The organism is Pantoea sp. EA-12 (assembly GCF_030053355.1).
GTDB classification, from domain to species: domain Bacteria; phylum Pseudomonadota; class Gammaproteobacteria; order Enterobacterales; family Enterobacteriaceae; genus Pantoea; species Pantoea vagans_C.
In genome coordinates, this window is the sequence record NZ_JASGBY010000007.1 from 114,063 (window position 1) to 171,733 (window position 57,671).

The 57,671-nt window shown below is 52.7% G+C and carries 53 protein-coding genes (1 of these 53 only partly in view); 35 read left to right on the forward strand and 18 right to left on the reverse strand.

Annotated elements, in window-relative coordinates; all coding sequences use genetic code 11:
- Positions 1–239 precede the first annotated feature (239 nt).
- The 4 genes from QMZ30_RS12675 to QMZ30_RS12690 all read right to left on the reverse strand — a co-directional run bounded on the left by QMZ30_RS12675 (position 240) and on the right by QMZ30_RS12690 (position 3,968).
- Complete coding sequence (locus QMZ30_RS12675; RefSeq protein ID WP_283227650.1) at positions 240–638, reverse strand: cupin domain-containing protein; 399 nt, start codon at positions 636–638, stop codon at positions 240–242.
- Positions 639–959: 321 nt separating this feature from the next.
- The gene (locus tag QMZ30_RS12680) at positions 960–1,721 is read right to left on the reverse strand and encodes a 2-phosphosulfolactate phosphatase (protein WP_283227651.1); all 762 of its coding nucleotides are present in this window, start codon (positions 1,719–1,721) and stop codon (positions 960–962) included.
- A gap of 45 nt (positions 1,722–1,766) precedes the next feature.
- Positions 1,767–2,867: a mechanosensitive ion channel family protein gene (locus QMZ30_RS12685; RefSeq protein ID WP_283227652.1), complete on the reverse strand. Its 1,101-nt coding sequence runs from the start codon at positions 2,865–2,867 to the stop codon at positions 1,767–1,769.
- A 300-nt stretch (positions 2,868–3,167) separates the two neighbouring features.
- Positions 3,168–3,968, reverse strand: a complete 801-nt coding sequence (locus QMZ30_RS12690; RefSeq protein ID WP_283227653.1) for an alpha/beta fold hydrolase — start codon at positions 3,966–3,968, stop codon at positions 3,168–3,170.
- 111 nt (positions 3,969–4,079) lie between these two features.
- Here QMZ30_RS12690 and QMZ30_RS12695 point away from each other — a divergent pair, with 111 nt between their 5' ends.
- From QMZ30_RS12695 to QMZ30_RS12720, 6 genes are all read left to right on the forward strand, one after another.
- Positions 4,080–4,976, forward strand: coding sequence for a LysR family transcriptional regulator (locus QMZ30_RS12695; RefSeq protein ID WP_283227654.1), 897 nt, complete (start codon positions 4,080–4,082; stop codon positions 4,974–4,976).
- A gap of 588 nt (positions 4,977–5,564) precedes the next feature.
- On the forward strand, positions 5,565–7,658 hold the full coding sequence (locus QMZ30_RS12700; RefSeq protein ID WP_502921481.1) for a TonB-dependent siderophore receptor: 2,094 nt from the start codon (positions 5,565–5,567) through the stop codon (positions 7,656–7,658).
- A gap of 204 nt (positions 7,659–7,862) precedes the next feature.
- A complete protein-coding gene (umuD, locus tag QMZ30_RS12705) occupies positions 7,863–8,285 on the forward strand; it encodes a translesion error-prone DNA polymerase V autoproteolytic subunit (protein WP_283227656.1) in 423 nt (140 codons plus the stop codon).
- On the forward strand, positions 8,285–9,547 hold the full coding sequence (gene umuC / locus QMZ30_RS12710) for a translesion error-prone DNA polymerase V subunit UmuC (RefSeq protein WP_283227657.1): 1,263 nt from the start codon (positions 8,285–8,287) through the stop codon (positions 9,545–9,547). Before umuD ends, umuC begins: the two co-directional genes overlap by 1 nt.
- 136 nt (positions 9,548–9,683) lie before the next feature.
- Entirely contained in the window at positions 9,684–9,944 is a 261-nt protein-coding gene (locus QMZ30_RS12715; RefSeq protein WP_283227658.1) for a hypothetical protein, read from the forward strand.
- 300 nt (positions 9,945–10,244) lie between these two features.
- Entirely contained in the window at positions 10,245–10,556 is a 312-nt protein-coding gene (locus QMZ30_RS12720; RefSeq protein ID WP_039333421.1) for a hypothetical protein, read from the forward strand.
- A gap of 138 nt (positions 10,557–10,694) precedes the next feature.
- Here QMZ30_RS12720 and QMZ30_RS12725 read toward each other — a convergent pair whose 3' ends face one another.
- From QMZ30_RS12725 to QMZ30_RS12735, 3 genes are all read right to left on the reverse strand, one after another.
- Positions 10,695–11,753, reverse strand: a complete 1,059-nt coding sequence (locus QMZ30_RS12725; RefSeq protein ID WP_283227659.1) for a YeiH family putative sulfate export transporter — start codon at positions 11,751–11,753, stop codon at positions 10,695–10,697.
- Between the two features lie 137 nt (positions 11,754–11,890).
- Entirely contained in the window at positions 11,891–12,403 is a 513-nt protein-coding gene (locus QMZ30_RS12730) for a GNAT family N-acetyltransferase (protein WP_283227660.1), read from the reverse strand.
- A 153-nt stretch (positions 12,404–12,556) separates the two neighbouring features.
- Positions 12,557–12,850: a hypothetical protein gene (locus QMZ30_RS12735; protein ID WP_502921478.1), complete on the reverse strand. Its 294-nt coding sequence runs from the start codon at positions 12,848–12,850 to the stop codon at positions 12,557–12,559.
- A 517-nt stretch (positions 12,851–13,367) separates the two neighbouring features.
- Here QMZ30_RS12735 and otsB point away from each other — a divergent pair.
- The 15 genes from otsB (at position 13,368) to cheZ (ending at position 30,737) form a co-directional block, all read left to right on the forward strand.
- Complete coding sequence (otsB, locus tag QMZ30_RS12740; protein ID WP_283227661.1) at positions 13,368–14,156, forward strand: trehalose-phosphatase; 789 nt, start codon at positions 13,368–13,370, stop codon at positions 14,154–14,156.
- On the forward strand, positions 14,153–15,589 hold the full coding sequence (otsA, locus tag QMZ30_RS12745; protein ID WP_283227662.1) for an alpha,alpha-trehalose-phosphate synthase: 1,437 nt from the start codon (positions 14,153–14,155) through the stop codon (positions 15,587–15,589). Before otsB ends, otsA begins: the two co-directional genes overlap by 4 nt.
- 954 nt (positions 15,590–16,543) lie before the next feature.
- On the forward strand, positions 16,544–16,894 hold the full coding sequence (gene flhD, locus QMZ30_RS12750) for a flagellar transcriptional regulator FlhD (RefSeq protein WP_039333407.1): 351 nt from the start codon (positions 16,544–16,546) through the stop codon (positions 16,892–16,894).
- Entirely contained in the window at positions 16,894–17,472 is a 579-nt protein-coding gene (flhC, locus tag QMZ30_RS12755) for a flagellar transcriptional regulator FlhC (RefSeq protein ID WP_039333405.1), read from the forward strand. The genes flhD and flhC overlap by 1 nt, the downstream gene beginning before the upstream one ends.
- A 132-nt stretch (positions 17,473–17,604) precedes the next feature.
- The gene (gene motA / locus QMZ30_RS12760) at positions 17,605–18,492 is read left to right on the forward strand and encodes a flagellar motor stator protein MotA (protein WP_283227663.1); all 888 of its coding nucleotides are present in this window, start codon (positions 17,605–17,607) and stop codon (positions 18,490–18,492) included.
- The gene (gene motB / locus QMZ30_RS12765; protein ID WP_283227664.1) at positions 18,489–19,520 is read left to right on the forward strand and encodes a flagellar motor protein MotB; all 1,032 of its coding nucleotides are present in this window, start codon (positions 18,489–18,491) and stop codon (positions 19,518–19,520) included. The genes motA and motB overlap by 4 nt, the downstream gene beginning before the upstream one ends.
- Positions 19,521–19,530: 10 nt before the next feature.
- Positions 19,531–21,498, forward strand: a complete 1,968-nt coding sequence (gene cheA, locus QMZ30_RS12770; protein ID WP_283227781.1) for a chemotaxis protein CheA — start codon at positions 19,531–19,533, stop codon at positions 21,496–21,498.
- Positions 21,499–21,520: 22 nt separating this feature from the next.
- Entirely contained in the window at positions 21,521–22,018 is a 498-nt protein-coding gene (gene cheW, locus QMZ30_RS12775) for a chemotaxis protein CheW (protein ID WP_039337364.1), read from the forward strand.
- A 166-nt stretch (positions 22,019–22,184) separates the two neighbouring features.
- Positions 22,185–23,861 carry a methyl-accepting chemotaxis protein gene (locus QMZ30_RS12780; protein WP_283227665.1) on the forward strand — a complete coding sequence of 559 codons (1,677 nt, stop codon included), beginning with the start codon at positions 22,185–22,187 and terminating at the stop codon, positions 23,859–23,861.
- Between the two features lie 268 nt (positions 23,862–24,129).
- On the forward strand, positions 24,130–25,800 hold the full coding sequence (locus QMZ30_RS12785; protein ID WP_283227666.1) for a methyl-accepting chemotaxis protein: 1,671 nt from the start codon (positions 24,130–24,132) through the stop codon (positions 25,798–25,800).
- 165 nt (positions 25,801–25,965) lie between these two features.
- Positions 25,966–27,645, forward strand: coding sequence for a methyl-accepting chemotaxis protein (locus QMZ30_RS12790; RefSeq protein ID WP_283227667.1), 1,680 nt, complete (start codon positions 25,966–25,968; stop codon positions 27,643–27,645).
- Positions 27,646–27,735: 90 nt separating this feature from the next.
- Positions 27,736–28,611, forward strand: a complete 876-nt coding sequence (cheR, locus tag QMZ30_RS12795) for a protein-glutamate O-methyltransferase CheR (protein ID WP_039337373.1) — start codon at positions 27,736–27,738, stop codon at positions 28,609–28,611.
- Positions 28,608–29,657 (forward strand): protein-glutamate methylesterase/protein-glutamine glutaminase, encoded by a 1,050-nt coding sequence (locus tag QMZ30_RS12800; protein ID WP_058972361.1) that lies wholly within the window; start codon positions 28,608–28,610, stop codon positions 29,655–29,657. Before cheR ends, QMZ30_RS12800 begins: the two co-directional genes overlap by 4 nt.
- A gap of 39 nt (positions 29,658–29,696) precedes the next feature.
- The gene (cheY, locus tag QMZ30_RS12805) at positions 29,697–30,086 is read left to right on the forward strand and encodes a chemotaxis response regulator CheY (RefSeq protein ID WP_007892562.1); all 390 of its coding nucleotides are present in this window, start codon (positions 29,697–29,699) and stop codon (positions 30,084–30,086) included.
- A 9-nt stretch (positions 30,087–30,095) separates the two neighbouring features.
- On the forward strand, positions 30,096–30,737 hold the full coding sequence (cheZ, locus tag QMZ30_RS12810; RefSeq protein WP_283227668.1) for a protein phosphatase CheZ: 642 nt from the start codon (positions 30,096–30,098) through the stop codon (positions 30,735–30,737).
- A 64-nt stretch (positions 30,738–30,801) separates the two neighbouring features.
- Here cheZ and QMZ30_RS12815 read toward each other — a convergent pair whose 3' ends face one another.
- Positions 30,802–31,623: a DeoR/GlpR family DNA-binding transcription regulator gene (locus QMZ30_RS12815; protein ID WP_283227669.1), complete on the reverse strand. Its 822-nt coding sequence runs from the start codon at positions 31,621–31,623 to the stop codon at positions 30,802–30,804.
- Positions 31,624–31,997: 374 nt separating this feature from the next.
- On the opposite strand from QMZ30_RS12815, the gene QMZ30_RS12820 reads away from it, so the two are divergent.
- The 7 genes from QMZ30_RS12820 (at position 31,998) to QMZ30_RS12850 (ending at position 39,762) form a co-directional block, all read left to right on the forward strand.
- Positions 31,998–32,795 (forward strand): GolD/DthD family dehydrogenase, encoded by a 798-nt coding sequence (locus tag QMZ30_RS12820; RefSeq protein ID WP_059109797.1) that lies wholly within the window; start codon positions 31,998–32,000, stop codon positions 32,793–32,795.
- 65 nt (positions 32,796–32,860) lie between these two features.
- Positions 32,861–33,796 carry a D-ribose ABC transporter substrate-binding protein gene (locus QMZ30_RS12825; RefSeq protein WP_283227670.1) on the forward strand — a complete coding sequence of 312 codons (936 nt, stop codon included), beginning with the start codon at positions 32,861–32,863 and terminating at the stop codon, positions 33,794–33,796.
- A gap of 44 nt (positions 33,797–33,840) precedes the next feature.
- Positions 33,841–34,452: a DUF2291 family protein gene (locus QMZ30_RS12830; protein WP_058972357.1), complete on the forward strand. Its 612-nt coding sequence runs from the start codon at positions 33,841–33,843 to the stop codon at positions 34,450–34,452.
- A gap of 9 nt (positions 34,453–34,461) precedes the next feature.
- A complete protein-coding gene (locus QMZ30_RS12835) occupies positions 34,462–35,982 on the forward strand; it encodes a sugar ABC transporter ATP-binding protein (protein WP_283227671.1) in 1,521 nt (506 codons plus the stop codon).
- Between the two features lie 18 nt (positions 35,983–36,000).
- Positions 36,001–37,068, forward strand: a complete 1,068-nt coding sequence (locus QMZ30_RS12840) for an ABC transporter permease (protein WP_039328841.1) — start codon at positions 36,001–36,003, stop codon at positions 37,066–37,068.
- An 11-nt stretch (positions 37,069–37,079) separates the two neighbouring features.
- A complete protein-coding gene (locus QMZ30_RS12845) occupies positions 37,080–37,877 on the forward strand; it encodes an SDR family oxidoreductase (RefSeq protein WP_283227672.1) in 798 nt (265 codons plus the stop codon).
- A gap of 448 nt (positions 37,878–38,325) precedes the next feature.
- The gene (locus QMZ30_RS12850) at positions 38,326–39,762 is read left to right on the forward strand and encodes a YchO/YchP family invasin (protein ID WP_283227673.1); all 1,437 of its coding nucleotides are present in this window, start codon (positions 38,326–38,328) and stop codon (positions 39,760–39,762) included.
- A gap of 77 nt (positions 39,763–39,839) precedes the next feature.
- Here QMZ30_RS12850 and QMZ30_RS12855 read toward each other — a convergent pair whose 3' ends face one another.
- Complete coding sequence (locus QMZ30_RS12855; RefSeq protein WP_283227674.1) at positions 39,840–40,913, reverse strand: porin; 1,074 nt, start codon at positions 40,911–40,913, stop codon at positions 39,840–39,842.
- 888 nt (positions 40,914–41,801) lie between these two features.
- On the opposite strand from QMZ30_RS12855, the gene QMZ30_RS12860 reads away from it, so the two are divergent.
- The 6 genes from QMZ30_RS12860 (at position 41,802) to spy (ending at position 48,944) form a co-directional block, all read left to right on the forward strand.
- A complete protein-coding gene (locus QMZ30_RS12860; protein ID WP_283227675.1) occupies positions 41,802–43,022 on the forward strand; it encodes an aspartate aminotransferase family protein in 1,221 nt (406 codons plus the stop codon).
- A complete protein-coding gene (astA, locus tag QMZ30_RS12865) occupies positions 43,019–44,050 on the forward strand; it encodes an arginine N-succinyltransferase (RefSeq protein WP_283227676.1) in 1,032 nt (343 codons plus the stop codon). The genes QMZ30_RS12860 and astA overlap by 4 nt, the downstream gene beginning before the upstream one ends.
- Positions 44,047–45,516 (forward strand): succinylglutamate-semialdehyde dehydrogenase, encoded by a 1,470-nt coding sequence (gene astD, locus QMZ30_RS12870; RefSeq protein WP_283227677.1) that lies wholly within the window; start codon positions 44,047–44,049, stop codon positions 45,514–45,516. The genes astA and astD overlap by 4 nt, the downstream gene beginning before the upstream one ends.
- Positions 45,513–46,841 carry an N-succinylarginine dihydrolase gene (astB, locus tag QMZ30_RS12875; RefSeq protein ID WP_283227678.1) on the forward strand — a complete coding sequence of 443 codons (1,329 nt, stop codon included), beginning with the start codon at positions 45,513–45,515 and terminating at the stop codon, positions 46,839–46,841. Before astD ends, astB begins: the two co-directional genes overlap by 4 nt.
- A 48-nt stretch (positions 46,842–46,889) precedes the next feature.
- Positions 46,890–47,879 carry a succinylglutamate desuccinylase gene (gene astE, locus QMZ30_RS12880; RefSeq protein WP_283227679.1) on the forward strand — a complete coding sequence of 330 codons (990 nt, stop codon included), beginning with the start codon at positions 46,890–46,892 and terminating at the stop codon, positions 47,877–47,879.
- 567 nt (positions 47,880–48,446) lie between these two features.
- Positions 48,447–48,944 (forward strand): ATP-independent periplasmic protein-refolding chaperone Spy, encoded by a 498-nt coding sequence (gene spy / locus QMZ30_RS12885; RefSeq protein ID WP_039335930.1) that lies wholly within the window; start codon positions 48,447–48,449, stop codon positions 48,942–48,944.
- A 79-nt stretch (positions 48,945–49,023) separates the two neighbouring features.
- On the opposite strand, the gene cho is transcribed toward spy, so the two are convergent.
- The 3 genes from cho to QMZ30_RS12900 all read right to left on the reverse strand — a co-directional run bounded on the left by cho (position 49,024) and on the right by QMZ30_RS12900 (position 52,131).
- Complete coding sequence (gene cho / locus QMZ30_RS12890; protein WP_283227680.1) at positions 49,024–49,884, reverse strand: excinuclease Cho; 861 nt, start codon at positions 49,882–49,884, stop codon at positions 49,024–49,026.
- A gap of 111 nt (positions 49,885–49,995) precedes the next feature.
- Complete coding sequence (nadE, locus tag QMZ30_RS12895) at positions 49,996–50,823, reverse strand: NAD(+) synthase (protein WP_283227681.1); 828 nt, start codon at positions 50,821–50,823, stop codon at positions 49,996–49,998.
- Between the two features lie 117 nt (positions 50,824–50,940).
- Positions 50,941–52,131 (reverse strand): multidrug effflux MFS transporter, encoded by a 1,191-nt coding sequence (locus QMZ30_RS12900; protein ID WP_283227682.1) that lies wholly within the window; start codon positions 52,129–52,131, stop codon positions 50,941–50,943.
- 190 nt (positions 52,132–52,321) lie between these two features.
- Here QMZ30_RS12900 and osmE point away from each other — a divergent pair, with 190 nt between their 5' ends.
- Entirely contained in the window at positions 52,322–52,657 is a 336-nt protein-coding gene (osmE, locus tag QMZ30_RS12905) for an osmotically-inducible lipoprotein OsmE (RefSeq protein ID WP_039335923.1), read from the forward strand.
- A gap of 53 nt (positions 52,658–52,710) precedes the next feature.
- Here osmE and QMZ30_RS12910 read toward each other — a convergent pair whose 3' ends face one another.
- The 6 genes from QMZ30_RS12910 to hxpB all read right to left on the reverse strand — a co-directional run.
- Positions 52,711–53,094, reverse strand: a complete 384-nt coding sequence (locus tag QMZ30_RS12910; protein WP_283227683.1) for a DUF6515 family protein — start codon at positions 53,092–53,094, stop codon at positions 52,711–52,713.
- 196 nt (positions 53,095–53,290) lie between these two features.
- Positions 53,291–54,682, reverse strand: coding sequence for an L-cystine transporter (locus QMZ30_RS12915; protein WP_283227684.1), 1,392 nt, complete (start codon positions 54,680–54,682; stop codon positions 53,291–53,293).
- A gap of 153 nt (positions 54,683–54,835) precedes the next feature.
- Positions 54,836–55,426 (reverse strand): metal-dependent hydrolase, encoded by a 591-nt coding sequence (locus tag QMZ30_RS12920; RefSeq protein WP_283227685.1) that lies wholly within the window; start codon positions 55,424–55,426, stop codon positions 54,836–54,838.
- 139 nt (positions 55,427–55,565) lie between these two features.
- Positions 55,566–56,327 carry a 2-dehydro-3-deoxy-D-gluconate 5-dehydrogenase KduD gene (kduD, locus tag QMZ30_RS12925; protein WP_283227686.1) on the reverse strand — a complete coding sequence of 254 codons (762 nt, stop codon included), beginning with the start codon at positions 56,325–56,327 and terminating at the stop codon, positions 55,566–55,568.
- Positions 56,328–56,338: 11 nt separating this feature from the next.
- Positions 56,339–57,175, reverse strand: a complete 837-nt coding sequence (kduI, locus tag QMZ30_RS12930; protein WP_283227687.1) for a 5-dehydro-4-deoxy-D-glucuronate isomerase — start codon at positions 57,173–57,175, stop codon at positions 56,339–56,341.
- A 300-nt stretch (positions 57,176–57,475) separates the two neighbouring features.
- Positions 57,476–57,671 carry the end of a hexitol phosphatase HxpB gene (gene hxpB, locus QMZ30_RS12935; protein ID WP_283227688.1) on the reverse strand. Its footprint extends 473 nt past the window's final position, so only the last 196 of its 669 coding nucleotides appear in the window; the start codon falls outside the window, past its right edge; the stop codon is at positions 57,476–57,478.

The following is a 57,671-nucleotide window of genomic DNA, read 5'->3' on the forward strand; positions in this document are numbered from 1 at the left end:
TCGACTGATTATCTGAGCAAATTTTACCTAGAAGCGCTGTTTTCAGCCTTCTTTTTGGCAATTTAAGCGACCAAAACAGTTTTCACACAGCCTGGGCACACAGCAGACATTGCCACGATAATCCGCGGGCATTCCTGACATTGCCCTTTCATGACACAGGCCTCCAGAATTACTCATGACACAGCAAGGCAGCTTTACCACCCCCTTAAGCCCAATCCTCAAGCAATCCACAAACCCACTCAGCTACTCTGCCACTTCTGCATAAGTGCACCATTCTTGCCCTGCACCGGATCGCTCTCAGGAAAGGGAAGGTGGCGCATCCGCTGTATCATCGATGCCGTTGGCGCTTCCCGGCAGATGTCCCATTGCTGGCCGGGCGGGTAAGCGCCGACCACCTGGAAATCATCGCTGCTTCCTTGGTTGCAGTGACCTGTGCCGGTGGGCAGCAGTGCCACATCTCCTGCATTTAAGGTCACGATTTCTCCCCCAGGCCCACCCAACATCACTTTCGCGGTTCCGCTGACACACCCGAGCACCTCATGTGCAGTACTGTGGTAGTGGTGGTAGTTGAAGATGCTCGCCACCCACTGTGGCGGCCAATTGTTCTTCTCAAACTGCGTTTCGGTGGAATCAGTCATATCAGAGCTGGGCATTAACGCGTGATGGTAAAGAATAACGGGAAGCTTGGTGTTATTAGGCACCCAACCATTAGGCTCCAGATGAAGTAGCTGGATATTCGATGTGGTCGCTGCCGTTGCCGAGAAGTGCTCAAAGATAGCGGGCGCAGCGATTGAACAGGCTGAGACCCAACGCAAGAAGTGCCTACGTGACAGATTTGCCATCAGTAATCCCTCATGAATAATGAGATGTATATCACATTATAGCCGCCACACAGATTGTGGCGGCGGGGAGTTCAATAAGACGTGACGCTAAGGGATTCACTTCAGAATGAATTCCGATTATCCCAGATGAGGTGTGAGGTGAGCCTGTGCCAAATCTGCTGCATAAAAATCACCATGCAGTCGGTTTGCCAGCTTAGCGGTATCCACGTCAAGACAGAGGGCCACATCCTCTGCAAACCCGCGCTCACGAAGTTCCAGCGCAGATGAACAATCGAAAAGATGTCGCAGACTTTGCTGCTGGTGAAATTGCCATGCGGCAACCGCTGCCCGTGCTTCGGGTGAACAATTATCGCGGCCCATCGCGGCAATAATGCCTCCGGCGGCTGCATAATCTTCTATTGATGGGCGTAGCGTGCCATCAGGCCATCGCTCGCCGCAGGGAATGACAAGAACACGCTCAAAGCCGCGACAAGCTTCAGCGGTTGCATAGAGATTTCTGAAGCAACCGCTGAAAACCGCAATGCCCATATCTCTGGCTTTGAATGACACCGCCGATCCGTTAGGGGAGGGAAGTACCAGACATTCGCCTTCGCTGATATGCCGGATCGAAGTGGGCGACAGGCTATAGCCTTTACCGCTGAATCGCCGATCTGCACTGGCGGTTATGGCACCGATTTTATCTCCATATTCAATGGCAGAGGCGTCCTTCCACGGATAAGGATAGATGCGGGCGCCATTATCAACCGCCAGGCTAACGCAGGTAGAAAAAGACATCACGTCGACGATCACCGCACAGTCTACTTCCTCCGCTAAGTAATTGACCGCCGATAACCCCCATTCAAGACGTACCTCAAATTGACTCTGACTGAACCATGCCATGACGTGTTATCCGTTTCAGATTTTGCGGAATCAAATCTAACATATTTATGATGCCTCTTTACGCGACTGCTCCACCGAACGCTCCATCCCCGGTTCCGTCAATGTCGCTCTCAGACGCGGCAGGCTCTGCGGATAATTTTGCTGCACAAACTCAATCATCTTCTCCCGCACGTAACAGCGTAAATCCCAGGCGGTGGGGGAGTTTTGTGCGGTCATCAATAAACGGATGGTCATGGTTTTATCCGTCGTATCGGTTACCTGCAGCACTTGGGTCTGTTGATCCCAGAGCTTGGTTTCACTGAGCACTTTTTCAAAATGCTTTCGCAGTGGCTCCAGTGGCATGGAGTAATCCAGGTAAAGAAACACCGAGCCTAATATCTGTGCGTTATTACGCGTCCAGTTTTGGAAGGCGTTCTCGGTAAAGTAGGTAATGGGCAGCACCAGGCGTCGCAGATCCCAAATGCGCACCACCACATAAGTCAGGTTTATCTCCTCAATCCATCCCCACTCATTTTCCACCACCACCGCATCATCAATTTTAATCGGCTGCGTAAAGGCAATTTGTATTCCTGCAAACAGATTGACCAGCGACTTCTGCAAGGCAAAGCCGATGATGATGCCCGCCACGCCCGCACCAGCAAGGATGGTGGTACCGAATTTTCGGACGCCAGGGAAGCTGAGTAGGATCAGAGAGAGACAGAATGAGACGAGTATGACAATCGCGACCTTTTTGACATAAATGATTTGCGTACGAATTTTACGGGCGCGAAGGTTATTCGACAGATTGATATCATAGCGGATAAACAACATATCCTGTACGACGTTGGTCAGGCGAACTAAAATCGAACACAATGACAATATAATAAAGACATTCAGCGTGGTGGTAATAAAGGAGAGCGAATCCGGGCTGACATTAACGTAATTCACCCCAACGTTGATCAACAGTAAAGGGATGAACAAAAACAGAGAGCCACGAAGGTGATTTTCAAGCGATTTGAAGAGCTTTCGATCACGACTCTGCCAGTAGCGGATGAATCGAAGGAGTAAGAATCGGGCCAGGAAACCCACTGCTAATGAGAGGGTGACAAGCAATACAGCAGGCACCCACGATGGCGCGCCAGATAACTCATCAAATATCAATGGCATTATTTCCCCTTATATTAAGCTCACAATCTAAAGTTGTCAGATTAGTCCCAAAAAATCAGTCATCGATGTTTTCTCTTTTATCTGTGAATGACGGGATTCACATCTATTAGTTTATGAAAGATTGGGCTTATTGGTTTGGTTAGTGCATAAATCATTCCTTCTATTAGTGGAATTTACATTTAACCATTTGATATATATGATTAGTTTTTCATTTGCATGTCTGTTCATACTGAATTCATTTTTTCCATCCCTCCCTCTACTCCTAACGGGCCTGTCGGGCATGACAGGCCTACGGATACCTCAGCGATAGACTGCTGTCCCAGCCTCAATAGCGGCAATAAAGTCTAACAACTGACTCGCCACCTTTTCTGGGGCCTCCAAAGGCAGGAGATGTCCAACACCGGGGATGATGTGCATAGCGGCATGTGGAATGTGAGGCAGTAAATCGCTTTGCAAGGTCGAAGGAGGATCGACGCGGTCCTGTTCCCCAGCAATGACCTTCACCGGAACCGTTATCGCAGAGACTTCCTGGCGAATGTCCTCGCTGATCGCCACGTTTGGCCAACCCTCTTTGGCCTCGGGGGAAGCGCTCAGGCTATCTTCAATAACCTGCTCATGCAGTGCAGGACTTAATGCACCTGCAGTCAAAACATTATCGATCACATAGCTGATCGATTCGCGGCTGCAATAGGCGCTGGCTAACGTCTCACGCTGTTCGGTGGTCAGGCGCATTGGCGCAGGTGGGGAAGGCGCGACCAGCATCAGGCCCTCAAGACCCGCAGGGCGACGCGACGCCATCAGTTGGGCCACTTTTCCTCCCATCGAATGACCGACCAATATGTATCGTTTTAGCTCAAGTGCTGAAATAACCCCTTCGGCATCCTGGGCAAGATCAGCAATCCGATATCCGGAGGACGGTGCGTCAGACTCTCCCCAGCCGCGGTGGTCGATAGCCACGGTGCGGTAACGATCAGGTAACTGATGTATCACTTTCTTCCAGGTACGTGACGACCCTCCATAATAATGGAGAAACACCAGCGCCACTTCACCGCTGCCCTGCTGCTGCACGTTAATCCCAATCCCATTCACTACAATTTTCATCGTTCATACCTCTCCAGGAAATTGAGATCATGGTAATTACAAGGCGGGTGGATGATAATTGGCGAAAATGTATCGACAGACGATACCCAGAGTATCGAATGGTTGAGGTCAATGGACAGATTTACCAGCATGCAGATCTTTATCGCGGCAGTGGAGGAAGGCAGCTTTGCCGCTGCCGCCAGACGTTTTCAGCTTTCGCCTGCCATGGCAGGAAAGCATGTCAGCGCGATAGAGTCCGAATTAAATGTCCGCTTGCTGCAGCGTTCGACCCGGCGTCTCAGCATGACCGATGCCGGTCAGCGCTATTACGTTCGTTGCAAAGCGATTCTTGAGGCGATGGAAGAAGCGAACCGGGAAGCCAGCGATATCCAAACCACTCCGCGAGGCTTGCTTCGCATCGCCGCGCCGGTCGCCTTCGGTGCCATGCATTTAGGCCAGATCGTCTCACGCTATCTTGGGCAATTTCCGCAGGTCACTCTGGATGTGGTGCTGGATGACAAATACGCAGACCTGCTGGAAAACCGCATTGATGTGGCTATCCGGGTTGGGCGTCTTGATGATCCGTTGCTCGTTACGCGGCGGCTGGCACCTTGCAGGATGATGTTGTGTGCCTCACCCGCGTACTTGCAACGTCAGGGTACACCAGAGACGCCAGAGGATCTTTCCCGTGCGCCTCGTCTGGCGTTTAGCCAGGCGGTATCAACAGGCGACTGGACGGTCTATGACATTCAAGGCCGGCCACACACTATTGAAGGCGCATGCCGCATGACGGCCAATAACATCCAGCTGCTGCTTGAAGCCGCGTTGGCTGGAACAGGCATTGCGTACGGCCCAAGCTTTGTGTTTGGCGAACATATAAAGCAGGGCAGGCTGATAACGCTGCTGCCTGCATACCGGACCACTGAACTCACTCTGCAAGCGGTTTATCCCAGCGCGATTCGTATTCCATCTAAAGTGCGCAGCTTTGTGGATTTTATTGCTGAAGCTTTAGGTGATGCCCCGTTGTAACGTCATGGGTTTTAACGGCAGCCGCTATTTTCAGGCAATGAATATCATGCCGTGCCGTTTGCCCCTCAGAACCTGTCGTAATGTTTACACAACAGTACAGCATTCGGCGTTCTGTCTATATTCAGTCAATCACTGTCAAAAAGACAATGAGAATCATTAACTTCCATGTTTTTTCGTGAACGAAATGTAGTGGCTTCGCTGGAATAAACAGGATGGAATCATGTTGCTACTTTCAACTTTGTAGAGGCGAAATGTCAAAAAATCATGCATTAATAACTGAAATTTAATGATTTTATTTTTATGAATGACGCCGGTTTTTCCTGAAAATGGATGACGTAGTTCTGTAGTGTTAAGGCTGATATTTCATATTTACTACTACATTAAACCGTGATGAAATGATTATCACTTGCATTTAGATGTGCATTTTTTCGAAAAAAATACCGGACCTGCCGATCACGCAACCCCGCTCAATCACAGACGGAAGCATGACAGGATGGGGTCAAACCATAAAAAACAGTTTGTGTTAATTTCAGGGGATAAGAGTCAAGAATGAGCCAATATAAATCCGCTCAGCGCCGCAAGCATTCCATGGGGAAAATATGGCTTGCGGTTTACAGTGGTGCATTATTATCTTCAGCCAGCAGTTTTGCCGCTGATGATAATAATACCCTTACTGTTACCGCTGCTGAACCAACGGTACAAGCTGATAATGGATACTCCAGCCCGACCACCTCCGTCGCCAGTAAAACACCGACGTCGAAACTGAATGAAGCGCAGTCAGTCAGTGTCGTGACACAAAAACAGCTGCAAGATTATCAGTCTACTACGGTGTCCGACGCCATGCGTTTTGTCAGTGGTGCGTCGCAAGCGAATACATTGGGCCAGACAGAAGACGGCATTGTACGTCGCGGCTTTGGTTCAAACTCTGATGGATCTGTTTTCCGTGACGGTATTCGTAGCAGCCAGGGGCTTAATCTTGATGCGACTACGGATCATGTCGAGGTATTAAAAGGTTCCTCCTCGCTGTTATACGGTATTCTCAATCCCGGCGGGATGATTAATGTCGTCAGCAAAAAACCACAATATGACTGGCACACCATTGTCGGTGGGCATTACAACAGCACCGGCGGCGGGGCTGGAAATATTGATATTACGGGACCACTGGGCAATGGTTTTGCTTTTCGTCTGATTGCTGAGAAGCAAGCACAGAACTATTGGCGTGGATACGGTAATGAAAAACACAATTTACTGGCGCCTTCATTACAGTGGTATGGTGATAAAGCCAGTTTTTATATCAGCTATGAAAGCTATCAATACGATATTCCGTACGACCGTGGTACGGCATTTATTGATGGAAAACCGATTGATATCGGCTACAAAACTCGTCTGGATGATTATTCGAACCGAGCGTGGGGGCGTAATCAGACATTCAATACCCATTGGGATTATCAGTTTAATGATACCTGGTCGACTCGCGTAACCCTGGGTATGAACCAACGTAAGTACAGCAGCAACACCATGACCACCACCGCCATTAATACTACTACCGGTGTTGTCACACGGCGTCCGGATGCGTTCCGTGGCTTTAACCATAAAACAAAATATGTTTCCTGGGACGCCATTGGTACGCCAGAAATATTTGGTATGGTGCATAATCTGGTGGTCGGCACTGATTATGAAATGAACCAAACCTATCGAGCTCACGCTTATAACGGTAAAAAGAATAATGATTTTACCCTGAGCAACCCGGTCTATGGCCTGGATACCATCACTGACAGCAGCACGGAGAAAACCGCTGACAGTAATCTGCTCAACCGCATTCACAATCGTTCCATCTATTTTAAAGACAGTATTGACCTGACTTCGCAGTGGACTGCTGTCGCCGGTGCCCGTTATCAGCATTATGAGCAACGTGAATCAAGAGGCAGTAATTCCACACTGACTTACAGCGACGAAGGTAATAAGTTCCTGCCGCAAACCGGGTTGATTTATAAGCTGACACCGACCGTCTCTTTCTATGGCAGCTTAAGTAAATCGTTTACACCTTCTACTAACCCGGATGACAGCGGTGACGTCGAAGCACCGGAGCAGGGCACGACCTATGAAGTGGGCAGTAAATGGCAGATGACGCCAGCCCTGTTGGCCACGGTTGCACTTTACCGCATCGATGAGCGCAATGTTGCCTTAGCATTAAACGAGGGAACCTATGCCGTGGATAAAGCCCGCTCCAGCGGCGTTGAGCTAGAGCTGAACGGCGAGATTTTGCCGGACTGGGATATCAGCGCCAATTACAGCTACAACCAGGCGAAAATTGTTAACGATAAAACCGATCCGACGAATAATGGCAACCGTCTGCAAAACGCACCACGAAATTCCGGGGCGGTATATTTAAGCCATAATCTGCACTTAAATCTGTTGCCGGGCAGTTTCCGTCTCGGCGGAGGGGTGCGTTATATGGGCACGCGTACGGGCGATCCAAGCAACAGCTTTACTCTGCCTGCATATACCGTTGCCGACAGTTTTATTGGCTGGGATAACCAACTGCTGGGTAAAAAAACGCATCTGCAGTTGAATCTCAACAATATCTTTAACAAGCATTATTACACCTCGAGCGGCGGTAATCTGCGCGTAGCGGAAGGTGAAACACGTAATCTGGTGCTCAGCGCCAGTGTGGAGTTCTAACACCGTTATCCCTGACGTCAGGCGGTGCCCGATAAGGCACCGCCTGTTCGGTGGGGGATGGTGATTAATCCACTGTCAAAGGCCGATCAAACTAAATCTTCTTTCCTGCCAATCGGTTTGCACAACCCCTCAAGATCTGAGTTGATCAAACCGGGGGGATTGGTAATACTGTTTTTATATACAGTATTATTGAAGGCCATCATCATGGTGTTTTATCAACCCGCGGAAATCCGCGCCATCCTCAGCTTGCCCCTGTTTATCAGCCGTGTGCCCTGTGGTTTTCCCTCGCCAGCGCAGGACTACGTTGAGCAGCGTATTGACCTCAACGATCTCTGCGTCCCACATCCCAGCGCAACCTATTTCATTAAAGTCAGCGGTGACTCGATGATTGAAGGTGGGATCAGTGACGGCGATATGCTGATTGTGGATAGCTCGCTAAGAGCAGAGCAAGGCGATGTGGTGGTGGCCGCCATAGACGGTGAGTTTACGGTGAAGCAGTTGATGCTTAAGCCTTACCTGCATCTCAAACCGATGAATGCCGCACACGCCATCATTCCCGTCTCTGACCCGGACCAGTTTGAGATCTTTGGTGTTGTGCAACATGTCATCAAGACGTTGAAAAAATAATGTTCGCGCTGGTGGATGTGAACTCATTCTATGCTTCATGTGAGACGGTGTTTAGACCCGATCTCAAAGGCAAGCCGGTGATCGTGTTAAGCAACAACGACGGCTGTGTTATCGCGCGTTCTGCGGAGGCCAAAAAGTTAAAGATTGGTATGGGCGGCCCCTATTTCAAAATCAAAGATGAGCTACGTCGCCATAACGTGCATGTGTTCAGTTCTAACTATGCGCTCTACGCGGACATGAGCCTGCGCGTGATGACGATACTGGAAGAGATGGCGCCTGCTGTTGAGATCTACTCGATAGATGAGGCGTTTATGAACCTCACGGGGGTGCGTAATTGCTGTGTGCTGGAAGAGTTTGGCCGGGAAGTCCGTGAACGGATCCAACGCGAGACGCATTTGACGGTTGGGGTAGGCATTGCGCCCACCAAAACCCTGGCCAAACTGGCCAACCATGCGGCCAAAAAATGGACGAAAACCGGTGGTGTGTTGGATCTCTCCAACCCTGAACGACAAAAGAAACTGTTGGCACTGGTGCCGGTGGAAGAGGTATGGGGTGTCGGGCGTCGTATCAGTAAAAAACTGAACGATATGGGCATCATCACTGCCAAAGATTTGTCCGAGCAGAGTACCTGGGTTATCCGCAAGCATTTCAATGTGGTGCTGGAGCGCACCGTGCGGGAACTACGTGGCGAACCCTGTCTGGAGTTGGAAGAGGCGGTGCCAACCAAACAGCAGATCATCAGCTCACGCTCTTTTGCCGGGCGCATCACAGACTATGCCGATATGCGAGAGGCCGTATGCAACTATGCCGTGCGTGCCGCTGAAAAACTGCGTGGAGAGCGGCAGTATTGTCGACAGATTGGCGTGTTTATTCGCACCAGTCCCCATGCTGAAGGTGAAGTATTTTACGGTAATCAGGCAATTGGCTCATTGCTGACGCCGACTAACGACACGCGCGACATTATTCGTGTTGCTCTGGAAGCATTAGATCGTATCTGGCGGGAAGGATGTCGCTATATGAAAGCAGGCGTCATGCTGGGTGACTTTTACAGTCAGGGCATCGCGCAACTGGACCTGTTTGATCGCATCCAACCGCAGGCCAACAGTGAAGCACTGATGCATGTGATAGATGACATCAATAAAAAAGGAAAAGGGCATCTTTGGTTTGCTGGGCAAGGAATACAGAAAGCCTGGTCGATGAAACGCGAGATGTTATCTCCGGCTTACACGACCCGATATGTTGACTTGCCTGTTGCAAAGTAGAGTTTGCTAAACCAGAAGAAGATGAGTAGAAAATAATGTAGAGGTAATCCAGGAATTACCCGTAATTTTAGTCAGGGCTGTAAAAAAAGTGGCATTTTTGCTTTAATTATCAGAGGTAGAATGATGAGAGGACAGTATGACAAAAGCCTATATAACAAAATATGCATTAACCCGGGGCATCTACATCGCGGAAGGTGAGCTTAAAAATGACGGTGACGTATTTGTACAACAGCGCGACCGTGAGTATAACTTTGAGCAGTTTTTTAAGAAGAAAGAGTTTCAGTTGACCGAGGAAGAGGCGTTGGCACGAGCAGATAAGATGCGTACAACGCAACTCAAAAAACTGGCGAAGGAATATCAAAAGCTCAGTGAATTAGCATTCACCATTAAAGCGTAAGTCAGAACTGCCGCAAGGCACGCCAGTCTAGGCTTGGCGCTCAGACAGCGTGAGTTTCAGTATTGCGTAAGGAATTCGAAAAAATAATGAAACCCAGTTTCAAGGTTTTCCGAAAATGCACTTAAGCCGCCATTGATGGGCGGCATTTTTATTTCATCGTGACCTCAGCATTGCGCTGTGCCGCAGAATAAAACAACGAATGTGTGATAATAGCGAAGCGGCGAAAGGTTCTGCCGATTATGTTAACCCGAGTAGTTGAGTTATTGTAATAAAATGGACCAATAATAAGCAGAGGTTCGCGTGCGCGAGAACGAAATCGATATCAATTATTACGCCACCGAGATCCGGAAATTAGCGGCAGCCCATCAAGCTGGAGAAACATTGAACGAAGTGAAAACCAGAGTGGATCACCTTATTCAACAAATGAAAGAGACGCTCGGTAGTGATAAAGTCTGGCAGGCTAAACAATGGGAAGCGTTGTTGAGCGAGTTAAATATCTATCTGACCAATAAGGTCGATCCGAAGTGGATGACGGTGATTTCGCATGCCAAATTCCGCATTAAAAGCCGCAGGCAAACCGCCATCTACTCGCGCAAACATTTTCGCCAGTAAGGGGAGAATAGCGTGAACGTTGAGCAATAATCGGTCGCCATTAATGGCGACTCTACAAGAATGGATGTGGTTTTTCGTTGGGTGCGCATTGATGCGCACCGACATGAAAATACTCTTCTCCCCCGTTCCTGATATGGGTTACCCCAAGAAGTGATGCACCGCGAGGTTAATCGCACCGCCACCGATAATCAGCCAGATAAACAGCATCAGCCCTAACAGCAGCGGGCGTAAACCCGCTCTTTTCAACTGACTAATATGGGTCGTCAGACCGAGAGCGGCCATCGCCATCGCCAGTAAAACGTTATCAAGTTGATTGATCACCGCAATAGCGGAAGCGGGAATCAGGTGCGCAGAGTTGAACAGCGCCACCAGGATAAACGCCAGTGCAAACCAAGGGAAGGTAATGCGCTGTTTCTCGCCGCCGGTGACGGGTGAGGTGCGGCGCATCATCAAACCAATCACCACCAGAAACGGCGCCAGCATCATCACGCGCAACATTTTGGCGATCACTGCCGCGTTCTCGGTTTCCCCACTGATGGCGTGCCCGGCGGCAACCACCTGCGCCACTTCATGCATGGTTGAGCCGGTGTAAACACCAAACTCGCTCAGACTGACACCCGGCAGCAGCGGAGAGACGCTATGCCAGATGAGCGGGTAAAGGAAAATCGCTACGGTACCAAAGATCACCACGGTCGCCACCGCGACGGCTACTTTGGATGATTCGGCTTTGATCACCGGTTCGGTTGCCAGTACCGCTGCGGCACCACAAATGCTACTGCCCGCACCAATCAACCACGCGGTTTCACGATCCAGTTTCAGTATTTTCCGCCCCAGCCAGCAGGCGAGGGCAAAGGTGCTGGTTAACATCAGGATATCGATGACGACACCGCTCACACCCACATCCAGCACCTGCTGAAAGGTCAGCCGAAAGCCGTAAAGGATAATGCCAAGACGCAGCAGTTTCTGTTTTGCAAACTGCACGCCTGCATCACACTGACCGTGCAGGGTCGGGTAGAGGGTGTTGCCCAAAATGATACCGCCGATAATCGCCAGCGTCAGCGCACCTAAGCCGAGTTGCGCCACCGAAGGTACGTTGCCGAGCCATGCAGTTGCCAGTGCAATAACAGCGGTAAGCAGCAAACCGGGCGCAAAATGCGCGATGCTGTGTGAGTGTTTTTGAAGAGTAATATCAGCCATAACAGCCTCCTGTGTTGCTGTTATGATGCGGAGGAAAGGCTTAAAATAAAAACTGATTATATCGTTATAATTAACCTGAATAAGTGGTAAGTAAGGGAGGGCGCGGCAATATCAGACTCGCAGCGCCAACAGAGGAATTAGATCACCATGCCCAGAATTTGCAGCGTGCTCCGCTGCGAGGCGGTGATAAACGGAATATCTTTGATGTGCTGCATGCCAAAGGCTTCCCAAAATTTACGGGCGCGCACATTTTCCGCCATCACTTCCAGCCACATGTAACCTTCGCGTTTGTCACGGGCCTCACGGATGATGCTCTCAAACATGATTTTGCCGTAGTTTTTACCGGTCTGGTCAGGATTAAGATAGAGCTTATTCAGCATCGCTCCGGTCATGCCAGAATCGGGGACGGGCGAATTCCAGGTTACTTTAGCGAAGCCCACGGGGTGATCGGTTTCCGCAATCAACCAACTTTCATTTTCTGCCGCAAGACTGCTGTGTAACACGGCCAGACCATATTCTTTATCGATAAACGCATCCATCTCGTCGGCTGAAACCCACATATGTTTGAAATGGGCGCTGTAAGTCATGCGTCCCAATTGATGAAGCAGTTGCGCATCCTCGGCCTGAGCTTTGCGTATGGTGAAATTCATATCAGATGTCCCGTATTTATGCTGGCGCAGCTGGAGGCTCCATATGCTGGCTTTTCAATGTGTTATTTTTACATTATGACCACATTGTTACACAGAACACGTAACATTTCTGTTGGTGAAATGCTGAATCATTGTGGGGGTGGGTAAAAGGATTCACGATCCTAATCGCATGGTCTCGGCGCGTTTCGCGGTGTCGTAGACGTATTGCAGCATCGGTTCTAAATCAGCGTCCGGGCCAGCACTGATAATTTTGCCACGCAGCCACTCAATCTCGCTGGTGATATCGGGGTGAAAAATGGTGTTGTTCTGCGCGTTGCGCAGCCATTTCAGCAAAAAATTATTCTTACCGCGCACGCCGCCCGATTTACGCGTTTTGGCATTAATTTTCAGCGCCACCAGAATGCAGTAATAGAAGTGGACGCGCTGACTGTAGCTCTGAGGGATCATCAGAAGCCACCTGCCATAACATCATCAAAGTGTGAACTTGATCGGATTCTCATCTTCCTGAATGCCTGCCTGAAGGCGTCAATTGACGCAGATATAGGCCTTTTCCGGCCTTATTTCCGCCTTAACACGCGCGGTAGACGCACCATAAGCCAATCGGCGGCGCGGATGCAAGTGAGGAAAATCTGGTAATAAAGGCAAATTCAAGCGAAGCGTTACAAAAGAGGCTGTCTTGGTTTTTTCGCCGCTGAAAGGCACGAAACTGCACCTTAAACGGCGAATAAACCCTGTGTGCCTGGCAAAACTGTGATCCCGGTCTACACTTAATGCTGACGATGTTCGCAGTCAGGTTGCAGTGAATACGATAAAGTTGTTTGTTTGTGGAGAGTTATCTAGCGATTTGCCCTGTTATCGACAAAATCTCCTCGCAGTCAGTCCCGTGATCCATTTCACCTTCCTGGACTGAAAACACCCAGCCTGACTCCGAACATCCTGTTGCAGCCAAAATACAGGAGGAGACGTGACCCCTGCGGTTAATCAGAACACTATCTTGCCGTCGTTAAGCGGTGGACTTTATGCCTTCTTTTTTGATGTTGACGGTACGTTGGCGGCGATTCAATCGCAGCCCGAACTCGTTTCCATCCCCGCATCAGTGCGTCAGCATCTGCAACAAATCTCCAATTTAAGCCATGGCGCGTTGGCGTTAGTCTCCGGCCGCCCCATTTCGCAACTGGATGCACTGGTGGCGCCACTGGAAGCGCCGGCAGCCGGTGTGCACGGTGCGGAGCGGCGTGATGCCAGTGGGCGAGTGCACCGACAAACATTGCCGGGAGACGTTGCACAAACGCTGCAAATCGAGTTGCGGCAGACGCTAGACCAGTGGCCGGGCACGTTGCTGGAGGTGAAAGGGATGGCGTTCGCTCTGCATTATCGCAACGCACCGGACTATGAAAAATCGATCATGCAGCTGGCAGAAGATGCCGTGACGCGCTTTCCTGCGCTGGCGCTACAGCCCGGCAAATGCGTGGTGGAGTTGAAACCGCAAGGCATCGATAAAGGTGCCGCCGTGCGTGAGTTTATGCAGGAAGCACCCTTTATCGGGCGCATTCCGGTATTTGTGGGTGACGATCTGACAGACGAAAAAGGATTTATCGCGGTGAACGCCATGCAGGGCATCTCTGTCAAAGTCGGAGAAGGCGCCAGTCACGCGCGTTACCGTCTCAACAGCGTTGATGCGGTATGGCAGTGGTTGGCGCAACTATTATTACAACTAGAACATGACATCGTCGGTAAGGAGTCAAGGTTATGAGTCGTTTAGTCGTCGTATCTAACCGTATTGCCATTCCGGATGGGACCAAAGCCAGCGCGGGTGGTCTCGCAGTCGGTATTATGGACGCCCTGCACAATACCGGAGGGTTGTGGTTTGGCTGGAATGGGGAGATCAGTGAGTTCTCAGGAGAAGAGCAAGATGAGCTTTCGCAGGTCGAACATGATGGCATTACTTACGCGTCCCTCCCGCTCAATCAAAATGATTATGATCAGTACTATTGCCAGTTTTCCAATACGGTCATCTGGCCTGCATTCCACTATCGTCTCGATTTAGTGCAATTTCAGCGTGAGGCGTGGGAAGGCTACTGCCGTGTGAATACCTTGCTGGCGCAGCGCCTGAAACCGCTGCTGCAACCCGACGACGTTATATGGGTGCATGATTACCATCTGCTACCGTTTGCCGCAGAACTGCGCAAACTGGGCGTCAATAACCGTATCGGATTCTTTCTGCATATCCCGTTCCCGACGCCAGAAATCTTCAATGCGTTGCCGACACATCAGGAATTGTTGGAAATGCTTTGCGACTACGACTTACTGGGTTTCCAGACAGAATCCGATCGCGTGGCTTTCCTCGACAGCTTGAGCCAGTTAACGCAGTTGCAGAATAAAGGCGAGAAGAAACACCGTGCCTTCGGCAATACCTTTATGACTGAGGTCTATCCGATTGGGATTGAGCCTGACAGCATTAAAGAGATGGCAGAAGGGCCCTTGCCGCCGAAAATGGCCGCGATGAAGCGTGAGCTGGGGGACTTACAGAATATTATTGCCAGTGAACGTCTGGATTACTCCAAGGGCTTGCCTGAGCGTTTTCAGGCTTATGAAGCGCTGCTGGAGAATTTCCCGCAGCATCGCGGCAATATCCGTTATTCGCAAATTGCGCCCACCTCACGAGGTGACGTACAGGCTTATCAGGATATTCGTCATCAATTGGAAACCGAAGCCGGGCGTATCAACGGTAAATACGGCACCCTGGGCTGGACGCCGCTCTATTACCTGAATCAGCACTTTGACCGTCGTTTGTTAATGAAAATCTTCCGTCTGACGGATGTCGGCTTGGTGACGCCATTACGTGATGGGATGAACCTGGTCGCCAAAGAGTATGTGGCGGCGCAGGACCCGGACGATCCCGGCGTACTGGTGCTGTCACGATTCGCGGGTGCGGCAAATGAGCTGACATCGGCACTTATCGTTAATCCCTACGATCGGGATGAGGTGGCAGCCGCCATGGACCGGGCATTAACGATGCCACGCACCGAGCGTATCTCGCGTTATAACGACATGATGGCAGTGCTGCGCAAGCATGACATCACCCACTGGCGTGAGAGCTTTCTTAAGGATTTAAACACATTGCCAGTGCGCAGTGACGATCACGGAACCGCCAACAAGGTCGCCACCTTTCCAAAGTTAGCCTAATTGTCAGGTGCGCAGGGATGCGCACCGTTTCCACACCCCATTATTAATCCACGCAATCGTTTGCTTTTCATGATGCGTTAACTGCCTGAGACCACAGTCAAAAGCGCACATTTTGGTTAAAAACCGCTCAATCAGACCCTCAAAAAGCTTTTTTTTCATCTCAACCCTAAAGATTTGGTTGGCCAGGCCGATAGTTTGGTTACATCAATACGTAAAATCCTCAATTCATTCGTTTCTCTAATGTAACGCGCTGTTACATCCACTGCCGTTCACTAAACACTCCCTACAAAGACCTAACAGTTCCCAGGCAGGCTGCGCTCAGTCTTCACGCTTCGCTATCGACCTCCTGTTAATGTCTTGCAGCAATATTCCCAGTAAGTGATTAATTTAAAAGCGATTAATTTCGGCATTGCATGGAGTTTTATCCTGTATTTTCCCTGAATAATGGTTCGTTATATCAACCTAAACACAACGTGACAGATAAAAGATCGCATTGTAATGACAATATCCCGCAGAGGATAAAACCTTCGATTTAGCAGTGAAATATTAGCGAAACAATTCAAATTCGTTCAAAAAACGTACAACAGAAAAGCAATTCTGAAGCTTCCAGGAAAAAATTTGCCTTAAAAGTGTGACGCAGATCACACTTTATCTAAAATTTCGCGCCACTCACGTTGTATGTAGAAATCAGACGATATAGATTTGCGTTGTTTTCGGATTAGTCTTAAAAAACTGTAAGCAGACGTCACGGAAGATGGTTACAACTCAAGAAAAGAATGGCCTGGAGTTTTGACTACTACTGATCAGTGTCCCGGCGGGAAGTGAAACAGTTCAGTACACGTTGGCTTTGCCTGATTATTTTTTGCCATCTTTAGATTTACCAACCAGCAACCCGAACCATAGAAACTTTAATTCTGTGGCCGTATATGTGTCGCGTCTATCAGGATGGAAAAAATGGGTACATCAGAATTACTAAAACATATATATGACATCAATCTGTCATATTTGCTTCTTGCTCAGCGTTTAATTAACCAGGAAAAAGCTTCAGCAATGTTTCGTTTAGGCATCGATGAATCGATGGCAGATGCATTGTCGCAATTAACTTTGCCGGAAATGGTGAAGTTAGCAGAAACCAACCAATTGGTTTGCCAGTTCCGCTTTACTGACCACAATCATATTAATCGTTTGACACAAGAGTCACGCGTGGATGACTTGCAGCAAATCCACACCGGTATTTTATTATCCAGCCGTTTACTGCGGAGCGCCTCGAAAGATGATGCTTCTGCGAAGAAGAGGGCGGTGTAATGACCGAAAAAAGTATTGTTCAGGAAGCGCGCGATATTCAGCTTGCTATGGAGCTGATTACATTGGGCGCGAGACTGCAGATGCTGGAAAGTGAAACCCAGCTGAGCCGTGGTCGCCTGATTAAACTGTACAAAGAGCTGCGTGGTGCGCCACCACCGAAGGGTATGCTGCCATTCTCTACCGACTGGTTCATGACCTGGGAACAAAATATTCACGCATCCATGTTCTGTAATGCCTGGCAGTTTTTGTTGAAGACCGGGCTGAGCAATGGTGTGGAAGCCGTTATCAAGGCGTATCGCCTGTATCTTGAGCAATGTCCGCAATCGGACGAGGGCCCGCTGTTGGCGCTAACGCGCGCATGGACCCTGGTGCGATTCGTTGAAAGTGGCATGCTGGAACTGTCCGACTGCAAATGTTGTGGGGGTAGCTTTATTAACCACGCTCATCAGCCGGTGGGCAGCTTTGTCTGCAGCCTGTGCCAGCCGCCATCACGTGCCGTAAAAAGACGTAAACTTTCTGCAGATTCTGCCGATACCTTTCCACAACTGCTGGATGAACAGGTTAAACGCGCCGTTTAAAATTGTTCGCATCGTGGAAAGCATCCAGCAGCGGTTAATCCCGCTGCTTTTTTTTTGCCCACGATCACCGAATAACACCTGCGGCTCTCTGGCTTAACTTCTACCAACACGTTACGGACGTAAGGATTTTTTGTGCTGATTATTCTGGGTTATATCGTGGTCGTCGGCTCCGTGTTGGGCGGCTATATGATGGTCGGTGGCCATTTGGGCGCACTTTATCAACCTGCTGAACTGATCATTATCGGCGGAGCCGGTATTGGTGCCTTTTTGGTAGGTAATAATGGCAAGTCGATCAAAAAAACGTTAAAAGCGCTGCCTTTGTTAATGCGCGGCTCGAAATATAACAAATCCGTATACATGGATTTAATGGCTCTGCTATATCGCCTGATGGCAAAATCACGCCAGCAGGGCATGCTGTCATTAGAACGTGATATTGAAGACCCAAGTCAGAGTGAAATCTTCGCTAACTATCCGCGTATTTTGTCCGATAAACAGTTGGTGGATTTTATTACCGACTATTTACGGTTAATGGTGAGCGGGAATATGAACGCGTTTGAAATTGAAGCGCTGATGGATGAAGAGATCGAAACCTACGAGCACGAGTGTGAAGTGCCCGCGCAAAGCTTATCGGCAATGGGTGATGGCTTGCCCGCGTTCGGTATCGTGGCGGCCGTTATGGGCGTGGTGCACGCACTGGCTTCAGCGGACCGTCCAGCAGCTGAGCTGGGTGCACTGGTTGCCCACGCGATGGTGGGGACCTTCCTCGGTATTCTGTTGGCCTATGGTTTTATTTCGCCGCTTGCTTCGGTATTGCGTCAGAAGTGTGCTGAAACCACCAAGATGATGCAGTGCGTGAAAGTCACGTTGCTTTCGAGTCTCAATGGTTATGCACCACAGATTGCCGTGGAATTTGGCCGTAAGACGCTTTACTCCAGCGAGCGTCCATCGTTCTCGGAACTGGAAGAGCACGTACGTAACGCTAAAAACCCAGCGAAACAGACCTCGGATCAGAATTCATGAAAGCGGGTAATCGCCCCATTGTGCTGGTTAAAAAGCGCAAACATAAAGGTCATCATGGTAGCCACGGCTCGTGGAAGATTGCCTATGCCGACTTTATGACGGCGATGATGGCGTTCTTTATGGTGATGTGGCTACTTTCTACCGCCAGTCCCAAAGAGTTGATCCAGATTGCAGAATACTTCCGTACACCGCTGAAAGTGGCGTTAACCGGCGGACAGCGCAGCAGTGACAGCGAAAGCCCGATTCCGGGTGGCGGTGATGATCCGACGCGCAAAGACGGTGAAGTGAAGAAAGTGGTTGATATGGATGCGCAGAAGAAAAAGCTGGAAGAGATTCGCCTGAATCGACTGCGCGAAAAGTTAGACCAACTGATCGAGGCCGACCCGCGTCTGAAAGCCATGCGTCCGCACTTGATCATAAATATGGTTGAAGAAGGGTTACGCATCCAGATTATTGATAGCCAAAACCGCCCGATGTTTAAAACCGGTAGCGCGGAGGTGGAACCGTACATGCGTGACATCCTGCGTGCCATTGCCCCGGTGTTGAATGATATTCCTAACAAAATCAGTCTGGCGGGTCACACTGATGACTTCCAGTATGCCAATGGCGATCGTGGCTACAGCAACTGGGAATTGTCCGCCGATCGTGCCAATGCTTCACGCCGTGAACTGGTGATTGGCGGACTGGATGGCGGAAAGATGCTGCGTGTTGTCGGTATGGCCGACACCATGAAGCTGAAAAACCGCGGAGCCAATGATGCCGTCAACCGCCGTATCAGTCTGCTGGTGTTGAACCACGACACCCAGGCTGCGATTGAAAAAGAGAACTCTGAAAGCGATGCCGCGCAGGTAACTGACCCGGCACAAATTATTCCCGACATTACCGCACCCACCGGCCCGGCAGCCTCCACTGCACCGGCAGGTTCAACCGCGAAGCCGGCAGCGCCGACCAACGTGGTGACACCTGCTCCAGCGGATAAGCCAGCGGCGAGCGCGGTGACACCAGACCAACCCTCACAGCCGAGGTGATCCCGTGAGCATGGACATCAGCGATTTTTACCAGACGTTTTTTGATGAAGCCGATGAGCTGTTAGCGGATATGGAGCAACACCTGTTGGGATTGGATCCCCAGGAGCCCGATTCCGAGCAGTTGAATGCCATCTTCCGCGCCGCCCACTCCATCAAGGGCGGAGCCGGTACATTTGGCTTTACGGTTTTACAGGAAACCACCCACATCCTGGAAAACATTCTGGATGGTGCGCGCCGCGGCGAAATGCAGCTGAGCACCGACATCATCAACCTGTTTTTGGAAACCAAAGATATTATGCAAGAACAGCTCGATGCCTATAAAACGGCGCAGGAACCGAATGCAGAAAGCTTTAAATACATCTGCGAAGCACTGCGTCAGCTGGCGCTGGAAGCCAAAGGCATAGCGCCTGAAGCACCGAAAGTGGCCGAAGTGGTGGAAATCGCCGCCCCTGTTGCAGCGGCTGGCCTGCGCTTAAAACTGGTGGATTTGAAAGAGAAAGAACCCGAGTTGATGCTGGAAGAACTCGGTAACCTGGGTACCGTCAGCAACGTAGTGAAAGGCGCGAACACGCTGGAAGCCACCGTTGATGGCGTGGGCAAAGATGACATCGTCGCGGTGCTGTGCTTTGTGCTGGATGAAGCGCAGATTCAGTTCCCTGAGGGCGCGGTAGCAGAAGCGCCAGCTGTGGCGGAAGCCGCACCTGCACCAGTACAAACCGCCACCGTGACAGATATTACGCCGCCCGCTAAACGCGAAGCGAAACGCGCGGCAGCGCCGGCAAAAGCCAGCGAATCCAGCAGCATCCGTGTTGCAGTTGAGAAGGTCGATCAGTTGATCAACCTGGTCGGCGAATTGGTTATTACCCAATCGATGCTGGCGCAGCGCTCAGGCGCACTGGACCCGGTGGCACACGGTGACCTGCTGAATAGCATGGGTCAGCTGGAGCGTAATGCCCGTGACCTGCAAGAGTCCGTGATGTCGATTCGTATGATGCCAATGGAGTATGTCTTTAGCCGCTTCCCACGTCTGGTGCGCGATCTGGCCAGCAAATTGGGTAAAGAAGTGGAACTGACGCTGCTCGGCAGCTCCACCGAACTGGATAAGAGCCTGATTGAACGCATCATCGATCCGTTAACGCACCTGGTGCGTAACAGTCTCGACCACGGTATCGAAACCCCAGAGAAACGTCTGGCTGCCAACAAAACGGGCGTCGGTAACCTGACGCTGTCAGCGGAACATCAAGGCGGCAACATCTGCATCGAAGTGATAGATGACGGTGCCGGATTGAACCGCGAGCGTATTCTGGCCAAGGCCATGTCTTCAGGCTTGCCGGTCAGCGAAAACATGAGCGATGAAGAAGTCGGCATGCTGATCTTCGCGCCTGGCTTCTCAACCGCTGAGCAGGTCACCGATGTATCCGGCCGTGGCGTGGGTATGGACGTGGTGAAGCGTAATATTCAGGAGATGGGCGGACACGTTGAGATCTCCTCGAAGCAAGGCAAAGGCACCACCATCCGCATTCTTCTGCCGCTGACGCTGGCGATTCTGGACGGCATGTCAGTCCGCGTCGCAGATGAGGTCTTCATCCTGCCGCTCAACGCCGTGATGGAGTCACTGCAGCCTACCGCAGAAGAACTGAAACCGCTGGCCGGTGGCGAGCGCGTGCTGGAAGTGCGTGGCGAATACTTGCCGCTGGTTGAGCTGTGGAATGTGTTTGAAGTGCAGAACGCCAAAACCGATGCCACCCAAGGCATTGTGGTGATTCTGCAAAGCGCAGGCCGCCGTTATGCACTGCTGGTCGATCAGCTGATTGGTCAGCATCAGGTGGTGGTGAAGAACCTGGAAAGCAACTATCGCAAAGTGCCGGGCATTTCTGCTGCCACCATCCTCGGCGATGGCAGCGTGGCGCTGATTGTGGATGTCTCTGCACTGCAATCGTTGAACCGTGAAAAGCGTGTGGCCGGTGCCGCAGCATAATAGATAATTAAAGGGCAAAAAAATGACTGACATGGCAACCGTGACCAAAATCGCTGGCGAAACCGTGGGCCAGGAATTCTTAGTTTTCACTCTGGGTGACGAAGAGTACGGCATCGATATTCTGAAAGTGCAGGAGATTCGCGGTTACGATCAGGTAACGCGCATCGCCAACACCCCAGAGTTCATCAAAGGTGTGACCAACCTGCGTGGCGTGATCGTGCCTATCATCGACCTGCGCGTGAAGTTTGCGCAGCAGGATGTGGAATACAACGAAAACACCGTGGTGATCGTCCTGAATCTCGAACACCGTGTGGTGGGTATCGTGGTAGATGGCGTGTCTGACGTGCTCTCTCTGACGCAGGATCAGATTCGCCCGGCACCGGAATTCGCGGTGACCATGTCCACTGAATACCTGACCGGTCTGGGTGCGCTGGGTGAGCGTATGCTGATTCTGGTCGACATCGAAAAGCTGCTGAGCAGCGAAGAGATGGCGCTGGTGGATACACTGCGTAGCGCGTAATGCCCTAAACGGGTCGCTGCTCTGCGGCCCGTTATCATCACTTGGCTAAATTAATTCCTTGTAATTCAACAAAAAAATCCCAAAGACCCTACATTTACCCTCAATATTCCTCGCCATGGGTCGATAACTGTACTGCGTCATTTTTCTTCTTTTTCCAGGGCAAACTATGTTTACAAGAATCCGTGTTGTCACCAGTTTATTGCTGGTGCTATTGGTATTTGGTTTTCTGCAACTGGCATCCGGCTCGCTGTTTTTTAAAGCGCTGAGTGATGACAAAAACAGTTTCAACGTTTCACAGCTGGCGAGTAAAAACACGGCTGCCATCAACGATGCCTACATGAGTCTCAACCAGAGCCGTGTGGTGCTAACCCGCATTCAGTTGCGTATGGCCACCAGCAAACTGAACGGTTCTGAGCCGGATATTGCTGGCCTGTATGACGACAGCAAAGCGTTTCAGAAAAGTGCAGCGGACCATTACCAACTGTTTAAAGCGACGCCAGATACACCGGGGCAGGACGTCGAGCTGAACAAGCATCTGGATCAGACTTACAGCGCTTATGCCAGTGCACTGAGCCAGATGCAGGACGCGCTGCTGGCGAAAGATTTGGTACTGGCCGGGAAAGTGCCGGTAGCACCAAGTCAGAGTGCGTTCCTGAAAGATTACAGCCAGTGGCGTGCCGATCAGGATCGATTGACTGAAGCCGGTGTGCAAGCCAACGTATCGGCTTATGAGCATATGATGTGGTTGCTGGGTGCGGTGATGGTGGTAGTGATTGCCGTGATTGCGCTGTGCTGGGTGGGTTTACGCAAGGTATTGATTAAACCGCTTAACGACAATATTCAACACATCCAACATATTGCGCAGGGCGACTTGACGCAGACCATCGCGATTGAAGGTCGCAATGAGATGACGCAGTTAGCGACCAGTCTGCATGATATGCAGCAGTCGCTGGTGCGCACTGTCAGCAACGTGCGTGATGGTTCTGACGCCATCTTCACCGGTGCCAGTGAAATCTCAGCGGGTAACAATGATCTCTCTGCACGTACTGAAGAGCAGGCGGCATCGCTGGAGCAGACCGCTGCCAGCATGGAGCAGCTCACCGCCACGGTGAAACAGAACGCCGAAAATGCCCGTCAGGCATCGCAGTTGGCGCTCAGCGCGTCCGAAACGGCACAGAAGGGCGGCAATGTTGTGGCTGGCGTAGTGCGTACCATGAGCGATATCGCCGGAAGCTCGAAGAAAATTGCCGATATCATCAGTGTGATTGATGGCATCGCTTTCCAGACCAATATTTTGGCGCTAAACGCGGCGGTTGAAGCGGCCCGTGCCGGTGAGCAGGGGCGTGGTTTTGCCGTGGTCGCGGGTGAAGTTCGTAACCTGGCACAGCGCAGTGCACAAGCTGCTAAAGAGATTAAGAGCCTGATTGAGGACTCGGTAAGTCGTGTCAACAGCGGCTCTGAGCTGGTGGGCACCGCGGGTGACACCATGAGTGAAATCGTCAGTGCGGTGACGCGTGTAACCGACATTATGGGCGAGATCGCCTCTGCATCGGATGAGCAGAGTCGCGGTATTGATCAGGTCGGCCAGGCGGTCACCGAAATGGATCGCGTGACACAGCAGAATGCTTCGCTAGTGGAAGAGTCTGCCGCCGCAGCCGCGTCACTGGAAGAGCAGGCCAGCCGCCTGAGCCAGTCTGTGGCGGTGTTCAAGGTTGCGCGCGCAGCACAGCCTGCAGTGGCCAGCGCAGTGGTTCGTCATCCACAGATTGCGCCACCGGTGTTAAGTGCGCCGCGTAAGGCCGTGACGGCACCTGTAAGTGACAGCAACTGGGAAACCTTCTAACCGATTGCGGGAGTAGGCGGACGGCACAAGTGCCGCACCCTACAGACGGCAGGTCAAAGCCTCGCTGAGAATGGATAACAACGATGCGCCTTTATCGCTCCTGCGGTAAAGGCGCATTTTTTTTAATGACAATTTCTTTAGTTATAAAACTCTGTAAAGAAACTTATTGGCAGAATTATATTTCGTAAAAGCCGTTAAAGCCCCTCAAATTTTAACAACTGCGGTCGATAACAGCGGAAGCCGAAACGCATCATCCTCTGGAGAACCCATGTTAAAACGAATTAATGTCGTCACCAGCCTTATCACCGTCTTGCTGGTGTTTGGCGCTTTGCAGTTACTGTCGGGCGGGCTGTTCTGGTCTGCCTTACAGAAAGATAAAGAGGCGTTTGCCGTCGCGCAGACCTCCACCAATAACGTTGGCGCGATGTCCGATGCCTGGATTGAGCTCAACCAGACCCGTACCGTATTGAACCGCGCCATGCTGCGCATGCAGGGCACTATGGCGGCACAGTCCAACGGCGGTCAGCTCCAGGCGCTGATTGCGCAAACGGAAAAGCAGCTGGATGTCGCCGCAGGGCACTATCAGCGTTATTACGATCTGCCAGGCACGCCAGGTTTACCGGACGCGTTGCGCGACCGGCTGGAAGCGGACTACGCGGCGTTTAACGATGGCTTAAAAGCGATGCTGGAACGCCTGAAAGCCAACGACCTGCAAGGTATGTTTGCGCAGAATATCGAAGCCAAACAGGTGAAGATGAAAGCAACCTACGCAGAGTGGCGCACCGCACAAAGCGCTCTGGCGGCAGAAGGTGTGGCGCAGAACCAGCGCGCGTTCCACACCATGATGTGGCTGCTGGCGTTTGTTGCGCTGGTGGTGGTGTTTGTCATTGTTGGCTGCTGGTTTGGCTTGCGCAGCGTGTTGATCCAACCGCTGCATCAGCTGCTGGGGCATATTCGCCATATCGCTTCTGGCGATCTGACGCAGAACATCACGGTGGAAGGGCGCAATGAGATGAGCCAGCTGGCGGCCAGCCTGCATGAGATGCAGCAGTCGCTGGTACGAACCGTCAGCAACGTGCGTGACGGTTCCGATGCCATCTTCACCGGAGCGAGTGAAATTTCAGCGGGTAATAACGATCTCTCTGCACGTACCGAGGAGCAAGCGGCCTCGCTGGAGCAGACGGCAGCCAGCATGGAGCAGTTGACCGCTACCGTGAAACAAAATGCGGAGAATGCCCGTCAGGCATCGCAGTTGGCACTGAGCGCTTCCGATACGGCACGTAAAGGCGGAGAAGTGGTCGATGGTGTGGTGCGTACCATGCATGACATCGCAGGCAGTTCGAAAAAAATCGCCGATATTATCAGCGTGATCGACGGTATTGCGTTCCAGACCAATATTCTGGCACTCAACGCCGCGGTTGAAGCCGCACGTGCGGGTGAGCAGGGGCGTGGATTTGCCGTGGTGGCGGGTGAAGTGCGTAATCTGGCGCAGCGCAGTGCCCAGGCCGCGAAAGAGATCAAAGGATTGATTGAAGATTCCGTCAACCGCGTCAATAGCGGTTCACAGCTGGTGGGCACCGCCGGTGAAACCATGAACGATATCGTCGGGGCGGTCACTCGCGTCACCGATATTATGGGCGAGATTGCTTCAGCGTCTGATGAACAGAGCCGGGGAATCGATCAGGTCGGTCAGGCCGTCACTGAGATGGACCGCGTGACACAACAGAACGCTTCGTTGGTGGAAGAGTCCGCTGCTGCTGCGGCTTCACTGGAAGAGCAGGCCAGCCGCTTGAGCCAGTCGGTGGCGGTATTCCGCGTGCCGCGTGCTGCGCAAGCAGAGGCGGTAGTGCGTCATCCGCAGATCGCGCCGCAAGCCGTGAAAACACCACGTAAAGCAGTGACAGCACCGGTGAGTGACAGCCACTGGGAAACGTTTTAAGCGTTGAGCGAGGGGGGATTCTACCCCTCTCCCGCTCACCCACGCTTAGAGCCAATTTATCCCGATTCCTCCCTAATTCCCGCTGGTCCAACCCGTCACATCATCCGTAAAGATCCCCCCGCGAAGGCCGATAACAGGAGCGATCCGCCAACCAATGAGGTGTTTATGTTTAGTCGTATTCGAGTCGTTTCCGGGCTGTTGTGTGTGCTGGCCTTATTTGCCTTGCTGCAGCTGTTTTCCGGAGGGATGTTTTTTACCACGGTGAAAGCCGATAAAGAGAATTTTGCTTACAACCAGCGTCTCAGCACGCTGCAACGGGCAATGGGCACCTCTTGGGTATCACTGGTTCAGGCGCGTAACACGCTGAACCGTGCAGGGATCCGCTATCTGCTGGACAGCCAGCAGGCTGGCTCAGGCGCGACCGTGAAAGAACTGGTGGCACTGGCCAATGAGGAGTTACAAACCGCTGACAAAGGATTTGCTGAGTTCAACGCTAACTTGTCTGAGAAAGGCAAGTCTGCCGAAAACGTGCTGACGTTACAGGCGAACTATAAAGCCTTCCGAGGTGCACTGGCTGAGCTGATTGATTTCCTGGGTTCAGGAAATTTCAAAGGTTTCGTCGACCAGCCGACGCAGGGTTTCCAGAATAAGTTTGAAACCGATTACAACGCCTGGCTGGCCCACAACATCGTATTAGCCAGGCAGGGTATCGATGCCAACGAAAGCGCTTATCAACACTCGATCATGCTGGTACTCGGCACGTTGCTGGTGACCTTCCTGGTGATTCTGCTGGTGTGGAATGGCATGCGTAACGTGCTGATTCGCCCTCTGAAACAGAGTATTGAGCATATCCGCCATATCGCGCGTGGCGACCTCACGCAGCAGATTGATGTCAGCATGCGTAACGAGATGGGTGAATTACTCAGCTCGCTCCAGCATATGCAGCAAGAGCTGTCGAACACCGTGCGTACCGTGCGTGATGGTTCAGACGCCATTTACACCGGCGCCAGTGAAATCGCCATGGGCAACAACGATCTCTCCTCTCGCACCGAGCAACAGGCAGCTTCGCTTGAAGAGACCGCCGCCAGCATGGAGCAGTTAACCGCCACGGTGAAACAGAACGCTGAAAACGCCCGTCAGGCTTCACAGCTGGCGCTGACCGCTTCAGAAACGGCACAGCACGGCGGCAAAGTGGTCGATGGCGTGGTCACCACCATGAAAGAGATCACCGGCAGTTCGAAGAAAATTGCCGACATTATCAGCGTCATTGATGGCATCGCCTTCCAGACCAATATCCTGGCACTGAACGCCGCGGTTGAAGCCGCGCGTGCCGGTGAACAGGGCCGTGGTTTTGCGGTGGTCGCGGGCGAAGTGCGCAGTCTGGCACAACGCAGCGCCCAGGCAGCAAAAGAGATCAAAGGCCTGATTGAGGATTCGGTGAGCCGTGTGAACACCGGTTCGGTGCTGGTAGAAAGCGCCGGCGAAACCATGACAAACATCGTTAATGCCGTCACGCGTGTGACCGACATTATGGGCGAAATCGCCTCTGCGTCCGATGAGCAGAGCCGCGGGATCGACCAGGTGGGCTTAGCGGTGAACGAAATGGATCGGGTGACGCAGCAGAACGCCGCGCTGGTGGAAGAGTCCGCGACGGCAGCGGCGGCACTGGAAGATCAGGCCAGCCGACTGAAACAGTCAGTTGCAGTGTTCAATATTGGTAAAGAATTTGTAGCTCAGGCCGTTAACGTTACTACAGCGCCAAAAATTTTGCGTTCAGCCGCGCCAAAAGCGCTGGCGCAACCGGCAGGTATACGTAACGCGGACGAAAACTGGGAAACCTTTTAATCCGAGTGGCCGCCGCAAGGCGGCCCAACTGGCAGCACAGCAGTAACCGCAGTATCACAATTTAATCAGTTTGTTGCCGGGTGACCTGACATGAAGAAATCGACGTTATTGGATCAAAGTGAAGCGACAACGCTGCTCTCGCAAATGGTGCAGCGCCTGCCGCTCTCAGATACTCATTTTCGTCGTATCAGCCAGCTGATCTATCAGCGCGCAGGTATTGTGCTGGCCGATCATAAGCGGGAGATGGTTTACAACCGCTTAGTGCGCCGTTTGCGCATGCTGAATATTGATGATTTTGGTCGTTATCTGGCGTTGCTGGAGCAAGACCAGAACAGTGCTGAGTGGCAGGCGTTTATCAACGCGCTGACCACCAACCTGACCTCATTTTTCCGCGAGGCGCACCATTTTCCGATCCTCGCGGATCATGCGCGTAAGCGCAGTGGCAGTTACAGCGTGTGGAGTACCGCTGCCTCAACCGGTGAAGAGCCGTACTCCATCGCCATGACGCTGGCGGAAACCCTAGGCACCGGACCGGGTAAATTCCAGGTGCACGCCAGCGATATCGATACGCAAGTATTGGAAAAGGCCGTGGCGGGTGTCTATCGCCAGGAAGAGCTGCGCACCTTGTCGCAATCACAGCTGCAGCGTTTTTTCCTGCGCGGCACCGGGCCACATGAAGGCATGGTGCGTGTGCGCTCTGAGCTGGCTGGCATGGTGAACTACTCGCAGTTGAACCTATTGGCTAACGACTGGGCGTTACCGGGACCGTTTGACGCGATTTTTTGTCGTAACGTGATGATCTATTTCGATAAAGAGACGCAGGAAAAAATCTTGCGCCGTTTCGTGCCCCTGCTGAAGCCGGGCGGTTTGTTGTTTGCCGGCCATTCAGAGAACTTCAGCCAGATCAGTAAAGAGTTCTGGCTGCGTGGACAGACAGTCTATGGATTGACCAAGGAAAGACGATGAGCAAAATCACCGTAATGTGCGTGGATGACTCTGCGTTAATGCGCCAGTTGATGACCGAGATCATCAATAGCCATGCCGATATGGAGATGGTCGCGACGGCACCGGACCCACTGGTGGCGCGGGATTTAATCAAACAGTACAACCCACAGGTGCTGACGCTGGATGTGGAAATGCCGCGCATGGACGGCCTCGACTTCCTGGAGAAGCTGATGCGTCTGCGCCCGATGCCGGTGGTGATGGTCTCTTCGCTGACCGGAAAAGGTTCGGAAGTCACCCTGCGCGCGCTGGAGTTAGGTGCGGTGGATTTTGTCACCAAGCCGCAGTTGGGTATTCGTGAAGGCATGTTGGCTTACAGCCAGATGATCGCTGACAAAATTCGTGCCGCGGCGCGGGCGAAATTGCATGCGCGGCCTGCCACGCCAGCCCAAGTGACGCTGAAAGCCGGTCCGTTGCTGAGTAGTGAAAAACTGATTGCCATCGGATCGTCAACTGGCGGCACAGAGGCCATTCGCCATGTGCTGCAGCCGCTGCCTGCCACCAGTCCAGCACTGCTGATCACGCAACATATGCCACCGGGATTCACGCGTTCCTTTGCCGAGCGTCTGAACAAGCTGTGCCAGATCACCGTGAAAGAGGCAGAAGACGGCGAGCGTATTCTGCCCGGTCACGCCTATATCGCGCCTGGTGCGATGCACATGGAGTTAGGCCGTAGTGGCGCAAACTACGTGGTGAAACTTAATGATGGACCGCCCGTGAACCGCCATAAGCCGTCAGTTGACGTGCTGTTTCGCTCGGTTGCGGTTCATGCAGGACGAAATGCAGTGGGCGTGATTCTGACCGGGATGGGGAATGACGGTGCCGCCGGGATGCTGGAAATGCATCGCGCGGGTGCCTGGACCATCGCGCAGGACGAAGCCAGCTGCGTCGTATTTGGTATGCCGCGCGAAGCAATTGCGATGGGCGGTGCCAGTGAAGTCGTCGATTTAGGACACATCAGCCAGCATATGCTGGCGAAAATTAGCGCCGGACAGGCATTGCGAATTTAACGAGCCGGTCCTGCCGGACAAGACAACACAGGAGTAGATATGGCTGATAAAAATATGCGCTTTTTGGTGGTGGACGATTTCAATACGATGCGTCGTATCGTCCGTAACCTGCTGAAAGAGCTGGGATTCAATAACGTTGAAGAAGCAGAGGACGGTGTAGATGCACTGACTAAACTGCGTGCTGGCGGCTTTGATTTTGTCGTCTCTGACTGGAATATGCCAAACATGGATGGTCTGGAACTGCTGCAGACGATTCGTGCCGATGCCGCACTGAGCAAACTGCCGGTGCTGATGGTGACGGCAGAAGCGAAGAAAGAGAACATCATCGCAGCCGCACAAGCCGGTGCCAGCGGATACGTCGTGAAGCCATTTACTGCGGCAACACTCGAAGAGAAATTGGGCAAAATTTTCGAAAAACTGGGTATGTAAGGAGATGTGATGAGCGACCTTCCGAAACCAACCGAAGAAGCCTCGGCACACGACATTATTGCCCGTATCGGCTCGCTGACGCGCATGTTGCGTGACAGCCTGCGCGAATTGGGGTTAGACCAGGCGATTGCCGAAGCGGCGGAAGCGATTCCGGACGCGCGGGACCGTCTGGATTACGTGGTGCAAATGACGGCGCAAGCAGCAGAACGTGCGCTGAACTGCGTAGAAGCTGCGCAGCCACACCAGGACCAAATGGAATCCAGCGCCAACCAGCTGAAAGGCCGTTGGGATGCGTGGTTTGAAAATCCGATTGAACTGACTGATGCGCGTGAGTTGGTTTCGGATACGCGTCAATTTTTGACCGACGTACCGGGGCACACGTCTTATACCAACAAGCAATTGTTGGAAATCATGATGGCGCAGGATTTCCAGGACCTGACCGGTCAGGTAATCAAGCGCATGATGGATGTGATCCAGGAAATCGAACGTCAACTGCTGATGGTGCTGCTGGAGAATATGCCAGAAGCCAATGCAGCGGCGCGTAAAGATGCCAGCAGTCTGCTGAATGGTCCGCAGATCCACGCCAATGCACCCGGTGTGGTGGCGAACCAGGACCAGGTCGATGACCTGCTGGATAGCTTAGGGTTCTGATGCGGCGGGCGGTCAACTGGCCGCCTCTACAGGCCACAACAGGTCCCATTTTCGTCAGCCGCCGTTAAAATACGGCGCGCTTTTTCATCTCTTCAACACCCGCCACCAACACCTGCACACCCAACGCCTCAAATGCCGCAATCTGTGCTGCAGTAATCCCGCTGTCCGTGATCAAATAATGAATTTTGCTCCATTCGCACGGCAGCGCGAACATCGACACCTTATCGATTTTGCTGGAGTCCGCCACCACGTAAACCGTACTGGCGGAGTTGATCATCGCCATTTTCACTTTGATGTCGGTTTCACTCGGGAAGCTGAGGCCGAGACGTGGCGAGATACAGGCGGTGGCGAGAAACAGTTTTTCTGCCAGCACGTTCTCGAAGAAGGAGGCGGCTTTTTCCCCTGAGGTGGAGAGCGTCGGGAATTTAAAGGTTCCCCCCGTCAAAAGGATATTGATTCCGGGCTCCCCACCAAGTTTCAATGCGATATTTACCGCCGTGGTGATCACTGATAAACGACGGATATGCCCAATCGCCTCAGCAATCGCGGTGGTGGTGGTACCGGAATCGAAAATCACCGTATCGCCATTTTCCACATGCTGCGCCGCCAGGCGGCCAATGGCTTCTTTTTCATCGAGATGTGTCTGACGTTCCAGCAGCAGTGCGCCCGTATTCTGTTTACCGGTCATGAGGGTGGCACCACCGTGATAGCGCTGAACGTGCCCGGCCTTTTGCAGCATGCGTAAATCAGTGCGGATGGTGGCTTCGGTCAGGCCAAAGGTATCGGTCAAGGCTTTTACCGTGACGGTGCCGTCTTCACGGATCATCTCCAGGATCTTCTCACGGCGCTGTTGCATATCAGCCAGCTGCTCAGTTTTGCTTTTCAATCGAAATGCTCCCTCTTTCCAATCACGGTCTGGTTTTACCCATAAGAAAACCCGAAATGATTTTACTCTGCGCCTTACGGATTTGCGAGGCGGCCTGCACAAATGTACATTTTCGAATGAAAATGAGATAAAGCCATGAGATTGATTTCTCATTGCCTCTGTAGCCAATATTTCTATGTCAAAATTGCCATATATCGGTCATTTATAGTTAAAACAACAAGATAAAATTAATTCACATCATTTGTATGAAATTTGATCTCCTCCACAAACCATTGCGAAACGATAGCTTATATTTTTGTTCGAAAATCAATAAAGCCATGTACTCACACGGCCAGACATTATCAGAGCTGCCGAGCACGCACAGGAGAGAGAGGATGAGTGGGGAATACGATGTCAACCTGCGCTACGGCGTAAACACCGACCTGGATTTAACCGGCAAAGTGGCGGTGGTCACTGGCGGGCTAGGTGGGATTGCCATGGCGAGTAACGCCATGTTGCTGGAGAAAGGGGCAAGGCTGGCACTGCTATACCCGCCTTTCGAAAGTGACAAAGTGGCGGCAGTGCAAGATCAGTTCTCCGCCGATAGCGTGCTGCTGGTGTGCTGCGATGTGACTGACGCTGCATCTGTCGAGGCGGCTTTTGAACAGGTTGAACAGCACTATGGCCATATCGATATTCTGGTGAACTGCGCCGGTTATGTGATGTTGCAGCCGGTCCTGGAAACCGACGTTGCCGAATGGCAAAAGCAGATAGCCGTTAACCTCACCGGGCCTTTCCTTTGTTCACAAGCGGCGGGCAAGCGCATGGTGCGCGCCGGTAAGGGCGGCAAAATCATCAATATCGCTTCTCAGGCTGCGTCTATCGCCATTGATAACCACGTGGCTTACACCTCCGCAAAAGCCGGTTTGCTTGGCATGACCAAAGTGATGGCGAAAGAGTTCGCGCCGCATCGCATCAACGTCAACACCCTGTCACCCACCGTGGTACTGACCCCGATGGGGGAAAAAGCCTGGCGAGGTGAGAAGGGCGAGCAGATGAAAAAACTGATCCCTTTAGGCCGCTTTGCTTACACCGATGAAATCGCCGCCGCCGTGCTGTTTTTCGCCAGCAACGGCAGCGACATGATCACCGGCGCAGATTTAATGATCGATGGCGGTTTCACCATCTGGTAACACCGCGCCAGCACCAGTATGGCCTCACCCCTACCATAACGACAAAACAATGAGAGAACACGAAGATGAAAAAACGTACCCTGCTGTTCACCGCCATTGCCAGTTGCCTGTTTGCTCAAGCCAGTTTCGCTGCCGATAAAGGCACTATCATGATTCTGGTTAACTCCCTTGATAACCCTTATTACGCTTCCGAAGCCAAAGGTGCCAACCTCAAAGCACAAGAGCTTGGCTATAAAACAAGCGTGCTGTCGCACGGCGAAGATGTGAAAAAGCAAAGTGAGTTGATTGATGCCGCTATCGGTAAAAAAGTGCAGGGGATCGTGCTGGATAACGCCGACTCAACCGCCAGCGTAGCCGCCATCAAGAAAGCAAAAGATGCCGGTATTCCGGTGGTGCTTATCAACCGTGAAATCCCGGTGGATGACGTGGCGCTGGTACAAATCACGCACAATAACTTCCAGGCCGGTTCCGATGTCGCCAACGTGTTTGTTGAGAAAATGGGCGAGAAGGGCAGCTATGCCGAGTTGACCTGCAACCTTGCTGACAACAACTGCGTGACGCGTTCTAAATCCTTCCACCAGGTGCTGGACCAATACCCCGACATGAAAAGCGTGGCGCGTCAGGATGCTAAAGGCACCCTGATTGATGGCAAGCGCATCATGGACAGTATCCTGCAGGCGCATCCCGATGTGAAAGGGGTGATTTGCGGCAACGGTCCGGTGGCATTAGGCGCAATTGCCGCGCTGAAAGCCGCAGGCCGCACCGATGTGACGGTAGTGGGCATTGATGGCAGTAATGATGAGCGTGATGCGGTGGAAAAAGGCGATCTGAAAGCCACTGTGATGTTACAGGCACAAGCCATTGCCGCGCAGGGTGTGACGGACCTCGACAACTTTATCCAGAAAGGCGTCAAGCCAGAGAAACAGCGCGTGATGTTCCGGGGCATCTTGATCACCCCAGACAATGCCAAAGGCGTACAGGACTTCAACTTCAAGTCGTAATTAATCATCGGTACGCCCGCATTGCGGGCGTCCAGGAGTAAATGATGCACAAACGACTCTGGTTACTGCTTCCTGTCGTGATCCTTAGCGGTTGCCGAATTGTGTCGCAGCAGGAGCTGGCCGACCTGAAAAATCCCCCGAATCCTAAGATGGCCAACATTGCACAGACCTGGCAGCAAAAACTGGTGCCGCAGGTCGAGCATGATGCGAAACCGGTCGCTGAGCTGCTGAATGCCTTGAAATCGACCAACGATTTTGACAGCGCCTGTAAAACCTATGGCTACCGTTCGCAGGAGGAGAACCCCTGCGTATTCAGTGTCAAGGTGAGTGGCGAAGTGACGGCAGTCAACACCACATCACGTAACGGCCGCATGACCGTGAAGGATGTCTCCGGTGACGATGTGACGGTGCAAATCGGCCCGATTTTCCCAGGCACGGTTCTGCGTGATGCCTACAAAGGGGCAAGCTATCAGGATTTCAACGATCAGGTGCTGTTCGGTGATTACAGCCGCGCGATAAACCAACAAGCGGCCACCATGATGAATAACTTCAAGCCGAAGGTGGGCGATAAAGTTCAGATATCTGGTGTGTTTAGCAGTTTTGATATCCCACAGCAGGTGCCGAATGTGACGCCCGCTGCCATCACCCGGCAGTAAGGAGCGGGCATGCAGAATCCTCAATCGGACGTGATTATCGAGACCCGCAATGTGTCACGCATTTATCCCGGCGTGACGGCACTCGATCAGGTGAATTACCGCGTCTATCGCAACAAAGTGAATGTGCTGATCGGTGAGAACGGTGCGGGCAAATCCACCATGATGAAGATGCTGGCGGGGGTCGAAACACCTTCCTCGGGCGACATTCTGTTGGATGGCGAAGTGGTCACACTGAACTCGACGCATCAGGCGGAAAAACACGGTATCAGCATTATTTTCCAGGAGCTGAACCTGTTCCCCAACATGAACGTGATGGACAACATCTTTATTGCCAATGAGTTTTTCCAGCGTGGCGTGATCAACGAGAAGTATCAGTACGCGCTGGCGAAATCCCTGCTGGAACGACTGGAGCTGGATGTCGATCCTTATGCGCCTTTAGGGGAACTGGGCATCGGCCATCAGCAACTGGTGGAGATCGCGCGGGCGCTGTCGAAGGACACGCGCGTGCTGATCATGGATGAACCCACCAGCGCACTGAGTCAGTCCGAAGTGAAAGTGTTGTTCAACGTCATTGACCAGCTCAAACGCCGCGGTGTCACCATCATTTACATTTCGCATCGGCTGGAAGAGTTGATGGAGATTGGTGACTACATCACCATTTTTCGTGACGGGCGCTTTATCAGCGAGCGCGATGTGCGTGACGCATCGGTGCCCTGGATCATTGAACAAATGGTGGGCGACAAGAAAAAGCACTTTGATTACCAACCGGCCCCGCAGGGTGAAACCGTATTGAACGTCAACGGCCTGACCGCGCTGCACCAGAACGGCGGCTACAAGCTGAATGATGTGTCGTTTTCACTGCGCAAAGGGGAGGTGATCGGGATTTATGGCTTGTTGGGGGCGGGACGCACTGAGCTGTTTAAAGGGCTGATTGGCATGATGCATTGCCAGTCTGGCAGCGTCAGCCTCAATGGTGCCACGCTGGACAAAAGTAATTTCCAGCAGCGGCTGAAAAAAGGCATCGCTTTAGTTCCCGAAGATCGACAGACCGAAGGCGTGGTGCAGCTGATGTCCATCACCGCCAACATGACCTTGAGCGACCTCAGCCTGCGCGGTTTTCGTCGCGCCTTGCGGCTGCTCAATCCACAAAAAGAGCAATCGCGGGTGGATGAAATGATTGGCCACCTCGCCATCAAGGTCAGCGACCCTGAACTGCCAATCACCTCCTTAAGCGGCGGCAACCAGCAGAAAGTGGTGTTGGGTAAGGCATTGATGACCGGTCCGCAGGTGGTGTTGCTGGACGAGCCAACGCGCGGCATTGATGTCGGCGCGAAAACCGATGTTTACCACTTGATTGGCAACCTCGCACAGCAGGGTCTGGCGGTGATGTTCTCCTCTTCTGAACTGGACGAGGTGATGGCACTGGCCGATCGCATTTTGGTGATGGCGGATGGCCGCATTACCGCCGATTTACCGCGCAGCGCGGCGACACGTGAAGCCCTGATTAGCGCCTCGACGCCGCATGATTGAGCCGCAGGAGAATAACCGATGAACCAGAAATACCTGCTTTATATGTACTTACTTAAGGCGCGTACCTTTATCGCCTTACTGATCGTGGTCGGCTTTTTCAGCTTTATGGTGCCGAATTTCCTGACCACCTCCAATTTGCTGATTATGACGCAGCACGTGGCCATCACCGGTTTACTGGCGATCGGGATGACGCTGGTGATCCTCACTGGCGGTATCGACCTCTCAGTGGGTGCCGTAGCGGGGATTTGCGGCATGGTCGCAGGGGCGTTACTCACCAATGGTGTGCCGCTGTGGGGTGGCAATACGCTGTTCTTTAATGTCCCGGAAGTGATTCTGGTGGTGGCGCTGTTCGGTATCGTGCTGGGCTTAATCAACGGCGCGGTGGTCACCCGTCTCGGTGTGGCGCCATTTATCTGCACGCTGGGCATGATGTACGTGGCGCGCGGTGCGGCACTGCTGTTTAACGATGGCAGCACCTACGCCAATCTGGTCGGTATGCCTGCACTGGGTAATACCGGTTTTGCTTTTCTCGGCTCTGGCAGTCTGTTAGGCATTTATATCCCCATCTGGCTGATGGTGGGCTTCTTACTGCTGGGCCTGTATCTGACACGAAAAACACCGCTGGGGCGTTACATCTATGCCACGGGTGGCAATGAATCCGCTGCTCGTCTGGCGGGTGTGCCAATCATCAAAGTGAAAGTCTTTGTGTACGCCTTCTCAGGCCTGTGTGCCGCGCTGGTGGGACTGATCGTTGCCTCGCAATTACAAACCGCACACCCGATGACCGGCAACATGTTTGAGATGGATGCCATCGGGGCAACGGTATTGGGCGGGACAGCGCTGGCGGGAGGCCGGGGTCGTGTATCAGGCTCGATCATCGGTGCCTTTGTCATCGTCTTCCTCGCGGATGGCATGGTGATGATGGGCGTCAGTGATTTCTGGCAAATGGTGATTAAAGGGCTGGTGATTGTCACCGCCGTGGTTATCGATCAGTTCCAGCAAAAATTACAAAGTAAGGTGGTGCTGCTGCGCAGACATGAAAAAAAGCAGCAATCGGCCGCCCTGCCTGAAGCAACGCATGGATAACAGGAGGCAATATGACACGCGATTTTAGTGGAAAGACAGTGGTGATAACCGGCGCATGCCGTGGCATAGGGGCCGGCATCGCCGCCCGATTTGCGCGCGATGGGGCAAAACTGGTGATGGTGTCAAACTCAGAGCGGGTCTTCACCACGGCAAAAGAGATTGAAGAAAAGTTTGGCAGTGAAATCTTACCGCTACAGGTGGATGTCACCGATGAGGCCGACGTGCAGCGCTTGTATCAGCAGGCCGCCGAGCGTTTTGGCACCATCGATGTCTCAATCCAGAATGCCGGGGTGATTACCATTGATCGCTTTGACGCCATGCCGAAAAGCGACTTTGAAAAGATTCTGGCGGTCAATACCACGGGTGTCTGGCTGTGCTGTCGCGAAGCGGCCAAGTACATGGTGAAGCAGGGCAGCGGCAGTTTAATCAACACCTCGTCAGGGCAGGGAAGGCAGGGATTCATCTACACGCCGCACTACGCTGCCAGCAAAATGGGGGTGATTGGTATCACCCAGAGCCTGGCGCTGGAGTTAGCGCCCTGGCATATCACCGTCAACGCCTTCTGCCCCGGCATTATTGAAAGCGAGATGTGGGATTACAACGACCGCGTGTGGGGGGAAATCCTCAGCAGTGACAAAAAGCAGTACGGTAAAGGAGAGTTGATGGCCGAGTGGGTGGAAAATATTCCGCTGAAGCGCGCCGGACAACCCGAAGATGTGGCCGGACTGGTGGCTTTCCTCGCCTCTGACGATGCACGCTATATCACCGGGCAGACCATTAACGTGGATGGCGGTCTGATATTTTCGTGAGTCAGATCAGTTGTGAGAAGCAAGTGTTGTTCCAGGCTTAAAAATTGCGCCTTTTTATCAAAGCGCAATGAAGCTGATGAGCAAGCAGGTGTCGCACCGGGGCAGGCATCCGCAGCGCTGAGCTGAGCGAGTCTGCCAGGAGAGCCCGCAGGAAGCGGGCGAAAGGTGGCGCTGGAACAGGGATGTTCCATCGGCACCGGTCCGTGAGGCAGACGAGTGAAGTGAAGGCACCGCGTTAGCGGCGCGAGGACCGCCAGCCCCGGTGCGACACCTGCTTGCGTTACCACCCTTTTTATCATCCCTAACTTTCTTACCTCAACATATCAGTATGTAAAATATCCGAATTACCCCGGGGTTTTCGGCATCAACGGCAGAATGTGCTAGGGTATTCCAGTAGGAATTTGTGATCTACCTCTAATTCTTAACTGGATAAAAGCCTGTTTTTGTTATGTTACCTGTTTTGTTTACCTTCAAATCTCTGCGCATCCTGCCCGCTGTTACGGGCTTAATCTTGTCGGCGCCAGCTCTGGCTCTGGTGACGGATACACATGTCACAGAAACGCCCTTCAGCGATCCAACACGCTTTCAAAAAATGGCGGATGCGCTGCCTGCGCTGGGCTACGAGGATCAGAATGCCGCGTTCAGTAAACAGTTGGCAACCATCGCAAAAAGCATTGGTGAGGCAAGCCAGGACAGCAGCAATGACAGTACTTTTGGCCATCAGGCGGGAATTTGGGCCTTCAACCATTTTCGTGATGAAGTGGGGGATCGTGTTGTCGATGAAGGGCAGTCGCTGCTGTCACCCTATGGTAAAGCGCAGATCGACTTCAACGTCGATATGGACGGCAACTTCACCGGTAGCGGAGCGTCCCTGCTGACGCCGTGGGCCGATCGTTACCAATATCTCACCTTCAGTGAAGTGGGTTTCCATCAAACCGATGACGGGCTGGTGGGCAATCTGGGACTGGGACAGCGCTGGACGGCAGGAAAATGGCTACTGGGCTACAACGGCTTCGTCGACCGGATGTTCAACAGCGGGTTGCAGCGGGCATCACTGGGAACAGAAGCCTGGAGCGATTACCTACGCTTCTCCGCTAACTACTACACCCCACTTTCAGGCTGGCAAAACCGCGATCCTTTTCAACAGCAGCGGCTGGCGCGCGGTTACGATGTCACGACGCAAGGTTACTTACCGTTTTATCGCCAGCTAGGCATGTCGGTGAGTTGGGAGCAGTATCTCGGCAACGACGTGGATTTATTTAATACCGGTAACAGCTACCATAATCCGTCGGCATTGACCTTTGGTGTCTCCTACACGCCGGTGCCACTGGTCACCTTCTCTGCCAGCCATAAAACCAGCAATGAAGGTGAGAGCCAGGATCAACTTGGCCTGCATCTCAACTATCGCTTTGGCGTGCCGCTCAGCCAGCAACTCAGTGCCGATAACGTGGCCGAGGCGCGATCGCTGCGCGGCAGTCGGTACGATATGGTCACCCGCAACAGCACGCCGGTGATGGAGTATCGCCAGCGTAAAACCCTATCGGTGTTCCTCGCCACGCCGCCGTGGCAGCTTAACGGCGGGGAGAGCCTGCCGCTGAAGCTACAAATCCGCAATGCCAACCCGATTACTAGAGTGGTCTGGCAGGGTGATACGCAGGCACTTAGCCTGACGCCGGGCAGCAACCCTAACGATCCGCAGGGCTGGAGCATCATCATGCCCGCATGGGACGCCACCTCAGGTGCCAGCAACCGCTATCGTCTCTCGGTGACATTAGAAGACAGTAAAGGCAGCCGCGTAACGTCAAACTGGATCACGCTGCAGCTTCAGGAGCCCTTCTCGATTGACTCAGGAGAGGACAACCGCTTCAACGTCATGGCGCCATAAATAAGAAAAGGGCAGCTTGCGCTGCCCTTGGCTCATACCCAGCCGACACTAGCCGGTATGCAATGAGGGACGTTCAATTAGAACTGATACACCAGACCCACAGCAGTGATGTCATCGGTGTTCAGACCCAGCGGGTTGTTATCTTTCAACAGGGTGATGCGGTATTCAGCATACGCAGACATGTTTTTGTTGAAGTAGTAAGTTGCACCCACTGAGGCGTATTTGATGATGTCAGCATCACCAATGCCTTCAATGTCTTTACCTTTCGATGAAACGTAAGCCACAGATGGACGCAGACCGTTAAGGAACTGATACTGTGCAACCGCTTCAAAGTTAACGGCCTTGTTAGCAAAACCACCGGTGATTGGTGTGGCGTTATAGGTTTGGCCGTAGATGGTTGCCAGGTAAATCTGGTTTGCATCATATTTCAGGCCGGTTGCCCAATGCTGAGCTTTATCACCGTCACCGCGTGCAGCTTGGTTCTGCGTGGTGGTACGGTCCAGGCTAGCGTACGCGCCAACCAGGCTCAGGCCGAAATCGAAGTCATAAGAGGTAGACAAGGCAAAGCCATCGCCATTCGAACGACGTACCGCGATAGTTGAATCGGTGCGGTCATTTTTACCTTCATACTGCGCCGCAAAGTTCCAGCCTTTCACCAGACCGAAGAAATCTTTGTTGCGCCAGGTCAGCACGCCCGTTGAACGGCCAGACAGGAAGGCATCGGTGTAACCCGAGTCACCGCCGAAGTACGGCAGCATATCGGTGTAACCCAATACGTCGTAAACCAGACCGTAGTTACGACCGTAGTCGATTGAACCGAACTGAGCGATTTTCAGACCCGCAAAACCCAGACGGGTTTTGTTACCGGTGTTGGCATCGCTGCCTTCAGAGTTGCTCAGGCTGTACTGGTATTGCCACTGACCATAACCGGTCAGTTGGTCATTAATTTTGGTTTCGCCTTTAAAGCCAATACGGGTGTAAGACGCGACTTCGCCATTTTGGCTGTCGTTGTCAGAGAACAAATGCGAAACGTTAATTTTGCCGGTCAGATCCAGCTTGTTGCCATCTTTGTTATAGATTTCGGCGGCGTGAGCCGAAGAAAGTCCCAGCAGTAAAGGCATCACTGCTGCCAGTAAAGAGCGCTTCATCATTTATTATTTACCCTGTGATATTTTTTAATTGTATCCCCGCTTTCGGGGTGAAAAGAAAATGACACAAAAAGTTCAAGATCAAAAGTGCAATATATGTAACTAAATATTACTGATTGGCTTTTTGTGTGATTTTTAATCTTAACTTCCAATATGTGGGATTTTACATTGGATAAACTTATCCCATTTACGGGCGTTTAGTGGGTGGATTAAATAATCAACATACTGATAATAAAGAATTTAAATTAACTTATAGAAAGGTCAGTAAAATTTTAATTTTGTGAGTTAAATAGCACAAGCCTATGCGTTATTGTTCAATAACAAATATCCAGAACCCCCTAATGATTAGCAGGGTAATTATCAAGTTCACCACTTTGTATCTGTTTATTTCTGCTTTGATAATAACCTTAGTCACTAAATGTCATTTAGGATTCGTTTAATTAACTCTGATTAAAAAACATTCTATTGGCCTCGGGTAATTGTTAATAAAGTTCACAATTAAGTGGCTTTAACAGCGATCGGCCTTTGCACAATTCCTGCACTTCAGCGCACCATCGGTGCACAATGCGCCCTAAAAAGGGGCGCTGCGCGCGTCATTTTGGCGAAATATTTCATGTTCGATCACAAAAGCATGATTTCATTTTGTGAATGCATAAATCCGCTAAAGAAATTACTGCACATCAATCCCCATCAGACGAATATTCACTTTTTATGCACTTATAGTGAATAGTGGCACTGATTAACTCATTGATATTACGTCACTCAAAGCCATTTATGCATTTTTTCTGCTAGCTGGCACGCTTACTGCACTCTACAGTAGAGCTGCAATACAACAGCTTTTAACAATTTTAAAACAAAAGCTTCACCTGAAGTGAAGCAGGAGAAATGGCTATGTCACTGCAAGTTTCGCGTCACGATTTTGATCAATGGATGATGCCGGTTTATGCCCCTGCGGCTTTTGTACCGGTGCGTGCTGAAGGTTCAACCCTTTGGGATCAACAGGGAAAGGATTACATCGACTTTGCAGGTGGCATCGCGGTCAATGCCTTAGGACATGCGCATCCTGCTTTGCAACAGGCTCTGACAGAGCAAGCGAGCAAACTGTGGCACACCGGTAATGGTTACACCAATGAACCTATCTTGCGTCTGGCTAAGCAGTTAATAGATGCCACCTTTGCTGACCGCGTGTTCTTCTGTAACTCCGGTGCTGAAGCCAACGAAGCGGCACTTAAGCTGGCGCGTAAAGTGGCGCACGACCGATTTGGTGCGGAAAAAAATGGCATCGTGGCTTTCAATAACGCCTTCCATGGCCGCACGCTGTTCACGGTGACGGCCGGCGGTCAGCCCGCTTACTCGCGCGACTTCGCGCCGCTACCTCCCGCAATTCAGCATGCCAACTTCAATGACCTTGCCTCTGCTGCCGCTCTGATCAATGACCAGACCTGCGCCGTTATTGTTGAACCGATTCAAGGTGAAGGTGGGGTGCTACCTGCCGATCCGGCTTTCCTGCGTGGTTTACGCGAGTTGTGTGACAAACATCAGGCCACGCTGATTTTCGATGAAGTGCAAAGCGGTGTGGGCCGTACCGGTTCACTTTACGCCTACATGCACTATGGCGTGACGCCAGACGTCCTGACCACGGCGAAGGCGCTGGGCGGCGGCTTCCCGATTGGTGCCATGCTGACGCGTGAAGATCTGGCGCTGGTGATGGGTGTGGGCACACACGGTACCACTTATGGCGGTAACCCATTGGCGGGTGCCGTGGCGGGCAAAGTGATGGAGCTAATCAATCAGCCCGATTTTATGGCCGGTGTTTCTGAACGCCACCAGTGGTTTGTCGCAGCGTTGCAGGAGCTGAATCAACGCCTGCCAATCTTTAAAGAGATCCGTGGGCTGGGTCTGCTGATTGGTGCAGTGCTGAATGAAGATTTTGCTGGTAAGGCCAAGCAATTTAACCTCGCGGCTGCTGAAGAGGGCGTAATGGTGCTGATTGCCGGTGCTAACGTGGTGCGATTCGCGCCCGCGCTCAACATCAGTGAAGCTGAAGTAAAAGAAGGGCTGGCTCGTTTTGAACGTGCCTGCGCTCGCGTGCTATCAGGAGCCGCATCATGATGGTGATTCGCCCCGTTGAACGTGACGACTTAGCGCAGTTGCTGTCGCTGGCGGGCAAAACCGGGGGCGGTTTAACCTCGCTGCCTGCCGATAGTGAAACACTGAAAGCGCGTATTGAGCGGTCACTGCAGACCTGGCAGGGCACGTTATCCCGTGCTGAGCAGGGCTATGTGTTTGTGTTGGCCGATAGCGAAGATAACCGCGCCGTAGGCATCTGTGCCATTGAGGTAGCGGTAGGTTTGCAGGATCCCTGGTACAACTTCCGCGTTGGCACCCAGGTGCACGCCTCCAAAGAGTTAAATGTGTATGCCAGTTTGCCCACTCTGTCGCTGAGTAACGATCACACCGGCAGCAGTGAACTCTGTACGCTGTTTCTCGATCCTGACTATCGCGACGGGAAGAATGGTCATCTGTTATCAAAATCGCGCTTCCTGTTTATGGCGAATTTCCGTGATCGCTTTATGAAACATGTGGTGGCAGAGATGCGCGGCGTCAGTGACGACAACGGTCATTCACCGTTCTGGGACAGCGTCGGCAGCCGCTTCTTCTCGATGGAGTTTAGCGAGGCCGATTTCCTCAGCGGCACCGGGCAAAAAGCCTTTATTGCCGAGCTGATGCCTAAGCATCCTTTGTATATCCATTACCTGACTGAAGCGGCACAAAAGGTCATTGGCGAAGTGCATCCAAAAACTGCACCGGCACGCGCCGTTCTGGAAGCCGAAGGGTTTCGCTACCTCAACTATGTCGACATTTTTGACGGTGGCCCAACGCTGGAGTGCGAGATCGATCGCATCCGCGCCATTCGTAAAAGCCAAATGCTCCACGCGGAAGCGGGTGAAGCCGATGAAAACTGGCCGCTGTGCCTGGTGGCGAATAGCGATTACCAACATTTCCGTGTCGCGTTACTGCCGGTGGATATTGCATCGGGCAAGGTACGCATAAATGAAGCACAGCGCACCGCGTTGCGCTGTGAATTTGGCGATGCACTGCGTGTCGTTACGCTGTGCCGCGAGGAGAAAAAAGCATGACGCACTTTATTAATGGTCAGTGGGTGACGGGCGGCGCGGAGAGCTTTAGCAAACAGAACCCGGTCAGTGGTGAGACTCTCTGGCAGGGTAAAGCCGCGAGCGGTGCGCAGGTTGCTGCGGCCTGTGAAGCGGCACGTGCAGCGTTTCCGGCATGGGCACGGAAACCGGTCGCAGAACGTCAGGCGTTAGTGGAGGCTTTTGCCAAATTACTCGACAGCCATAAAACCGCCTTGGCAGAAACCATCGCCCGCGAAACCGGCAAACCGCGCTGGGAAACGCTGACTGAAGTGCAGGCAATGATCAATAAGATTGCCATCTCAGTCAAAGCCTACCACACGCGTACCGGTGAGCAGGCCGAAGGTGAGAGTTCGTTGCGCCATCGTCCGCACGGCGTGCTGGCTGTGTTTGGGCCGTACAATTTCCCGGGGCATCTGCCAAACGGCCATATTGTGCCTGCGTTACTGGCAGGGAACTGCGTGGTGTTTAAACCCAGTGAGTTGACGCCAATGACCGCCGAAAAAACCGTGGCGCTGTGGGAGCAGGCAGGTTTACCCGCAGGTGTGATAGCGCTAGTGCAGGGCGGTCGTGAAACGGGGCAGGCGCTGGCCCATGAGCCGCAAATCGATGGTTTGCTGTTTACCGGCAGCGCGGCCACCGGTTATCACCTGCATCGCCAGTTTGCCGGACAGCCGGAGAAGATGCTGGCGCTGGAGATGGGCGGCAATAATGCTTTGATTGTGGAGGACCCTGCCGATCTGGATGGTGCGGTACATATCGCTATTCAGTCTGCCTTTATCACTGCCGGGCAGCGTTGCACCTGCGCACGTCGTTTGCTGGTGAAAAGAGGTGCGGCAGGCGATGCCTTCCTGCAACGTTTGGTTGAAGTCACGGCGCGTTTGCAGCCTGGCGCATGGAACGCGGAGCCGCAACCCTTTATGGGCAGCGTGATTTCACCTACGGCTGCTGGTCACATTTTTGCTGCCTGGCAACAACTGATCGCTTCCGGCGGTAAAGTGCTGCTGGGCATGCACTGGCCTGACCGTGACAGCGCTATTCTCACACCGGGTATCATCGAGATGACTGGTGTGGCCAATCTGCCGGATGAAGAGGTGTTTGGGCCGCTGTTACAGGTCATCCGCTATGACGAGTATGAACAAGCCATTCAAATGGCAAACAACACGCGTTACGGACTGTCATGTGGGCTTATCTCTCCACAGCGTGCGCAGTTTGACCAGCTGTTGCTGGAAGCGCGTGCCGGGATTGTGAACTGGAACAAACCGCTGACGGGTGCCGCCAGTACCGCACCGTTTGGCGGCATAGGCGCTTCCGGCAACCATCGTGCCAGCGCCTGGTATGCAGCCGACTATTGTGCGTGGCCGATGGCTTCGCTGGAAAGCCCAAGTCTGGCGCTGCCAGGCAGCCTGTCACCGGGCCTCGATTTCTCCGCTGAGGAGTCTTTGTCATGAAGGCGTTTGAAGCCAATTTCGATGGGTTGGTCGGCCTGACGCACCATTACGCGGGATTGTCGTTTGGTAACGAAGCTTCGACGCGCAACCAGTTGCAGCCCTCTAATCCGCGTCTGGCGGCAAAGCAAGGACTGCTGAAAATGAAAGCGTTGGCTGATTTGGGCTTTGTGCAAGGGGTGATCCCGCCGCATGAGCGGCCCAATCTTCCTTTACTGCGCCAACTGGGTTTTAGCGGCACGGATGAGCAGGTATTGGCCAAAGCGGCACAGCAGGCGCCGCAGCTATTGTCTGCGGTGAGTTCGGCCTCCGCCATGTGGGTGGCGAACGCGGCAACGGTATCTCCTTCGGCAGACAGTGCCGATGGTCTTGTGCATTTCACCGTCGCTAATCTGAACAATAAGTTTCATCGCGCAATTGAAGCGCCGGAAACGGCCGATCTTTTGCGGGCCATTTTCCGCGATCCACAGCATTTCAGTGTGCATGACGCGTTGCCGCAAGTCGCGATGTTCGGCGATGAAGGAGCAGCGAACCATAACCGCTTTGGTGCCGAGTATGGTGATGCGGGCGTACAGCTGTTTATTTATGGCCGTGACGGGCAGCAGCAGGGTAATGTTCCTGCACGCTATCCGGCGCGTCAGACACGTGAGGCCAGTGAAGCGGTGGCGCGGCTGCATCAGCTTGACGGCAGCCGCACTGTGTTTGCGCAGCAGAATCCTGAGGTGATCGATCAGGGCGTCTTTCATAATGATGTGATCGCGGTGAGCAACCAGCAGGTGCTGTTCTGCCATCAGGAAGCCTTTGTCGATCAACCGCAGCTACTGCAACAACTGGCGGAAGCTGTGCCCGGTTTCCAGCCGATTGTGGTGCCGAGCAGTCAAGTTTCTGTCGCCGATGCGGTCAATACCTATCTGTTTAACAGCCAACTGTTGCGCCATCCGGACGGCGGTATGCTGTTGGTGCTGCCAGAGGAGTCGCGCCAGCACCCGGGCGTGTGGCGCTATCTGACGGAGCTGGTGGCAAGCGGTGGGCCGATTCGCGAGCTGAAAGTCTTTGACCTGCGTGAAAGCATGTACAACGGCGGCGGTCCGGCCTGTCTGCGTCTGCGTGTGGTGCTGACCGAAGCAGAACGGCAGGCGCTGAATCCGGCGGTGATGATGAATGACCGACTGTTCGCGACGCTGAATCAGTGGGTAGATCGACATTACCGTGACCGTTTAACCCAGGCTGATTTGGCCGATCCCCAATTGCTGCGTGAAGGACGTACCGCGCTGGATGAGCTGACTCAGCTGCTAGACTTAGGCAGTGTCTACGCATTTCAGCGTTAACACTGGGGGCGGGCGACAGGCCCGCCTCTGAGTGAGAAAGGAGAAATCATGCAGGACTTTTTACAGCAAACCTTGTCCGGTCAGCCACCTCGCCAGCGAGAAGGCCGTAATGACCATTTGAGCTGGCAGTGGCTCGACGAAGGCATCTTATCGCTGACCCCGCATCATGCGACTCATCAAGCGCTGGTACTGTCTGCCGGTATTCACGGCAACGAAACCGCGCCAGTCGAAATTCTTAATCTGTTGCTGACGCCGCTACTGCAGGGAGAAAAGCCGCTGGCAGTGCGTCTGCTGGTAATTTTAGGTAATCCCGCGGCGTTACGCAGTGGCAAGCGTTATCAGCAGTACGATATGAACCGGCTGTTTGGTGGACGCTGGCAGAAGGTGTCGGAACTGCCGGAAGCGCAGCGTGCGCTGCGGTTGGAGCAAGCACTGGAGAACTTCTGGCGCACTTGCCGCGATCATGAGGTGCGCTGGCATCTGGATCTGCATACGGCGATCCGCGGCTCTTATCATGCGCGCTTCGGCGTGATGCCGCTAAATCTCCAGCCATGGCCAGAAGCGTTCCTGCATTGGCTGGCGGCGGCAGAGCTGGAAGCGCTGGTGTTCCATCGCTCCCCTGGCGGAACCTTCACGCATTACAGCTGTGAACATCATGATGCAGCGAGCAGCACGCTGGAGCTGGGTAAAGCCTTACCCTTTGGTGAGAATGACCTTAATCAGTTTAGCGCGGTGCAGCGTGCCTTAGCGGCGCTGCTGTACGGTGAGAAACTGCCTGAGGTGCATGAAACACCGCGCCGTTATCGCGTGACGCAGCAAATCACCCGTCATGGAGACGATTTTGTGTTGCACATGGGGTCGGAAACCCTGAACTTTACTGCCTTCCCGCAGGGGACTTTGCTGGCAGAAGAGGGTGAGACACGCTATTACGTGCAGCAAGCGCGAGAGTATGTATTATTTCCCAATCCTAAGGTGGCGGCGGGATTGCGTGCGGGATTGATGCTGGTCGAAGAGAACGAACAGACGCAGGCGCTGTAAAAACTCCGATCATGTAGCTAGCGCCACCAGCGTCAAACCGTAGCGGCGCACTTTTTGCTGGGGTTGTTGTGAATCTGGTGCATGGCCCCATAAAGGCCAGCCCGATCGCAAAGAAATCTCGCATCCATGCAGATCGGCCGCCGCATCCCAGCGGCGGACGCTTTGCTCTTCGGGCTGGCCTTTACGGGACCTTAAGCATGATCGCTGCTGTTGTCCGTGATGGTCAATATTCTTTCCATGCGCTACTACGGTCGGGCGTCAGGGGCGGGCCTGAAGGTCGCGTCCGACAATATCTTGCATCCTTTAACAGACCGATATTTTCCTTCCTCAAATCCGACAATACCGTTACACTCCTCCTTAATTCCTGCGCATTTCTTCTTGATTGTCATACTCTTTTGCAATTCCTCACGCATTTCTTCTCTTTCTCTCCATGATTGCCTGATCTTTGTCTTTTATGCTTTCAGGGCTTTACTCAGCCTCTGAGTAGTTGACGTTTGGCGTCGTATGCTTGTTTCCGAAGACGCGACACACCTTGTCGTCATGAAACTGAATAGTAAGGACAATATTATGCGTAAACTCACTTCCCTGTTCCTGGCTACTACAATGGCTCTTGGTGCTGCCAACATCGTCCACGCTGCTGCGGACAACCTCACACCACCGCCAGCGGGTAGCGAAAAACCGATGCACAAGCCGCCGATGCGCCATCACGGCATGGAGATGATGTTTAAAGGCCTTAATCTGACTGACGCGCAGAAAGCCCAGATCAAAACCATCATGCGTGACAGCCATAAAGATATGAAACGTCCGTCGCTGGAAGAGCGCCGTGCGAACCACAGCATCATTGCTTCCGATACCTTCGATAAAGCGAAAGCAGAAGCGCAGGCCGAGAAAATGACTGCCAACGCGAAAGATCGTGCGCTGAAGATGATGGAAACTCAGAACAAGATTTACAACGTGCTGACACCAGAGCAGAAAAAACAGTACAACGCTAATTTTGAGAAACGTCTGACAGAGAAAGGCCCGCATGACGGTAAAATGCCGCCACCGCCGGCTGATGGTGAATAAGCCGTTTAGCTAATCGGTTTGAGACCGCCGACGTTGTCCACTGCATCTGATGCTTTGGGCAGCGTCGGCGGTTTTGTTTCTAAAGCTCAATCAGCGGGAAGACGCCAGAGAGTAGGGGGCGGCAGAGAATTTTGTAGCCGTCATGATCGAAGCCATGCCGCGCGCGCTGTAGTTGACGCGCTTCAGCCTCTGTTGTGACTGAACCCAGCCAGAACCAATGATCAATGACGTGGATTTGCGTCATCTCTGTACCGACTTCCACCATGCCAACGGGACCCTGCCACGGCCAACACACCACGCGCATCTGCTCTAGCGCCGCATGCAAACGTTGCTGATGCTCCTCAACCGATTCGTTGCCACAACAGGCTCCGGCACAGCGCTTTAGTGCGGCGCGGAAACAGCCTCGTCCTGGACTCAAGCGCTCTAATCCTAATAACCCATGGCACAACCGCTGTTCATCGGCGATGGATTTAAGCTTTTCCAGGGCGGCAAAACGACTGCGGAACAGACCGTAAAGATTGGGTGAGCAGGAGAAATCGAGATCTTTTGCGTAAACCACCTGCGGCGCGCCAGCGTCAAGTTGCAGTGAACAGAGCTGACGATTCTTACGCAGGCGTTTATTGAACAGCGGCTGCTGCGTTTTGATCATTTGCGCTTCAAGCAATTGCGCCCCCAAATCGCCGGCGGTGGGGATCCAAGTGACGCGTCGCGCCTGGCGCAACATGCTGGCTTCATCGGGCGTACGAAAATGCGCCATCACGCGACTGCGTAAGTTGACGCTTTTACCGATATACAAAGGTAAGTTTTCGCTGTCACCGTGAAAGGTGTACACCCCAGGCTGATTGGGTAATCCTTCCAGCCATTGGCGAAGATGTTCGGGATATTGATAAATGGCCGCCGCATCAAAATCGAGGCGGTGGCTGGCAGCACGTCTGACCAAAGCTCACTCCGATTACTGGTTGTTCGTCCAGTATATCAGGCAGGTGCTTATTTCGCCAACGCGTGGCTGAAGAGGGCGTTTCCCGCCGGTATTGCGGGAAACGCTAAGAGATTACTTCTTCCAGAAATCGTCAAACACAGTGATCGGTGGGCGACGTTTGTGTTCGGTTTTCAGATACCAGCCTTCGATGGTTTTCGCAGCGGCGGCATCAATGGTTTTACCTTCCAGATAGGCATCAATCTGCTGGTAAGTGACGCCAAGCGCGACTTCATCCTGCAAGCCAGGACGATCATCTTCCAGGTCAGCCGTTGGGTGCTTCAGGTAAAGATGTTCCGGGCAGCCCAGGGTTTTCAGCAATTGTTTGCCCTGACCTTTGTGCAGACGGAAGATTGGGTTAATGTCACTGCCGCCATCGCCGTATTTGGTGAAGAAACCAGTAATGGCTTCTGCCGCGTGGTCGGTGCCAACGACAACCCCTTTGGTCATCCCGGCGATGCTGTACTGCGCTTTCATACGCTCGCGGGCTTTCTCGTTACCGCGTACAAAATCAGAGACCACGATGCCCGCTTCTTTCAGCGCACGTTCACTGGCCAGAATCGCCTCTTTGATATTCACCACCAGCGTGCGGTCTGGCTGGATAAATGCCAGCGCATCCTGACAATCCTGTTCATCAGCCTGCACACCGTATGGCAGGCGCACCGCAATAAAGGTGTAATCGTTGTCACCGGTTTCTTCACGCAGCTCGCGAATGGCGGTTTGTGACAAGATGCCGGTGAGCGTAGAGTCCTGGCCGCCGCTGATACCCAGCACCAGGGTTTTTAAAAAGGGATTGGCTTTCAGGTAGGACTTCAGAAAATCAACGCTGACGCGGATTTCCTGCTGTGCATCGATAACGGGTTTTACACCCAGGGCTCCAATGATTTCCTGCTGCAGTGACATGAACCTCTCCTCAAGTCTGTAGCCTGACGGCACAATGCGAATCATTTGTTAAAGCTAACCCCTCTGCTGGCAAACAACAAGCCGCGAGGCTTGCTGTCGCACTTATTTGCAGGATTTTCAGGCGCTTTTAGGCTTTTTCGCCAATACGATGAACATTAAAATTGCCAGCATGAAGCAGCCAAAAATGGTGCCCGTCATGCTGACTACCGAGGTGCCTCCCAGTCCGGTGACGGGCACGCTGATGGCGCCCAGTGTAAACATGGTGACACCAATAACCGCTGAGGCACTGCCTGCGCGATGTCCCTGACTCTGCATCGCCAGTGATGACGCCGTGGTGGCAATCACACCGTTACTGGCGATGGTAAAGAACAACGCAACCAAAATCACCGGCAGCGCAGCGTGTGTCAGACCTGCCAGCAACAGGCAGCTTGACGCGACGAATGCCAGTGTTAACCCACCTTTCAGCACCCGATATTCACCCCATAGCGGACACAACCGGGCGCTGGTTTGTGATGCAATAATCAGACCGATGCCGTTAGCGGCGAAGCAGAAGCTGAACGCCTGCGGTGATAGACCATAGATTTGCTGCAGCACAAACGGCGATGCGCCGATGTAGGCAAACATCCCTGACATCATGAAACCTTGCGTCAGGCAGAAGCCCATAAAGGGACGATGGGTGACAACCTGACCCAGTGCGGCCCATGCGGAAAAGATCGAACCCTGGCTACGACGTTCAGCAGGCAAGGTTTCGTGTAGCTTCCAGCGCGCGAGGAAAATCAGTAACACCGCAATACAGCCCAACACCACGAAAATGCCGCGCCAGTTCAGCACCGTCATCAGCACGCCACCAAGCACCGGTGCACCAATCGGTGCCAGGCCGTTAACTAACATCAACAGCGCGAAGAAACGCGTTAATTCATGGCCGCTGTACATATCGCGCGCGATTGCACGGGACAGAACTGCGCCGCCCGCGCCCGCTAAGCCTTCAAACAGGCGAGCAACCAGCAGTGAATGAATGTCTTTTGCCAGTGCGCAGCCAATGGAGGCAATAAACAGCAGCACCAACGACAACAGCAACGGTTTAATACGACCGAATTTGTCGCTCATGGGACCAAACAGCAGTTGGCCTGCGCCCAGACCCAGCAGACCGGCGGTTAAACTCAGCTGTGCGGTGGCGGTTTCGGTGTGCAGATCGCGCGCCAGTTCTGGTAGTGCGGGTAAATACAGGTCGATACATAACGGCCCGAGTGCCGCCAGCAAGCCGAGCGTAATGGCGTAAACCAGCCGATTAGAGTGTGCAGGTGTCATTGATCCTCTGTTTTCTTTCTGTCTTAAGATTTTTTTGCCGGAGGATTATACGAAGCGGGAGGCCGCAACACAGCAACTTTACGAAAAACTAACGCTTCAGAATGGGCTGAAAGCGAAGCCAGTGATTTGATAAATCTGGATTTATGTTCCAGGATTAGTGTGACATGGACAAAGTATGAGGAATATAAAGATGAATAAAGTGCTGGGATGTATCGCTACCGCGTTAACGCTGGTAGCCCTGTCTGGTTGTACGACTTATGACAAAGCCGAAAGCTATGTGACTAAGCCGGTGGTGAAGGATGTGAAAAAAGGCATGACCCGCGACCAGGTTCGCCAGATTGCTGGACCGCCGTCGACTGAAATTACCATGGTGCATGCCCGTGGTACTTGCCAGACTTATGTTATCGGTGAGCGTGATGGTAAACAACAAACCTACTTCGTGAGTTATAACGATGTGGGTCGCGTAATGAATTACGGTTTCCAGAGCTGCAAAGATTACGATACTGACCCGCAAGCCGCACAGTAAGCGTGACAGATTAACGAAGCGGCCCGTCTTAGACGGGCCGTTTTTCGTTGGGCTTAGAGTCCGTATGGACGCGGCACCTCGACATAATTACCACCGACTTCTCGCTGATAATAGTGGCCTTCCTGCACATAGTAGCGTTTACCGTTGAAATCCAGCACCCGCATACCGCCTTCTGGTGGCGCTTCAGGCGCTTGCACCACGACATAGGTGTCACCCTGACGCTGGTAGTAGTTGCCATTCAGCATGTAATAGGTCAGGCCGCCGATCAGCACTGCAGTTGCTGCTTCAGGTAAGAAGCGCAGCGGGCCGGGGCCACCCCAACGTGGACCGCCACCCCAATGTGGACCCGGACCCGGTCCCCATCCGTAAGGGTGGGCAAAACTCATGGCTGGTGTTAATAAGGTTAACGCCAGCACCGAGGCGATAACGTTTTTCATCGGTGATTCTCCTGCTATGACTGATAGCAGAATTAGCCTTTGCACGCTAAAACTCAAGTGAAAAATGGCTGATTTTTCGTCTGTTTACCATGCTTAACACTTTCCTGACGCGGGCACCACGATTAGGCTGAATTGCGGAGCTGAAGCCAAAAAAAACGGCAGGCTTTGCGGCCTGCCGTTGTCTGGCTGGGGAAGATTAACGGTGCGCCAGTTCGGCGTGTTCGTCACTTTCCAGTACTTTTTTATCGGTCAAACCGAGCCAGCGGCTGGTCAAAGAACCGGCCGTCATCGAGCCATTGACGTTCAAGGCGGTACGGCCCATATCAATTAACGGTTCGATGGAGATCAACAGGGCGACTAACGTCACTGGCAGGCCCATCGCAGGCAAGACAATCAGTGCCGCGAAGGTGGCACCACCCCCCACGCCAGCCACACCGGCAGAGCTCAGAGTGACGATACCGACCAGGGTGGCAATCCACATCGGATCAAATGGGTTGATGCCCACGGTTGGCGCAACCATCACCGCCAACATGGTCGGATAGAGACCGGCACAACCGTTCTGACCGATAGTGGCACCAAACGAGGCAGAGAAGCTGGCAATCGATTCTGGCACACCCAGGCGGCGCGTCTGCGTCTCCACATTCAACGGAATGCTGGCCGCGCTGGAACGGCTGGTGAAGGCGAAGGTAATCACTGGCCACACTTTGCGGAAGAAACGCATTGGGTTAATGCCATTAACTGACAGCAGCAGGGCATGCACTCCGAACATGATGGCCAGACCGAGGTAAGAAGCCACCACAAAACCACCCAGTTTGATGATGTCTTGCAGATTGGAACCCGCTACCACTTTGGTCATTAACGCCAGCACACCGTAAGGGGTCAGCTTCATGATCAAACGCACCAGCTTCATCACCCAGGATTGCAGGGTATCGATAGCCACCAGTACACGCTCGCCTTTGGCTTTGTCATCCTTCAGCAACTGCAAAGCAGCCACACCAAGGAAGGCGGCAAAAATCACCACGCTGATGATTGACGTTGGGTTAGCCCCCGCCATGTCCGCAAACGGATTTTTCGGGATAAAGGAGAGCAGTAACTGCGGCGTGCTCAAATCAGCCACTTTGCCGACATAGTTACTTTGAATCGCGCTCAGACGCGCGGTTTCCTGGGCACCTTGCACCAGACCTTCCGCGCTCAGGCCAAACAGTCCGGTGACCAGCACGCCCACCAAGGCAGAGATGGCGGTGGTAAACAGCAGCACACCTATGGTCAGTACGCTGATTTTGCCCAGTGAAGAAGCATTATGCAGACGCGCAACGGCACTGAGGATAGAGGCAAACACCAACGGCATGACGATCATCTGCAGCAACTGCACATAGCCATTACCGACAATATTGAACCAGCTAATCGAGTCCTTCACGACCGGGCTGTTCTCACCATAAATGGTTTGCAGCGCCAAACCGAAAAACACGCCAAACACCAGACCGGTGAGTACGCGCTTCGACAAACTCCAGCTTTGGTTGCCAATGCGATTGAGAACAATCAGCAGCGCGACAAAGGCCACGATATTAAGAATGAGGGGAAAATCCATGCTCGACTCCAGAGATGAGCCGCGCAGCGTCATGAGCTGGCGCGGAAAATAGTCAATTCCCGTCAGGGAATGTCAGGAATGTTACCAGTTCATGAAAGTGCAGGCTTATATCCAAAAAGAATGGCTTATAACTTAATATCGCAATTTGTATGCTTATTGCTCTTTCTGTCCGTTAATTACCCGACCCACCCCATTTTGTAGCGTATTAAACAGTTGTTCTGGCCAGCCGTTAGCACCAAAAGAGGGCGTGCCGGGCGGGAACCACAGTGCATAACCCACCAATGCCAGGCACAACGCACGCTCCAGTTGATTGCCTTTCTGGCTATTAAGTAAAGGTAAGCGAAAGCGCCAGCGGCAGGGCCACAGCAGTGGGACGCCAGCGGGGGTAAGCATATCGGCGATGATATGGCTGAGATAACCCAGCGTCATGCCCTGCAACACATCTGCGGGTAAAAACCAGTCGACGGGAACATTAATCTGGAACAGCCACAAGCTGACCGCGACCGCCAGTAAGCTGTGCGTAAAGCCGCGATGCCCGAAGGCGCGCGCTATCGGATGGGATATCCATCTTAAACGCTGGCCCAGCACGGATTTAGGATGGTCAATATCGGGCAGCAGGCAAGTCAACAGCGCAGCAGGCACAAGATGCCACCAATCGGCGCTGGCCAATACCGGCGTCAACTCCGCGCGCTTGGCAAAAATCGCGCTGGCAATGGCAAAAATGATATGGCCTTCGGCCGTCATGATGAAACCTGGCTGCAAAAACTGTCGATGCATCCAGTATAGGGATTTATCCAGTAAATGAGAATGGTGACGCTGTAACGAAGCGTGAATATTTTTCACTTCCCCGCGTCATAATGACGCGGGAAAAGAACAGGTTAGCTTAGCGTGCTAACCATCCACCATCGACGGCCAACGTATATCCCTGAACATAGTCAGACGCGCTTGAGGCGAGAAACACGATCGGCCCCATCATGTCATCGGGGTTACCCCAACGGCCCGATGGAATACGTCCCAGGATCTCTTCATTACGCGATTCGTCGCTGCGCAGTTGCTCGGTGTTATTGGTTGCCATATAACCCGGTGCAATAGCGTTGACGTTGATGCCGTGTTTGGCCCACTCATTCGCCATCAGACGGGTTAAGCCCATCACTGCGCTTTTCGATGCGGTATAAGAAGGTACGCGAATACCGCCCTGGAATGACAACATCGAGGCGATGTTAATGATCTTGCCGCCGTTACCCTGCGCAATAAACTGTCGGGCAACGTGCTGTGACAGGAAAAACAGGCTTTTGCTGTTGATGTTCATCACATCATCCCAGTCTTGCTCACTGAAATTGAGCGCATCTTCGCGGCGAATAATACCGGCGTTGTTGACCAGGATATCGATGCGCCCGGCATGGGCAACGGCTTGCTCGACAATGTGCGGCACCACTGTCGGCTTGGTGAGATCGGCCTGAATGGACCAGAAGCGCCGCCCCAACGCTTCGACTTTGGCTTGGGTGTCAGCCGGACCTGCGCGGTTTACCCCAATGATATCGCAACCTGCTTGCGCCAGACCCAATGCCATACCTTGCCCTAAACCGGTATTACAGCCGGTCACCAACGCAACTTTGCCTTCGAGATTGAATGCGTTAAGGATCATTGTGCCTCCTGTTAGCGCAGCGCGCTGATGCTGACGTGGTCCATATCATCAAACACCTGATTTTCACCGACCATGCCCCAGATAAAGGTATAGCGCTGGGTGCCGACACCGGCGTGGATAGACCAACTGGGTGAGATAACAGCTTGCTCGTTATGCACCAGTAAATGGCGCGTCTCTTGTGGTTGTCCCATCATATGAAACACGGCGCTGTCATGTGGCATATCAAAATAGAAGTACACTTCCATGCGGCGTTCATGGGTATGGCAGGGCATGGTATTCCACAGGTTGCCATCATCAAGGCGGGTCAACCCCATGGTGAGCTGACAGGTGGGAAGGACGTCCGGCACGATGAATTTATTGATGGTGCGACGGTTCGAGGTGGCGGCATCGCCCAGCGTGGCTTTGACGGCGTCTTCCAGCGTAATTTTCTTGTCGGGATAGCGTGTATGCGCCGGTGCACTGTTGTAGTAAAACTTTGCAGGATGGCGGGCATCGCTGCTGCGGAAGATGACGCGCTTCGTCCCTTGTCCCACATACAGGGCTTCCTGATGGCCAATCTCCCAGGTTTTACCATCAACGTCGATTAAGCCTGGCCCGCCAATGTTGATCACCCCTAATTCTCGGCGCTCAAGAAAATAGCTGACGCCCAACTGCTTGCCGACTTCCTCACCGATAGTCACCGACTGCTGCACCGGCATCACGCCACCGATAATGATGCGGTCAATATGGCTATAGGTCAGCGTGTAGTTATCTGCCTCAAAGATCTTTTCGATCAAGAATTCGCGGCGCAGTCCCGCGGTATCGAGATTCTTTGCATGATCACTGTGGATGCTTTGACGAACGTCCATCTCAGGCCTCTCAATGTAAAAGGAAGTGTCCCGAATCGGGTCTTTGGGCATCTTAGGCAGGATGGGATGGTAATTCAATAAAAATGAAACGTTGTTTTAGTTATTTGTGTGGACGATCAAAACTACCGCACCATTTGGGTTTTAAGCGATGAGGAAATCAAAATAGACAGGACAGACCCGTCCGAAGAGCAAAGCGTCCGGGCCAAGGATGGCCCGGCCGATCTGCAGGGATGCGTGTTGTCTTTGCGATCGGACGGGTCTGTCCTGTCGATAGCATCAGAACCTACAGCGAACAAACAATTAGTTAAACAGATGCTCAGCCCGAAGCTCTGTCAAATCCACCAGCTTCACATTAGCCAGCGCCCAACGTGCATCGTCACGATGCGACTCCGCTGGCACCACGATAGAACGCATGCGTGCAGCTTTAGTGGCGATCATGCCATTAAACGAATCTTCCAGCGTCACGCAGTTCAACGGATCAACGCCCAACTTAGCG

Bases quoted from the DNA above. Each gene is read 5' to 3' on its own strand.
- QMZ30_RS12850 (WP_283227673.1), top strand. From the start codon at position 38,326: ATGTTACCTGTTTTGTTTACCTTCAAATCTCTGCGCATCCTGCCCGCT.
- QMZ30_RS12690 (WP_283227653.1), bottom strand. From the start codon at position 3,968: ATGAAAATTGTAGTGAATGGGATTGGGATTAACGTGCAGCAGCAGGGC.
- cheA (WP_283227781.1), top strand. From the start codon at position 19,531: ATGGACATCAGCGATTTTTACCAGACGTTTTTTGATGAAGCCGATGAG.
- astD (WP_283227677.1), top strand. From the start codon at position 44,047: ATGACGCACTTTATTAATGGTCAGTGGGTGACGGGCGGCGCGGAGAGC.
- QMZ30_RS12920 (WP_283227685.1), bottom strand. From the start codon at position 55,426: ATGACGGCCGAAGGCCATATCATTTTTGCCATTGCCAGCGCGATTTTT.
- QMZ30_RS12790 (WP_283227667.1), top strand. From the start codon at position 25,966: ATGTTTAGTCGTATTCGAGTCGTTTCCGGGCTGTTGTGTGTGCTGGCC.
- QMZ30_RS12910 (WP_283227683.1), bottom strand. From the start codon at position 53,094: ATGAAAAACGTTATCGCCTCGGTGCTGGCGTTAACCTTATTAACACCA.
- astE (WP_283227679.1), top strand. From the start codon at position 46,890: ATGCAGGACTTTTTACAGCAAACCTTGTCCGGTCAGCCACCTCGCCAG.
- QMZ30_RS12675 (WP_283227650.1), bottom strand. From the start codon at position 638: ATGACTGATTCCACCGAAACGCAGTTTGAGAAGAACAATTGGCCGCCA.
- umuC (WP_283227657.1), top strand. From the start codon at position 8,285: ATGTTCGCGCTGGTGGATGTGAACTCATTCTATGCTTCATGTGAGACG.
- QMZ30_RS12700 (WP_502921481.1), top strand. From the start codon at position 5,565: ATGGGGAAAATATGGCTTGCGGTTTACAGTGGTGCATTATTATCTTCA.
- umuD (WP_283227656.1), top strand. From the start codon at position 7,863: ATGGTGTTTTATCAACCCGCGGAAATCCGCGCCATCCTCAGCTTGCCC.
- QMZ30_RS12840 (WP_039328841.1), top strand. From the start codon at position 36,001: ATGAACCAGAAATACCTGCTTTATATGTACTTACTTAAGGCGCGTACC.
- QMZ30_RS12820 (WP_059109797.1), top strand. From the start codon at position 31,998: ATGAGTGGGGAATACGATGTCAACCTGCGCTACGGCGTAAACACCGAC.
- spy (WP_039335930.1), top strand. From the start codon at position 48,447: ATGCGTAAACTCACTTCCCTGTTCCTGGCTACTACAATGGCTCTTGGT.
- QMZ30_RS12845 (WP_283227672.1), top strand. From the start codon at position 37,080: ATGACACGCGATTTTAGTGGAAAGACAGTGGTGATAACCGGCGCATGC.
- QMZ30_RS12685 (WP_283227652.1), bottom strand. From the start codon at position 2,867: ATGCCATTGATATTTGATGAGTTATCTGGCGCGCCATCGTGGGTGCCT.
- cheZ (WP_283227668.1), top strand. From the start codon at position 30,096: ATGAGCGACCTTCCGAAACCAACCGAAGAAGCCTCGGCACACGACATT.
- kduI (WP_283227687.1), bottom strand. From the start codon at position 57,175: ATGGACGTTCGTCAAAGCATCCACAGTGATCATGCAAAGAATCTCGAT.
- cheY (WP_007892562.1), top strand. From the start codon at position 29,697: ATGGCTGATAAAAATATGCGCTTTTTGGTGGTGGACGATTTCAATACG.
- QMZ30_RS12725 (WP_283227659.1), bottom strand. From the start codon at position 11,753: ATGGCTGATATTACTCTTCAAAAACACTCACACAGCATCGCGCATTTT.
- osmE (WP_039335923.1), top strand. From the start codon at position 52,322: ATGAATAAAGTGCTGGGATGTATCGCTACCGCGTTAACGCTGGTAGCC.
- QMZ30_RS12715 (WP_283227658.1), top strand. From the start codon at position 9,684: ATGACAAAAGCCTATATAACAAAATATGCATTAACCCGGGGCATCTAC.
- flhD (WP_039333407.1), top strand. From the start codon at position 16,544: ATGGGTACATCAGAATTACTAAAACATATATATGACATCAATCTGTCA.
- QMZ30_RS12780 (WP_283227665.1), top strand. From the start codon at position 22,185: ATGTTTACAAGAATCCGTGTTGTCACCAGTTTATTGCTGGTGCTATTG.
- QMZ30_RS12835 (WP_283227671.1), top strand. From the start codon at position 34,462: ATGCAGAATCCTCAATCGGACGTGATTATCGAGACCCGCAATGTGTCA.
- QMZ30_RS12900 (WP_283227682.1), bottom strand. From the start codon at position 52,131: ATGACACCTGCACACTCTAATCGGCTGGTTTACGCCATTACGCTCGGC.
- QMZ30_RS12855 (WP_283227674.1), bottom strand. From the start codon at position 40,913: ATGATGAAGCGCTCTTTACTGGCAGCAGTGATGCCTTTACTGCTGGGA.
- otsA (WP_283227662.1), top strand. From the start codon at position 14,153: ATGAGTCGTTTAGTCGTCGTATCTAACCGTATTGCCATTCCGGATGGG.
- kduD (WP_283227686.1), bottom strand. From the start codon at position 56,327: ATGATCCTTAACGCATTCAATCTCGAAGGCAAAGTTGCGTTGGTGACC.
- cheW (WP_039337364.1), top strand. From the start codon at position 21,521: ATGACTGACATGGCAACCGTGACCAAAATCGCTGGCGAAACCGTGGGC.
- nadE (WP_283227681.1), bottom strand. From the start codon at position 50,823: ATGTCACTGCAGCAGGAAATCATTGGAGCCCTGGGTGTAAAACCCGTT.
- QMZ30_RS12830 (WP_058972357.1), top strand. From the start codon at position 33,841: ATGCACAAACGACTCTGGTTACTGCTTCCTGTCGTGATCCTTAGCGGT.
- cheR (WP_039337373.1), top strand. From the start codon at position 27,736: ATGAAGAAATCGACGTTATTGGATCAAAGTGAAGCGACAACGCTGCTC.
- astA (WP_283227676.1), top strand. From the start codon at position 43,019: ATGATGGTGATTCGCCCCGTTGAACGTGACGACTTAGCGCAGTTGCTG.
- astB (WP_283227678.1), top strand. From the start codon at position 45,513: ATGAAGGCGTTTGAAGCCAATTTCGATGGGTTGGTCGGCCTGACGCAC.
- QMZ30_RS12785 (WP_283227666.1), top strand. From the start codon at position 24,130: ATGTTAAAACGAATTAATGTCGTCACCAGCCTTATCACCGTCTTGCTG.
- QMZ30_RS12915 (WP_283227684.1), bottom strand. From the start codon at position 54,682: ATGGATTTTCCCCTCATTCTTAATATCGTGGCCTTTGTCGCGCTGCTG.
- QMZ30_RS12730 (WP_283227660.1), bottom strand. From the start codon at position 12,403: ATGAATTTCACCATACGCAAAGCTCAGGCCGAGGATGCGCAACTGCTT.
- QMZ30_RS12825 (WP_283227670.1), top strand. From the start codon at position 32,861: ATGAAAAAACGTACCCTGCTGTTCACCGCCATTGCCAGTTGCCTGTTT.
- QMZ30_RS12800 (WP_058972361.1), top strand. From the start codon at position 28,608: ATGAGCAAAATCACCGTAATGTGCGTGGATGACTCTGCGTTAATGCGC.
- QMZ30_RS12680 (WP_283227651.1), bottom strand. From the start codon at position 1,721: ATGGCATGGTTCAGTCAGAGTCAATTTGAGGTACGTCTTGAATGGGGG.
- flhC (WP_039333405.1), top strand. From the start codon at position 16,894: ATGACCGAAAAAAGTATTGTTCAGGAAGCGCGCGATATTCAGCTTGCT.
- QMZ30_RS12735 (WP_502921478.1), bottom strand. From the start codon at position 12,850: ATGATCCCTCAGAGCTACAGTCAGCGCGTCCACTTCTATTACTGCATT.
- QMZ30_RS12860 (WP_283227675.1), top strand. From the start codon at position 41,802: ATGTCACTGCAAGTTTCGCGTCACGATTTTGATCAATGGATGATGCCG.
- motB (WP_283227664.1), top strand. From the start codon at position 18,489: ATGAAAGCGGGTAATCGCCCCATTGTGCTGGTTAAAAAGCGCAAACAT.
- QMZ30_RS12695 (WP_283227654.1), top strand. From the start codon at position 4,080: ATGGACAGATTTACCAGCATGCAGATCTTTATCGCGGCAGTGGAGGAA.